At 63.8% G+C, this 56,600-nt stretch carries 51 protein-coding genes (2 of these 51 only partly in view); 28 read left to right on the top strand and 23 right to left on the bottom strand.

Going from position 1 to position 56,600, the window contains the following annotated elements; all coding sequences use genetic code 11:
- Together JMJ54_RS10045 and JMJ54_RS10040 are read left to right on the top strand one after the other, a co-directional pair.
- Positions 1-128, top strand: partial view of a glycoside hydrolase family 18 protein gene (locus tag JMJ54_RS10045; RefSeq protein ID WP_203538308.1) — the 3' portion only. The gene continues 1,054 nt to the left of window position 1, outside the view; 128 of the gene's 1,182 nt are visible here — the last part of the coding sequence; its start codon lies beyond the left edge, outside the window; it ends in the stop codon at positions 126-128.
- A gap of 259 nt (positions 129-387) precedes the next feature.
- Entirely contained in the window at positions 388-1,998 is a 1,611-nt protein-coding gene (locus JMJ54_RS10040; protein ID WP_203538307.1) for a methyl-accepting chemotaxis protein, read from the top strand.
- Here the strand turns inward: JMJ54_RS10040 and JMJ54_RS10035 are convergent.
- Together JMJ54_RS10035 and JMJ54_RS10030 are read right to left on the bottom strand one after the other, a co-directional pair.
- Positions 1,986-3,131 (bottom strand): YbdK family carboxylate-amine ligase, encoded by a 1,146-nt coding sequence (locus JMJ54_RS10035; RefSeq protein ID WP_203538306.1) that lies wholly within the window; start codon positions 3,129-3,131, stop codon positions 1,986-1,988. The genes JMJ54_RS10040 and JMJ54_RS10035 overlap by 13 nt on opposite strands.
- A gap of 208 nt (positions 3,132-3,339) precedes the next feature.
- Positions 3,340-5,475, bottom strand: a complete 2,136-nt coding sequence (locus JMJ54_RS10030; RefSeq protein WP_203538305.1) for a TonB-dependent receptor — start codon at positions 5,473-5,475, stop codon at positions 3,340-3,342.
- Positions 5,476-5,854: 379 nt separating this feature from the next.
- On the opposite strand from JMJ54_RS10030, the gene uvrB reads away from it, so the two are divergent.
- Together uvrB and JMJ54_RS10020 are read left to right on the top strand one after the other, a co-directional pair.
- A complete protein-coding gene (uvrB, locus tag JMJ54_RS10025; protein ID WP_203538304.1) occupies positions 5,855-7,873 on the top strand; it encodes an excinuclease ABC subunit UvrB in 2,019 nt (672 codons plus the stop codon).
- 116 nt (positions 7,874-7,989) lie between these two features.
- Positions 7,990-9,171, top strand: a complete 1,182-nt coding sequence (locus JMJ54_RS10020) for an alpha/beta hydrolase-fold protein (RefSeq protein WP_203538303.1) — start codon at positions 7,990-7,992, stop codon at positions 9,169-9,171.
- A 79-nt stretch (positions 9,172-9,250) separates the two neighbouring features.
- On the opposite strand, the gene JMJ54_RS10015 is transcribed toward JMJ54_RS10020, so the two are convergent.
- On the bottom strand, positions 9,251-9,658 hold the full coding sequence (locus tag JMJ54_RS10015) for a Spy/CpxP family protein refolding chaperone (RefSeq protein ID WP_203538302.1): 408 nt from the start codon (positions 9,656-9,658) through the stop codon (positions 9,251-9,253).
- 262 nt (positions 9,659-9,920) lie between these two features.
- On the opposite strand from JMJ54_RS10015, the gene JMJ54_RS10010 reads away from it, so the two are divergent.
- On the top strand, positions 9,921-11,039 hold the full coding sequence (locus JMJ54_RS10010) for a GGDEF domain-containing response regulator (RefSeq protein WP_203538301.1): 1,119 nt from the start codon (positions 9,921-9,923) through the stop codon (positions 11,037-11,039).
- Positions 11,040-11,214: 175 nt separating this feature from the next.
- Here the strand turns inward: JMJ54_RS10010 and JMJ54_RS10005 are convergent, their stop codons facing one another.
- The 3 genes from JMJ54_RS10005 to surE form a co-directional block, all read right to left on the bottom strand.
- A complete protein-coding gene (locus JMJ54_RS10005; RefSeq protein WP_203538299.1) occupies positions 11,215-12,990 on the bottom strand; it encodes a GGDEF domain-containing protein in 1,776 nt (591 codons plus the stop codon).
- Between the two features lie 144 nt (positions 12,991-13,134).
- Entirely contained in the window at positions 13,135-13,791 is a 657-nt protein-coding gene (locus JMJ54_RS10000) for a hypothetical protein (protein WP_203538297.1), read from the bottom strand.
- A gap of 8 nt (positions 13,792-13,799) precedes the next feature.
- On the bottom strand, positions 13,800-14,756 hold the full coding sequence (surE, locus tag JMJ54_RS09995) for a 5'/3'-nucleotidase SurE (protein WP_203538295.1): 957 nt from the start codon (positions 14,754-14,756) through the stop codon (positions 13,800-13,802).
- A gap of 185 nt (positions 14,757-14,941) precedes the next feature.
- Here surE and JMJ54_RS09990 point away from each other — a divergent pair, with 185 nt between their 5' ends.
- A complete protein-coding gene (locus tag JMJ54_RS09990; protein ID WP_203538293.1) occupies positions 14,942-15,553 on the top strand; it encodes a TetR/AcrR family transcriptional regulator in 612 nt (203 codons plus the stop codon).
- Between the two features lie 88 nt (positions 15,554-15,641).
- Here JMJ54_RS09990 and JMJ54_RS09985 read toward each other — a convergent pair whose 3' ends face one another.
- From JMJ54_RS09985 to JMJ54_RS09975, 3 genes are all read right to left on the bottom strand, one after another.
- Positions 15,642-17,267, bottom strand: a complete 1,626-nt coding sequence (locus tag JMJ54_RS09985) for an NAD+ synthase (protein WP_203538291.1) — start codon at positions 17,265-17,267, stop codon at positions 15,642-15,644.
- Between the two features lie 74 nt (positions 17,268-17,341).
- Complete coding sequence (locus JMJ54_RS09980; RefSeq protein WP_203538289.1) at positions 17,342-20,263, bottom strand: HD domain-containing phosphohydrolase; 2,922 nt, start codon at positions 20,261-20,263, stop codon at positions 17,342-17,344.
- Positions 20,264-20,387: 124 nt separating this feature from the next.
- A complete protein-coding gene (locus JMJ54_RS09975; protein ID WP_203538288.1) occupies positions 20,388-20,594 on the bottom strand; it encodes a DUF1289 domain-containing protein in 207 nt (68 codons plus the stop codon).
- A gap of 167 nt (positions 20,595-20,761) precedes the next feature.
- Here JMJ54_RS09975 and JMJ54_RS09970 point away from each other — a divergent pair, with 167 nt between their 5' ends.
- The 5 genes from JMJ54_RS09970 (at position 20,762) to JMJ54_RS09950 (ending at position 24,164) form a co-directional block, all read left to right on the top strand.
- On the top strand, positions 20,762-21,625 hold the full coding sequence (locus JMJ54_RS09970; RefSeq protein WP_203538286.1) for a UDP-2,3-diacylglucosamine diphosphatase: 864 nt from the start codon (positions 20,762-20,764) through the stop codon (positions 21,623-21,625).
- Complete coding sequence (locus JMJ54_RS09965; RefSeq protein ID WP_203538284.1) at positions 21,622-22,665, top strand: glycosyltransferase family 4 protein; 1,044 nt, start codon at positions 21,622-21,624, stop codon at positions 22,663-22,665. The genes JMJ54_RS09970 and JMJ54_RS09965 overlap by 4 nt, the downstream gene beginning before the upstream one ends.
- Positions 22,666-22,893: 228 nt before the next feature.
- The gene (locus tag JMJ54_RS09960) at positions 22,894-23,286 is read left to right on the top strand and encodes a hypothetical protein (RefSeq protein WP_203538282.1); all 393 of its coding nucleotides are present in this window, start codon (positions 22,894-22,896) and stop codon (positions 23,284-23,286) included.
- A gap of 83 nt (positions 23,287-23,369) precedes the next feature.
- The gene (locus tag JMJ54_RS09955) at positions 23,370-23,675 is read left to right on the top strand and encodes an NIPSNAP family protein (RefSeq protein ID WP_203538280.1); all 306 of its coding nucleotides are present in this window, start codon (positions 23,370-23,372) and stop codon (positions 23,673-23,675) included.
- A 144-nt stretch (positions 23,676-23,819) separates the two neighbouring features.
- Positions 23,820-24,164: a GFA family protein gene (locus JMJ54_RS09950; RefSeq protein ID WP_203538278.1), complete on the top strand. Its 345-nt coding sequence runs from the start codon at positions 23,820-23,822 to the stop codon at positions 24,162-24,164.
- Positions 24,165-24,341: 177 nt separating this feature from the next.
- On the opposite strand, the gene JMJ54_RS09945 is transcribed toward JMJ54_RS09950, so the two are convergent.
- The gene (locus JMJ54_RS09945; protein ID WP_203538276.1) at positions 24,342-24,944 is read right to left on the bottom strand and encodes a peptidylprolyl isomerase; all 603 of its coding nucleotides are present in this window, start codon (positions 24,942-24,944) and stop codon (positions 24,342-24,344) included.
- Positions 24,945-25,174: 230 nt separating this feature from the next.
- Between JMJ54_RS09945 and JMJ54_RS09940 the strand changes: the two genes are divergently transcribed.
- Together JMJ54_RS09940 and JMJ54_RS09935 are read left to right on the top strand one after the other, a co-directional pair.
- Positions 25,175-26,014, top strand: coding sequence for a M90 family metallopeptidase (locus tag JMJ54_RS09940; protein WP_203538274.1), 840 nt, complete (start codon positions 25,175-25,177; stop codon positions 26,012-26,014).
- A gap of 2 nt (positions 26,015-26,016) precedes the next feature.
- Positions 26,017-26,757 carry a class I SAM-dependent methyltransferase gene (locus JMJ54_RS09935; protein WP_308437994.1) on the top strand — a complete coding sequence of 247 codons (741 nt, stop codon included), beginning with the start codon at positions 26,017-26,019 and terminating at the stop codon, positions 26,755-26,757.
- Here the strand turns inward: JMJ54_RS09935 and JMJ54_RS09930 are convergent.
- Genes JMJ54_RS09930 through JMJ54_RS09920 form a run of 3 tightly spaced genes read right to left on the bottom strand, consistent with a single transcriptional unit; the run spans position 26,739 to position 28,048 of the window.
- Positions 26,739-27,149, bottom strand: a complete 411-nt coding sequence (locus tag JMJ54_RS09930; protein ID WP_203538272.1) for a hypothetical protein — start codon at positions 27,147-27,149, stop codon at positions 26,739-26,741. The two genes, JMJ54_RS09935 and JMJ54_RS09930, sit on opposite strands and share 19 nt — an antisense overlap.
- Positions 27,150-27,152: 3 nt before the next feature.
- Entirely contained in the window at positions 27,153-27,641 is a 489-nt protein-coding gene (locus JMJ54_RS09925; RefSeq protein ID WP_203538270.1) for an LEA/WHy family protein, read from the bottom strand.
- The gene (locus tag JMJ54_RS09920) at positions 27,638-28,048 is read right to left on the bottom strand and encodes an acyl-CoA thioesterase (RefSeq protein ID WP_203538269.1); all 411 of its coding nucleotides are present in this window, start codon (positions 28,046-28,048) and stop codon (positions 27,638-27,640) included. The genes JMJ54_RS09925 and JMJ54_RS09920 overlap by 4 nt, the downstream gene beginning before the upstream one ends.
- A gap of 152 nt (positions 28,049-28,200) precedes the next feature.
- Between JMJ54_RS09920 and JMJ54_RS09915 the strand changes: the two genes are divergently transcribed.
- Both JMJ54_RS09915 and mutY read left to right on the top strand, forming a co-directional pair.
- On the top strand, positions 28,201-30,585 hold the full coding sequence (locus JMJ54_RS09915) for an AsmA family protein (protein ID WP_308437993.1): 2,385 nt from the start codon (positions 28,201-28,203) through the stop codon (positions 30,583-30,585).
- The gene (gene mutY / locus JMJ54_RS09910; RefSeq protein ID WP_203538267.1) at positions 30,582-31,616 is read left to right on the top strand and encodes an A/G-specific adenine glycosylase; all 1,035 of its coding nucleotides are present in this window, start codon (positions 30,582-30,584) and stop codon (positions 31,614-31,616) included. Before JMJ54_RS09915 ends, mutY begins: the two co-directional genes overlap by 4 nt.
- Positions 31,617-31,769: 153 nt before the next feature.
- Here mutY and JMJ54_RS09905 read toward each other — a convergent pair whose 3' ends face one another.
- Positions 31,770-32,651, bottom strand: a complete 882-nt coding sequence (locus JMJ54_RS09905) for an MBL fold metallo-hydrolase (protein ID WP_203538266.1) — start codon at positions 32,649-32,651, stop codon at positions 31,770-31,772.
- 103 nt (positions 32,652-32,754) lie between these two features.
- Here JMJ54_RS09905 and JMJ54_RS09900 point away from each other — a divergent pair, with 103 nt between their 5' ends.
- The 7 genes from JMJ54_RS09900 (at position 32,755) to JMJ54_RS09870 (ending at position 37,960) form a co-directional block, all read left to right on the top strand.
- Positions 32,755-33,663 carry a LysR family transcriptional regulator gene (locus JMJ54_RS09900; protein ID WP_203538265.1) on the top strand — a complete coding sequence of 303 codons (909 nt, stop codon included), beginning with the start codon at positions 32,755-32,757 and terminating at the stop codon, positions 33,661-33,663.
- 384 nt (positions 33,664-34,047) lie between these two features.
- Positions 34,048-34,425 carry a hypothetical protein gene (locus JMJ54_RS09895; RefSeq protein ID WP_203538263.1) on the top strand — a complete coding sequence of 126 codons (378 nt, stop codon included), beginning with the start codon at positions 34,048-34,050 and terminating at the stop codon, positions 34,423-34,425.
- Between the two features lie 63 nt (positions 34,426-34,488).
- Positions 34,489-34,992, top strand: a complete 504-nt coding sequence (locus tag JMJ54_RS09890) for a hypothetical protein (RefSeq protein ID WP_203538261.1) — start codon at positions 34,489-34,491, stop codon at positions 34,990-34,992.
- A 22-nt stretch (positions 34,993-35,014) separates the two neighbouring features.
- Positions 35,015-35,434 (top strand): DUF695 domain-containing protein, encoded by a 420-nt coding sequence (locus JMJ54_RS09885; protein WP_203538259.1) that lies wholly within the window; start codon positions 35,015-35,017, stop codon positions 35,432-35,434.
- A 128-nt stretch (positions 35,435-35,562) separates the two neighbouring features.
- Complete coding sequence (locus JMJ54_RS09880; protein WP_203538258.1) at positions 35,563-35,934, top strand: SMI1/KNR4 family protein; 372 nt, start codon at positions 35,563-35,565, stop codon at positions 35,932-35,934.
- Between the two features lie 160 nt (positions 35,935-36,094).
- Complete coding sequence (locus JMJ54_RS09875; RefSeq protein ID WP_203538257.1) at positions 36,095-36,451, top strand: acyl carrier protein; 357 nt, start codon at positions 36,095-36,097, stop codon at positions 36,449-36,451.
- Between the two features lie 1,017 nt (positions 36,452-37,468).
- Positions 37,469-37,960 (top strand): GNAT family N-acetyltransferase, encoded by a 492-nt coding sequence (locus tag JMJ54_RS09870; protein ID WP_203538256.1) that lies wholly within the window; start codon positions 37,469-37,471, stop codon positions 37,958-37,960.
- 252 nt (positions 37,961-38,212) lie between these two features.
- Here JMJ54_RS09870 and JMJ54_RS09865 read toward each other — a convergent pair whose 3' ends face one another.
- The 8 genes from JMJ54_RS09865 to JMJ54_RS09830 form a co-directional block, all read right to left on the bottom strand.
- Complete coding sequence (locus JMJ54_RS09865) at positions 38,213-38,950, bottom strand: SDR family oxidoreductase (RefSeq protein ID WP_203538255.1); 738 nt, start codon at positions 38,948-38,950, stop codon at positions 38,213-38,215.
- Between the two features lie 70 nt (positions 38,951-39,020).
- On the bottom strand, positions 39,021-40,553 hold the full coding sequence (locus tag JMJ54_RS09860) for an FGGY-family carbohydrate kinase (RefSeq protein WP_203538253.1): 1,533 nt from the start codon (positions 40,551-40,553) through the stop codon (positions 39,021-39,023).
- Between the two features lie 52 nt (positions 40,554-40,605).
- Positions 40,606-41,706, bottom strand: a complete 1,101-nt coding sequence (locus tag JMJ54_RS09855) for an alcohol dehydrogenase catalytic domain-containing protein (RefSeq protein ID WP_203538251.1) — start codon at positions 41,704-41,706, stop codon at positions 40,606-40,608.
- A 217-nt stretch (positions 41,707-41,923) separates the two neighbouring features.
- The gene (locus JMJ54_RS09850) at positions 41,924-42,904 is read right to left on the bottom strand and encodes an ABC transporter permease (protein ID WP_203538249.1); all 981 of its coding nucleotides are present in this window, start codon (positions 42,902-42,904) and stop codon (positions 41,924-41,926) included.
- Positions 42,891-44,417 carry a sugar ABC transporter ATP-binding protein gene (locus JMJ54_RS09845; RefSeq protein ID WP_203538248.1) on the bottom strand — a complete coding sequence of 509 codons (1,527 nt, stop codon included), beginning with the start codon at positions 44,415-44,417 and terminating at the stop codon, positions 42,891-42,893. The genes JMJ54_RS09850 and JMJ54_RS09845 overlap by 14 nt, the downstream gene beginning before the upstream one ends.
- A gap of 100 nt (positions 44,418-44,517) precedes the next feature.
- On the bottom strand, positions 44,518-45,447 hold the full coding sequence (locus JMJ54_RS09840; protein WP_203538245.1) for an ABC transporter substrate-binding protein: 930 nt from the start codon (positions 45,445-45,447) through the stop codon (positions 44,518-44,520).
- Between the two features lie 122 nt (positions 45,448-45,569).
- Complete coding sequence (xylB, locus tag JMJ54_RS09835; RefSeq protein WP_203538243.1) at positions 45,570-47,033, bottom strand: xylulokinase; 1,464 nt, start codon at positions 47,031-47,033, stop codon at positions 45,570-45,572.
- A 71-nt stretch (positions 47,034-47,104) separates the two neighbouring features.
- Complete coding sequence (locus JMJ54_RS09830) at positions 47,105-47,986, bottom strand: AraC family transcriptional regulator (protein WP_203538241.1); 882 nt, start codon at positions 47,984-47,986, stop codon at positions 47,105-47,107.
- A gap of 664 nt (positions 47,987-48,650) precedes the next feature.
- On the opposite strand from JMJ54_RS09830, the gene JMJ54_RS09825 reads away from it, so the two are divergent.
- The 3 genes from JMJ54_RS09825 (at position 48,651) to JMJ54_RS09815 (ending at position 53,031) form a co-directional block, all read left to right on the top strand.
- Positions 48,651-50,354 (top strand): sensor histidine kinase, encoded by a 1,704-nt coding sequence (locus JMJ54_RS09825; protein WP_239000013.1) that lies wholly within the window; start codon positions 48,651-48,653, stop codon positions 50,352-50,354.
- Entirely contained in the window at positions 50,351-51,070 is a 720-nt protein-coding gene (gene btsR, locus JMJ54_RS09820; RefSeq protein WP_203538239.1) for a two-component system response regulator BtsR, read from the top strand. The genes JMJ54_RS09825 and btsR overlap by 4 nt, the downstream gene beginning before the upstream one ends.
- A gap of 161 nt (positions 51,071-51,231) precedes the next feature.
- On the top strand, positions 51,232-53,031 hold the full coding sequence (locus tag JMJ54_RS09815; RefSeq protein WP_203538237.1) for a carbon starvation CstA family protein: 1,800 nt from the start codon (positions 51,232-51,234) through the stop codon (positions 53,029-53,031).
- 69 nt (positions 53,032-53,100) lie between these two features.
- On the opposite strand, the gene JMJ54_RS09810 is transcribed toward JMJ54_RS09815, so the two are convergent.
- A complete protein-coding gene (locus JMJ54_RS09810; protein WP_203538235.1) occupies positions 53,101-53,499 on the bottom strand; it encodes a hypothetical protein in 399 nt (132 codons plus the stop codon).
- An 81-nt stretch (positions 53,500-53,580) separates the two neighbouring features.
- Here JMJ54_RS09810 and JMJ54_RS09805 point away from each other — a divergent pair, with 81 nt between their 5' ends.
- The 3 genes from JMJ54_RS09805 to JMJ54_RS09795 form a co-directional block, all read left to right on the top strand.
- Positions 53,581-54,945 (top strand): dienelactone hydrolase family protein, encoded by a 1,365-nt coding sequence (locus JMJ54_RS09805; RefSeq protein ID WP_203538233.1) that lies wholly within the window; start codon positions 53,581-53,583, stop codon positions 54,943-54,945.
- 52 nt (positions 54,946-54,997) lie between these two features.
- Positions 54,998-56,227, top strand: a complete 1,230-nt coding sequence (argJ, locus tag JMJ54_RS09800) for a bifunctional glutamate N-acetyltransferase/amino-acid acetyltransferase ArgJ (protein ID WP_203538231.1) — start codon at positions 54,998-55,000, stop codon at positions 56,225-56,227.
- A 278-nt stretch (positions 56,228-56,505) separates the two neighbouring features.
- On the top strand, positions 56,506-56,600 hold the 5' portion of the coding sequence (locus tag JMJ54_RS09795; protein ID WP_203538230.1) for a hypothetical protein. 496 nt of this gene lie beyond the right edge of the window; the window shows 95 of its 591 coding nt (coding positions 1-95); it begins with the start codon at positions 56,506-56,508; the stop codon falls past the right edge of the window.

The following is a 56,600-nucleotide window of genomic DNA, read 5'->3' as shown; positions in this document are numbered from 1 at the left end:
CGATCTCGCTCAAGACCAAGGCCGAATACGTGAAGGCCAACGCACTGCGCGGCGTGATGATCTGGGAGCTGACGCAGGACGACGCCGATCACACCTTGTGGCGTGCGCTCGAAGGCAACCTGCGCTGAGTGACGCGGTTCGCGCCTTCGGCGGCGCGAACTGCCCTCGGTCCTGCATGCGCAAGCCGGCCCCCAAACGGGCCGACTTTCTTTGGTTGCAACGCACAAAAAACCGGGCTGAAAGCCTTTCTGCAAGCCGGTTTCAGCCTGCCGCCACATTGAGTAGAAACCCTGAGATCGTTTTGCCACACCGATGCCACCGGCATCGGAATGGCGCGAATCCGGCTTTAAAGTAGGGCTCTCTAATATTCCTGATGGAATCGACAAGATGGCCCCGATGAAGATCTCGACACGCCTGTACCTGCTCTGCGGCCTCGGCGTGGTCGCCGTGGTGCTGATGGCGCTGGTCTCCGGCCTGCTGCTGGCCAAAATCCGCGACAACTCGACCGACATGCTCGACAACGCCGTGCCGGCGATGCAGAACCTCAACCACGCGCAGGAAGTCTTCCTGCGCCTGCGCATGAGCGTGTACCAGCATCTGGTGCAGCGCGAGCCGGCCGGCAAGGACAAGGTCGAAGCCAACTTCAACAGCCTGCGTTCCGAGCTGGCGCAGATCTTCGAATCGCACCTGAACCGCTATGGCAATCCGGCCGACGTGCGCCAAGCGCGCGACGAGATCGACCGCTACCTGACCCAGGTGCAGGAGATCTTCAAGTACTCGAAAAACGGCCAGTATGACGAAGTACCTGCCGCAACCAGCCGGGTCGCCATTCAGGGCGAAAAAGCCATCACGGCGATGAAACAGGCCGTCGACAACAACCAGAGGCAGCTCGAACAGGCGCGTCAGGGCGTCTCCGGCGCGATCGCCACCGGCCAGACCACCAGCCTGATCACCCCGCTGGTCGCCGCCGCCCTGCTGTTCGTGCTCGGCACGCTGATCGTGCGCAGCGTCACCGGCCCGCTGGAGCAGCTGCGCGACTCGGTCGTCCGGCTCGCCAGCGACTACGATTTCACCCGCCGGGTGCCGGCACGTGGTGGCGACGAAGTGAACCAGACGCTGCACGCCTTCAACCAGTTGCTCGATGCGATGCAGCAGAGCTTCCGCCAGCTGCAGCAGGTCGGCAGCGGCCTCGGCGCGTCGGCGACCGAGCTGGCCGATGCCTCGACCCAGATGTCCGCCGCGTCGAACGACGTCAGCGAATCGACGGCGAACATGGCCGCCGCCGTCGAGGAAATGACCGTCAGCGTGACGCACGTCGCCGACCGTGCCGGCGGTGCCGACGATCTGGCCCGCGAAGCCGGCCGGCTGGCCGGCAGCGGCGGCGTGGTCATCGAACAGACCATCGCCAAGATCAACGGCATTGCCGCAACGGTCAGCACCGCGGCCACGCAGATCGAAAGCCTGAAGGACCGTACCGCCGAGATCAGCGCAGTCGTCAACGTGATCAAGGACATCGCCGACCAGACCAACCTGCTGGCACTGAACGCCGCAATCGAAGCAGCCCGCGCCGGCGAAACCGGCCGCGGCTTTGCCGTCGTCGCCGACGAAGTGCGCAAGCTGGCCGAGCGCACCGCGGTATCGACACAGGAGATTGCCGGTACCGTTCAGGCCATCCAGTCCGAAGCCGGCCAGACGGTCACGTCGATGCAGGCCGTCGTCAATCTGGTCGGCGACGGCGTCGCCCAGGCCGAGCAGGCCGGCGCGGCGATCCGCCAGATCCGCACCGGCAGTGACGACGTCGTGCATCAGGTCAGCGAGATTTCCGGCGCGATGCGCGAACAGAGCCAGGCGAGCACCAGCATCGCCCAGCAGATCGAGCGCGTGGCGCAGATGAGCGAGGAAAGCAACGCCACCGCAATGCACACCGCTGCCGCCGCCGACCACCTGCAGCAGATGTCGCAACAGCTGCAGGCGGCGATCTCGCGTTACCGGGTCTGAGCCGCGCCATCCGACGCGACGGCGCCGGAAGCAAAGCAGTCGGCCTGCCAGCGCATCAACCGCGACAGGCCGCCATCAGCCGCAACGACGCGCTGGTGGTCGGCCTGGCTCAGCCCCGGTTCGAGCTTCTCGCGGTAAACGTGCAGCACCTTGCCGGCATCGAACTCGCGGGCCAGCGGCGTCAGCCGGTCGAGTAGTTGCTTCGCCATGTCGAGATAACCGGCGCGCACGCCGGTCCACGGGTCGACCATGTCGCCGGCCAGCCCATAGCGGCAAGCCTGGAAGCGGTTGTACGGGTAGACGTCGTAAACCGGTGACGGCGCCGGCCGGGCCAGATAGTAGGCACACAGCAGTTGCACCAGCCCGGCCAGCCCGGCAGCGATTTCGACTGTCAGCGGCGTGTCGAAGATCCTGAACTCGACCGTGCCGAACTCGGATTTGGGGCGGATGTCCCAGTAGAAGTCCTTGATGCTGCCGACGATGCCCAGCCCGGTCAGCCCGTCGACGTAGTCGCGGCACTCGGCCCAGTCGGCGAAAGGCGGCATCGCGCCGGCGTACGGAAACGATGTCAGGCTGTGCAGTCGCGAACAGGCGAAGCCGGTGTCGAAGCCGTCCTGAAACGGCGACGCGACCGACAGTGCGATCAGCAGCGGAATCCATGGCGACACCGAGCGGATCAGCTCGATCGCCCGGTCTCCGTCACCACCAACACCGATGTGAACATGCATGCCGAATACGGTGAACTGTTTGCTCAGGTAGCCGTATTTCTCCCCGAGGTCGAGGTAGCGCTCCTTCGGGAAAAACTCCTGGTCATTCCAGTAGCGGAAGGCATGCGTGCCGCCACCGCTGATGCGAAGGCCGCACTCGTCGGCCAGCGGCAGCAGGTAGCGGCGCATCGCCCGCAATTCGTCGAGCAGTTCGTGCCAGCGGCCGTGCACGCCGCTGTTGTACTCGATCATCGTCTGGGTGATTTCGGGACAGAAAAAGAAGCGCTTGTCGGCGTGCATGCGCATCAGGTCGAGCAGGTTCAGCGCACCGGCGCTCAGCTCGAGCGTCTGGGGGTCGAGCAGCATCAGCTCGAGTTCGATTCCCAGGGTCAGCAACCCGGCAGACTGGAACGGAGGCAGGCTCATCGCGACACACCCGGATCGAGTAGCATGGATCAAGTAGGAGGCGGGTCCGCGGGATAAATTCCTTTTCCCCGTCACCGTCTCTCGACCGGATCACCCTGTTCGTCGAATTTCCGAGCTCGCCGCGCGCGCTGTTCCAGCCCTTCGCGCCGGACCGCAATCCGCCAACGGAGGATTGCGGTCCGGCCGGAAAAATCCGGCTGGCAGGTACTCAGAATTGCACGGCCAGCCCTGCTCTGGCGCTGCGGCGGCCCTGCGGGGCGATATCGCGGGTCAGCGAACTGGCGTAGCGGATTTCCTCGTTGCCCAGATTGTCGCCGCGCAGATAGGCCGTCCAGTCCGTCGCGCCATGGCGGACACGGTAGCTGAGCGCTACGTTGGCCACGGTGTAGGCGTCGCTGGGCGTGTCGTTGCGAGGTACGCGGTCCTGCTCGGCCGCATGCTGCAACTCGGCCCGCAGCGAAAGCGCACCCCAGCCGTAGACGATCGCCCCGGCCACTCGCATCGGCGGAATGCGCGGCAGGGGCTCGCCGGTATTGCGCTGTTCGGCCCGCGTGACATCCCCCCATAGCTGCAGATCGAGCGATTGCGCTGCGTGCTGGTACACGCGCCAGTTGCTGTCGAGCTCGAAGCCGTACAGCTTGGCCGGCACGCCCTCGTAGGCGTATTCCGGCGATTCGCCCTCGCGCTGCACCTTGCCGCAGTGGTCGTGATCGCCGTGCGAATGGCACCAGCGGCCGGTACGTTCAAGGGCGATGAAATTGGCGAAGTGGCTGTAATAGCCACCAAGCGAGAGCCGGTCGGCGCCGGCCTGATAACGCAGGGCCGCGTCCAGCGAGCCGGCTTTTTCCTTGCCGGCATCCGGATCACCACGCTCGAACGTGCCGGTGGCGACGTGCTCGCCGTTGGCATACAGCTCGTACTGGCTCGGCGCGCGTTCGGTGTACGCCGCATTGCCGGCGAGCGACCAGCCGCCGGCCAGCGGTTGCACCACGCCGGCCGACAAGGAGCCGGCGGTAAACGAACGCGACTCGCTGTTCTTGAAACGCCGGTTGTCCGAGGCGTTCGGGCTGAGGCTGCTGTAATCGATACGGCCACCGACGCTGAACTGCGCTGTCGCCGCCTGCCACTGCTCGAGCACGAACAGCGCGATCTTTTGCGTTTCGGTATTGGGCACGAAGGCTTCCTCGCCCAGCGCCGAGAAGCGTGTCTGGCCGAACTGCACACCGACGACGCCGGTCAGCGCGCCGACGGCGGCATGGCGCCCTTCGATCCGCGCGTCGTAGCCGCGATTGCCGAAGGTCGTACCGACCTCGCTGCCGTGCAGTTCCTGATGGTCGTAATCGGTGTAGGCCAGATCGGCCTTGATGCCGGTGAACGGGCCGGCCAGTCCGTTTTTGGCGAACGCCAGCGAAAACCGGTCCTGCTTCAGGTCCAGACGGACGTCCTCTTCGGCCACCGAACCGTAGTTGCTGCGGTAGCCGCTGTAGGCGAAGCCCAGATGGCCGTCGTCCCACGTCCGCGACACGCCGAAGGCACCACCATGCGCACGACTGTCGCTATTGGGCAGCCGGCCATACGGCGACTCGGGTTCCGGCGCCTCGTGCCCGTGCTCGCCCTCTTCATGCCCGTGTTCATGCTGTGGCGGCTGGTAACTGCCCTGCCCGGCACGCTGGCGATCGGACCAGGCATAGCCGGGGATGCGCAGGTCATCGCTGCGGCGGCCGAACAGATCGACGTGCACGGCATAGTCGCCGTTGCCGGCATCGACGCGGGCACCGGCCACGCGCTCGTTGGCTGCGCCACCGTACTCGAGTCTCGCCGCGCCGGACACGCCATCGACCTGCGCCGACGGAATGCGGTTGTCGAGCGTATTGACCACGCCGCCGATGGCGTTGCCGCCGTACAGCAGCGCGGCCGGGCCACGGACGATTTCGATGCGCTCGGCAACGGCGACATCCTGCGCGACCGCGTGATCGTACGACAGCGCCGAGGCATCCAGCGCCCCCGTGCCGTTCTGCAGCAGCAGGATACGGTCGCCGTCGAGCCCGCGGATCACCGGCCGGCTGGCGCCGGGGCCGAACGAGGTCGACGCCACGCCGGGCAGGCCGGTCAGTACTTCGCCCAGCGTGCCGGCGTCACGCAGCAGCAACGCATCCCCGGCCAGCTGGGTGACCGGAACGGCCAGGTCGCCGCTGCCGAGTGGATTGGCGGTGACCACCAGCGGCGAAAGCGTGGACTCGGTTTTCCGGTCATCGGCCAGCGCGGCAGGCGAGAACGCAAGGGTAAAGGCCGCGAGCAGCGGCGTCAGCGGGCGCGCCCGCAACGGGCGGTGAGGGTCAAGCATGAAAACTCCATGACTTCGGGATGGCATCCGAAAGCGGCTCGGCCCGGGGCGGGGGCTGCTTTCGGAATCGGCGGGAGGGTCTGTACGCGTTGGCCGGCACCCCGGGCAGTAGACGCAACCGGTAAAACCGGGGAGCCGCCAAGACGCGCACAGCTGTGCAAACCGAGCCCTCAAATGCAACTCAGTTTCATCAAGCATCTCACAAATGCAACTGTGTTGCATATACCATAGACATTGAACATCAATAACCCGGCTTTCCTGCCCCTGGACGGATGCACCGCCTGCGTACGGAAGGAAGTTTGGCCCGAAGCCCGGCTTGCCCCTGCATGCCGGCGGGCCGGGCGCGTACAATCGATTGCATTCGCGCCCGAGACCGATCATGTTCGTTGAATTCCCGAACTCACCGTACAAGCTGTTCCAGCCCTTCCCGCCCGCCGGCGACCAGCCGACGGCGATTGCCGGCCTGATCGAAGGGATCGAGGACGGCCTGAAGTACCAGACCCTGCTTGGCGTTACCGGCTCGGGCAAGACCTACACGATGGCCAACGTCATCGCCCGCACCGGCCGGCCGGCGATCGTGATGGCGCCGAACAAGACGCTGGCGGCGCAGCTGTACGCCGAGTTCCGCGAGTTCTTCCCCGAGAACGCGGTCGAGTACTTCGTCAGCTACTACGACTACTATCAGCCCGAAGCCTACGTGCCGAGCCGCGACCTGTTCATCGAGAAGGATTCGGCGATCAACGAGCACATCGAGCAGATGCGCCTCTCCGCGACCAAGGCGATGCTCGAACGGCCGGACTGCATCATCGTCGCCACCGTGTCGGCGATCTACGGTATCGGTGACCCGTCCGATTACCACAAGATGATCCTGCACCTCAAAGAAGGCGAAAAGCACGAGCAGCGCGAGATCATCAAGCGGCTGACCGCGATGCAGTACGACCGCAACGAGACCGATTTCGCCCGCGGCACCTTCCGCGTGCGCGGCGACGTGATCGACATTTTTCCGGCGGAAAACGCCGAGCTGGCACTGCGGATCTCGCTGTTCGACGACGAGATCGAGACGCTGCAGCTGTTCGACCCGCTCACCGGCCATATCAGGCAGCGTCTCGGCCGCTACACGGTGTTCCCGTCCAGCCATTACGTGACGCCGCGCGACACGGTATTGCGCGCGGTCGAGACAATCAAGGAAGAGCTGCGCACCCGACTCGAGTTCTATTACAAGGAGCAGAAGCTGGTCGAGGCGCAGCGGCTCGAACAGCGCACACGCTTCGACCTCGAAATGCTCAACGAGATGGGCTTCTGCAAGGGCATCGAGAACTACTCGCGGCATTTTTCCGGCAAAAAGCCCGGCGAAGCGCCGCCGACGCTGATCAACTACCTGCCCGAAGGGTCGTTGATGTTCCTCGACGAGTCGCACGTGATGATCGGCCAGGTCGGCGCGATGTACAAAGGCGACCGCTCGCGCAAGGAAAACCTTGTCGACTACGGCTTCCGGCTGCCGTCGGCGCTGGACAACCGGCCGCTGAAGTTCGAGGAATTCGAGCAGATGATGCCGCAGACGGTGTTCGTCTCGGCCACCCCGGCCGCCTACGAGAAGGACCATCAGGGTCAGGTCGTCGAGCAGGTGGTGCGGCCGACCGGCTTGGTCGACCCGCGCATCGAGGTGCGGCCGGTCACGACCCAGGTCGACGACCTGCTGTCCGAGATCAGGAAGCGCACCGAGCTGAACGAGCGCGTACTGGTGACGACGCTGACCAAACGGATGTCCGAACAGCTGACCGAATACCTCGACGAGCACGGCGTGAAGGTGCGCTACCTGCACTCGGACATCGACACGGTCGAGCGCGTCGAGATCCTCCGCGACCTGCGCCTCGGCGTGTTCGACGTGCTGGTCGGCATCAACCTGCTGCGCGAAGGCCTCGACATTCCCGAGGTGTCGCTGGTGGCGATCCTCGACGCAGACAAGGAAGGTTTCCTGCGCAGCGAGCGCAGCCTGATCCAGACCATCGGCCGCGCCGCGCGCAACCTCAACGGTACGGCGATCCTCTACGCCGACCGGATCACCGAGTCGATGAGAAAGGCCATCGATGAAACCGAACGCCGCCGCGCCAAGCAGATGGCCTTCAACGAGGCCAACGGCATCGTGCCGAAGTCGGTGACCAAGCGGATCAAGGACATCATCGACGGCGTCTACAACGCCGAGGATGCCGCCGCCGCGCGGATCGAGGCCAAGCACCAGCGCCTTGTCGAGGACCTGGACCAGAAGGACCTGTCCAAGGAACTCAAGCGCATCGAGAAGGACATGATGACCGCGGCGAAGAATCTCGAATTCGAAAAAGCCGCGCAATTGCGCGATCAGCTCAAGGCGCTGCGCGAACGGGCTTTCGGCCACCAGTAGACCGGCGCGCCTTCCCGGGGCCGGTCGTCGCCGACCGGCGCCGGCGATCCGGCTTCATGCATTTGGCATGATGCGGCGTGCGCATGTGCGCAAGCCCGCAACCGGATGGAACCCCGATGCAAACCGCCTGGGCCGCCGCCACCCTCTCCCTGTTCACCAGCGCCTGGCTTTCGGCCGCGCCGGCATGGCAACCCGATCAGGTCTACAACGCCGGCGACACGGTTACCGTCGCCGGCACCGACTACCGTGCCCAGTGGTGGACGAAGGGACAGCCGCCACAGCAACACGCCGGTCCGCTCGGCGGCGGCCAGCCCTGGCTGGTGCTGGACCCTGCACAACCGCCGCTGGCGTGCGGCGACGTCTGGCGCGACCAGACCGCCTACAACGGCAACGCGGTGGTCAGCCGTCACGGCCGCAACTACCTGGCCAACTGGTGGACCCGGGGCCATGCCCCCGAAACGGCTGAAAACCGCGCGGTCTGGCGTGATCTCGGCAGCTGCAACTACATCGGGCAGTACACGTTCAGCCTGACGTCGCAACACGTGCAAGCGCTGACGTTCGGCCCTGATACCGCGGGCACCGACTACCCGATCGAAGTGATGCTGCCGGACGGTTTCCAGCCCGATCAGGCGTATCCGGTGCTGTACGTGCTGGACTGGTTCCTCGTCGCCGACACATTCAGGCAGCAGTTCAAGGATCTGCACGATGCCGGCAAGCTGAGGCCTTTCATCGTTGTCGGCATCGGCTGCGCCGACCCCGAACCGGCGTGCTGGCTGCGCCGCGAACGCGATTACACGCCGACCTACTGGCAACCCGAAGAGGACTACCTCGGCAACACCGATCCGGCGCTGCGCATTACCGGGGGTGGCCCGAACTTCCTCGCCTTCCTCAAGCACGAACTGGTGCCGCGAATCGAGACACGCTATCTGACGCTGCCGGCACAACGCGGCCTCCACGGCACCTCGCTGAGCGGGCTGCTCGCCAGCCATGCCCTGGTCCACGACGCGCCGCTGTTCGGCCACTACCTGATCAACAGCCCGGCGCTCTGGTACCACGACTACCTGCTCTCCGGCGAGGCCGAAGCAGCGCCAAGCGAGCAGTACCGTGGTGCACAGCGGGTGTTCCTGAGCATGGGTGAACTCGAAGACAGCCCCTATCTCGAGGACACGGCACGTTTTGCTGCAACGCTGAACAGCAAGCAGCTGACCGTGCAGCACACGGTGTTTCCGGGCCGTACGCATCAGACGGCCGCCGAGATCGCCACGACCGAAGGCCTCGGCTATGCCTACGGCCGCTGAGTCCGACTGATCACGGCACCCGTTTCAATCCAAGCCTCCGGGCGGCGGCTTCCGGCCGCCTCCCGGGGACAGGCCAAACTCAATCCGCCGCCAGTTCCTTGGCAAACAGCGACTGAAAATGCTGCCGCTGCTCGGCGGTCAGAATCCGGCTGATGTCGAACAGCGCCTTGGCCCGGATGTAGGTCACCTGATTGTCGACATCCCCCACGGCCTCGATGCGCTGCTTCGCCTGCGCCTCGTCCCACTGGCCCGACTTGATCATGGCCTGAAAGACACCCGGCTTGATCTTGCTGGTATCAATCGCAGCGATCTGCTTCTGCTCGGCGTCACGAATCGCCTGGATTTTTTCCTGCTGCGCCGACGTCAGTTTGAGCACTGAAGCCAGCGTCGCGCTGTCGGCCGGTGCCGACGCATCCGCGGCGAATGCGGCCGAGACCGGCAGCAGCATGGCAGTGGCAAGGAAAAGGGAGCGGATCGATTTGTTCATGGTGTTTACCTCGTCAGATATGACAGCATTGCTGCCTCGCCGCGATTCTTGGCGATTCGCCGGCGGCAGCCAAGTGGTTTATTTACACAACAATATGACCGAAACATGCTGCAGCCCCGCCCGGTCGCGTTATCAAAAGCACCCCGGCCTGTGGTCAGCATGCCGCAGTTGTCCGGTCGTGCATCCAATGTCGTGCGCGGCAGGGCAATCGGCAGCAGGGCTGTGCTAGGCTGACGGCCAGCCTGTAACAACGAGGTTCTTCATGTCGTCCGATTCCCCCCTGCCCCGCCTGTTGATCGTCGATGACTCGCGCATCGTCCGTGCCACAGTCAGGAAACACCTGGCCGACGTCTACGACGTCATCGAGGAAGGGGATGGCGAAGCCGGCTGGCGACGCCTGCAGCAGGATGAATCGATCCAGCTGCTGATCTCCGACCTGTCGATGCCCGAACTCGACGGCATCGGCCTGCTCGACCGGCTGCGCGCCTGCAACGACGTCCGGCTGAAGCAGCTGCCGGTCATCATCGTTTCGGGCGAGGAAGACGAGGCCACGCGCGAAAAGTGCGTCGCCCACGGTGCCAACGACTTCATCACCAAGTCGACCGACCGCAGCGAAATGCTCGCGCGCGTCCATGCCAACATCGAACTGGCCGAGCGCCAGCGCGCGCTCGACGCCGCGCGACTGCAGCAGGCACAGACCGCGACGCACGACAACACCGGCGCCGGCAGCCCGCATCTGCTGTCGCTGCAGACCGAGCAGGCGCTCGCCTACGCGCATCGCCACGGCACCGAAGTATCGATGCTGCTGCTGCAACTCGACCGTTTCGACACGCTTGCTGCCCACGTCGGCCCCCGGCTCGCCGAACAGTTGCTCGGCGTATTCACCAAGCACCTGACGGCCAAGCTGCGCCGCGAGGACACGCTGGCCCATATCGACGCCGGCCGCTTTGCCGTGCTGTCGCCGGGCACGACGCTGGATCAGGCCAAGGTACTTGCCGAGCGCCTGTGCCAGACGGTCGCGGCAGCGCGGGTCAATTTCCGGGGCGAACAGCTGAGCCTGACCGCCAGCCTGGCAATCGCCAACACCGTGCATGACGACTGCTCGGACGCGCACGCACTGTTCGAGGCCGCCATCGCCCGCCTCGACGCCGCTCCGGGCGAAAACCGGATCACGCTGCCACAACGACGCGCACCAAGCACGCTGGCGCTGGCCGACGCGATCGGCCTGCTGGCACATGGCGATCACGACGATGTCCGCCCGCACCTGCCGGCCCTGCTGGCGCAGCTTGCGCCGCTGCTGCGTTTTGCCAGTCAGGAACTGGGCACCGATGCACTGCTGGAAGCCATCTACGGCGCGCATACCGCCGGCGAAACGGCCTGACGCTGTAACCGGTCAGCCCCCGCGGCTGGCCGGCTCCTCTCCCCCGGCAGGTCCGGAGACGGGTGGCCAGTGCGCCGCCTCGTACACAAAAACCTGAAGCCCGTGCAGCACCCCGGCAACAAGAACAATCGGTCGAACCACGATGGGAGCCCGCCGCCGGATGGCGTCCTCCGCCTCAGGCTGCCACCGACCAGGACGGCGCGTGCGGGCCGCTGCGGCGTTCAACGAACAGGGTCGACCCCGGATCGCGCTTGGCCAGTGATTTGGCACTCGCCGCTGCCGCCGCCACTTCGTGGTGGCTGGCGAAATCGCGTGCGACCACGTCGACCAGCCCCGCCGACAGGCTGACCAGCGGAAAACGCTGCATCATCCCGCGCCGGTCGGCGGCACTGTAGCCGCCGGCCGCCATGTGCTCGGCCGAGAAGTGACGCGGCAAGGCCTGCTCGAACTGCATCAGTGCGCTCTGGCAACGCAACTGTGCGTCGTCGGAGCGGAACAGCACGACAAAATCGTCACCGCCGATATGGCCGACAAAGTCGCGAACCGGATCGGCGCAGGCCAGCAGCGTTTCACCGCAGAGCTGGATCAGCGCATCGCCGCGCGCGTAGCCGTAGACATCGTTGTACGGCTTGAAATGATCGAGGTCGAAATACGCGACCGTGAACGGCAGCCGCTCCGCCAGCCAGCGTTCGATCCGCTCCTGGATCGGCACGTTACCCGGCAGCAAGGTCAAGGGGTTGGCATGCCTTGCCGCCCTGACCTGCAGTTCGGTCATCGCCCGCATCAGGTCATGGCCGGTCCCCATGCCGAGATAGTGCGTCTGCGAGGTCACGATGAAACCGTCGGCCAGATAGCGGCGCTCGGCCGCCGTGACCAGCTGCGACAGCTCCTGCAGGCTGGTCGACGCCTCGACGATCAGCGGGCTGCGGTCCATCAGCACGCTGCACGGCCGGTTGCCGAACAGCTCCGGCGTAAACGGCCGGGCGAACAGCTCGAGCACCTCGTGACGCTTGAGCAGGCCGACCGGCCGCATGCCGTCGACCACCGGCAGCGCGTACAGCGTCGCATCATCGGCAAAACGCCGGTAAATGGCCTTGGCCGGCTCGTCCGGGGATACCTTGGGCACGTCGACCAGCAGATCGCCGGCACTGCCCTGACGACCGCTGCCGAGCTGCGGCCGCTCGACACCATCGAACTCCAGCGCCAGTCTTTGCGGCGGATTCGGCTGCGGCCGGCCGATCAGATACCCCTGCGCCAGCGAAATGCCGATGCGGCGCACGACATCCAGCTCTTCGGGGGTTTCGATGCCCTCGGCGACGACCCGGGTCCCGGTGTTCAGGGCAATGTGGTGGATCGAGCGGACGAACTGGCGCTTCTGCGCATCCTGCGTCAGCCCCTGGATGAAGTACTTGTCGATCTTGACGTATTCGGGCTTCAACTCGGACCACAGCCGCAAGCCCGAGAAACCCTCGCCCAGATCGTCGATGGCGATGCGAAAGCCCATTTCGCGGTAATGCAGCAGCGCTTCTTTCAGCAGGTCGTAGTCATGGGTCGGCTGGGTTTCGGTCAGCTCGATCACCACCCGCTGCGGCGACAGGCCGACGTCACGAAGGATTTCCAGCGTCGCACCGGGGCGGAAATCGGGGTGGATCAGCGTTGCCGGGCAGACGTTGAGGAACAGCTTGCCCGGCAGCCGTTCGCGCACGAAGGCCGCGACGATGGTGCGGCGGCAGGCAAAATCGAGCTGCGCCAGCAGGCCGCACTCCTCGGCGACGCGGAACAGATTGATCGGCGAATGCAGAAAGCTCGTCGACGGACCGCGCACCAGTCCTTCATACCCGAAAGCTTCGCCGTCACGCATCGATGCGATCGGCTGGAACAGCGCATTGAGTCGTCCCTGGGCGATGATCTGGTCGAGATCACCGCGCAGGATGTCGCGACCATCGGACATGGCGGGTTCTGCAAGGGAAAGATCGGCCCAGTCTAGAACCGGTGCATTGCGGAAAGATGACAAGTTCATGGCTGCCACGGTGTTACCAACAGATCGGTATGCCGGCGTGCGGGCAGCCCGACGGGCCGCCCGCCTCCAGCCGGCTCAGGCCGGGTAGGCCCACAGGTCGACGACCTTGCTGCCGTCGTCGACGACCAGCCGCAGTATGGCCGGGGCGTAATCCGGATCCGTCAGCAGGACGCCGGTGGCGCTGGCCGGCAGGCCGTCGCAGCCGGCAAACGCCAGCGTCAGCTCTTGCGCACCGGGCAGCGGGCTCGTGCCGGTCTGGCCGCTGATCCGGCAGCCGGACCCGTCGGCGGTGATGGCGCCTTGCGCCGACAGCGAGAACGTTGCCGCGCCCGTGGCCAGCACCACGGTGTAACGGCCGGCGCGCTGTGCAGCGTCGACTGCCGGACTCGTGCGCGCCTCCTGCCCGAGCAGCCGGATGTCGACGTCGGCCTTGGCCTCGGGCACGGCACGCCAGACACCGCCGGCGTTCTGCTTGTACACAGCCCGGGCAACGTCGTCTCCGTCGTTGACGATCAGCAGCCGGCTGCCGTCACTGCCGCTGTAGTACTGCCCGATCGTCGGTGCATCCGCATTGCCGATGGCCACGACATAGCCGCCGGCCGGCAGGGCATCGACACTGACCTTGGGCACGCTGGCGGCCGGTGCACTGGCCTCGCTGCTGGCGTCGCTGCCACCGCAGGCTGCCAGCGATGCCGACAGCAGCAGCGGCAGGACGAACCGGAACTCCTTCATCGCGCGCCTCATTGTGACAGCAGGTCTTTGAGACGCAGGCGCAGCCATTGCTGTGCCTGCGGGCGGGCTTCGAAGCCGACCTGCATCGTCGTCACCGTCGCATAACCCTTGGCGTTCAACGCCGACTCGCTGCCGGCGTCGGCCGCCGACGGCGTGTTGTTGAGTGCGAACGTCACACCCGGATACGGATACTTGATGCCGTAGCCCGACGCGACCGGATCCCTGGAAAGGTCGGCCACGAACTTCGGCGTCATCGCCGTATAGCTGCCGAAGCGGCTGAATACCCACTGCACCTTGGCGCTGCCGCCGGTATCGAACTTGGGCAGGTTGACGTTGATCGCGGTACCGGCGGGCAGGATCGCGCCGCTGCCGCGCTTGGCGAGCAGCGCATCGACAAACTTCACGGTCAGAGCAGCGGCTTCATCGGCGAGTGCGGCATTGTCCTTGGTATTCGCATCGGCGCTGACTGCGATGGCCGGAATGCCGCGGCTGGCGGCAAAGACCACGTTGCTGACGGTGCCCGACGAATTGACGATGGCGCCGAGGTTCTGCCCCTCGTTCGGACCCGAGATCACGAGATCGGGTGCCTTGCCCCAACGCGCCTGAGCCAGGATGTCGAGGCCATACATCGTTGCCATCACCGGTGTGCCGTCGACGTAACCGATGTCGGCGATGGCCGGGTCGGTACCGACTGCCGTCGCACCGGCCTTGACCGTACCGCCACGGCAATCCTTGGCCAACGGGGTCAGCGGGGTCAGGAAATTCATCGATGCACCCTTGCCGCTCTGGTCCTGGCAAGGCGCGGCAACGATCACGTCATGCCCCGCCGCCTTGAGCCTGGCATACAACGCGCGGACGTTGGCGGCGGCAAAGCCGTCGTCGTTCGAAACCAGGATGTTGAGCGCAAGTGCCGGCGCGGTCAGCCCCAAGGCAATCAACCCGGAGGCCATGTGTACGGTTTTCATCTCTTCCCTTTTTTGATCCGGCTTGTCCGGAATGCGAGATGAAAACATTTGTGTATGTATATTTGATGAACGCGTGAATCGAGGAAAACCGCGGCCTTCAGCCGGACATGGCCAGAAATGAAACCGTGACCATTGGTACTAACCCCAAGTCTGAAAACATACCATTCGGATAAAATCGCTGGACTATGGCGACACAAATCGAACGTTCCAGCGCGACGCAAACGCGGCTCATCGAAGCCACCATTACCCTGTTGGATGAACTGGGCTACGCACGACTGAGCGAAACGCGCATCTGCGAGCGCGCCGGCGTCAGTCGCGGCGCGCTGCGGCACCATTTCCCGAGCGGACGTTACGACCTGCTCCCGATGGTCGTCGAACGCCTGGTCGCCGCCGAGGAAACCCGTTTCCTCGCGCTCGGCCCGCTGACCCCGCTGGAGCGCGTGCACCTGATGCTGCACAGCACGCTGACCTACCCGGAGCACAGCACCAGCGTTGCGCTGCTGCAGATCTGGATGGCGGCACGCGGCGATGCCAAGCTTTACGACGGTGTCGGCGCGATCTTCGACAGCGTGCTGCCGCGTCTGTTCGGTCTGGACACCAGCGCACCGAGCGACCCGCAAACGCTGGCACTGCGCTTCCTGCTGCACGGCGCTGCGCTGCACCGCTTCAACGCCGATTACGACATCGACCAGCTGCGTGCCGCACTGCACTGGGCGCTGTCGCTGATCGAACAGCCCGCCGGCTTTGCCGAGCGCTTCGCCGCGTTCACGCATCAGCCGCAAGCGGAACCGGCCTGAGCGGACACACCGCCCGGCAATGAAAAACGGCGCCATGGGCGCCGTTTTCGTTTTCCAGCCGTCGTCGCCCCGCTATGCGGGGCCACACTCAGTCGCGATAGCCGTTGGTGATCGGCATGCGCCAGTCCTTGCCGAAGCTGCGGTGGGTGATCCGCGGGCCGACCGGCGCCTGGCGGCGCTTGTACTCGTTGATCCGCAGCAAGCGGACGACGCGGTCGACATCGGCGGCAAGGAAGCCCTGCGCGACGATTTCGGCACGGCTGAGGTTGCGTTCGACATAAGCCTCGAGGATCGCGTCGAGCACGTCGTACTCGGGCAGCGAATCCTGATCCTTCTGGTCCGGTCGCAGCTCGGCACTCGGCGGCCGGGTGATGATGCGCTCGGGAATCACGTCGGCCAGCGCGAAGGCACCGGTACGGTTGCGCCAGCTCGACAGCCGGTAGACCAGCGTCTTGGCCACGTCCTTGAGCACCGCGAAACCGCCGGCCATGTCGCCGTACAGCGTCGCATAGCCGGTGGTCATCTCGCTCTTGTTGCCGGTCGTCAGCACCAGCTTGCCGCCCTTGTTCGACAGCGCCATCAGCAAGGTGCCCCGGATGCGCGCCTGCAGGTTCTCTTCGGTGGTGTCGGCCGTGGTACCGGCAAACTCGCCGGCCAGCCCGGCCATGAAGGCCTCGTATACCGGCCAGATCTCGATTTCCGAATACTGGCAGCCGAGGCGCTTGATCATGTCGCGCGAATCGTCGACCGAAATGTCGGCGGTGTAGCGCGACGGCATCATCACCGCATGGACCCTGTCGGCACCGAGCGCATCGACGGCAATCGCCAGTGTCAGCGCCGAATCGATGCCGCCCGACAGGCCGAGCAGCACGCCGGGAAAGCCGTTCTTGGTGATGTAGTCGCGTACGCCGGTCACCAGCGCCTTGTAGACGCTTTCCTCTTCGCTGCATTCGGGCGCAACGTCACCCAGCTGCAGGTCGTCGTCCAGATAGTCCGCATAGGCGAGCGTCGTTGCGAACGGTTCCGCCTGGACGACCACGTCACCGGCGCGGTTCATCGCGAACGAATGGCCGTCGAACACCAGTTCGTCCTGGCCGCCGACCATGTTGACGTAGACGACCGGAATGCCGTTCTCGTCGACGCGCTGACGCACGACTTCGTGGCGCTTGTCCTGTTTGGCCTTGTGGTACGGCGATGCGTTCAGCACCAGCAGCAGCTCGGCGCCCTCGTCGCGCGCGGCTGCGGCCGGCTCGACGTCCCAGACGTCCTCGCAGATCACCACGCCGACGCGATGGTCGCCGTCGGTACCCGGCTGGTCGAAGACCAGCGGCACGGCACCCGGACTGAAATAGCGGACTTCGTCGAACACTTCGTCGTTCGGCAGCAGCATCTTTTCGTAACGGCCGAGCACATTGCCGTCGCGGATCACCGTCGCGGTGTTGTAGCGCTCGTCACCCGAAGCGCGCGGATGGCCGACGACCAGCGTGATGCCGTCGACCTCGTCGATCAGCCGGCCGATTGCCCTGGCGCAGTCGGCGAGAAAGCTCGGCCGCAGCAGCAGGTCTTCCGGCGGGTAGCCGGTCAGCGCCAGCTCCGGGGTCACCAGTACATCGGCACCGGCATCGCGGGCTTCATAAGCCGCGGCAAGGATCAGGTCGAGGTTGCCGGCCAGATCGCCGACCTTGGGATTGAGCTGGGCGAGAGCGATTTTCATGCGCTGCGCGTATCCGTGAACGAAGCCGCCATTTTACGGGATGCAGCCCCGTTCCGGGGGATGGTTGCATGCGGTCATGCCGTCGCGCCGAGCGCCCTGGCGATGTCGACGTCGTCGATCTGTTCGGGGCGCAGGAAACGCTTTGCATACGCGAGGTAAACGCCGCTCTGCAGGAACAGGGCGAACAGCTCCGGGTCGATGTGCGCGTCGTCGCGCATCTTGCTCATGATCGCGATCGATTGCGACAGCGTCTTGCCCTTCTTGTACGGCCGGTCGACCGCGGTCAGCGCCTCGAAGATGTCGGCAATCGCCATCATCCGCGCCGTGTCGCTCATCTCGTCGCGGGTCAGCCGCTTCGGATAGCCGTTGCCGTCCATTTTTTCGTGGTGGCCGCCGGCGATCTCGGGCACGCGCTTCAGATGGCGCGGGAAAGGCAGCTTTTCGAGCATCACGATGGTCTGGACGATGTGCTCGTTGATCTTGTAGCGGTCCTCGTCGGACAGCGTGCCACGGCCGATCGCCAGATTGTGCAGCTCGCCGCGGTTGTACAGCAGCTCGGGCACGGTCATCTTGAAGCCGTGCCCCTCGGGCAGCGTGTCGCGCGCGCTGCGCGGGAAGCGGTGCTCGGGCTTGTCGGCCAGCAGCGCCTCGGTCGCCGGCAGCACGTGCGGCGCGTCGCCCTTGCGGAGCAGTTCGTCGTGCGAGATGCCAAGCCGATCGTCGAGCGTGCGCTGCCAGGTTCGGGCAGCAACGGCCTTGAGCCGCTCGACGCGCTCCGGCGCCATGAACTCGCCGCCGAGATTGCATTCGGCGACGAAATAAAACTCGTCGTCGAGCACCGCAAGCTCTTCGCGCAGCTGCGCCGCCAGTGCATTGCGGTCTCCCCCGGCCACGATGGCCTTGAGCATCTCGATCTCGGCGTCGCGCTTGAGCACTTCGAAACGCATCCGCACCTCGTGGATCCGGTCGCAGATCGTTTCCAGCTTGGTCGCCTTGTCGACGACATACTCGGGCGTCGTCACCTTGCCGCAGTCGTGCAACCACGCGGCAATGTGCAGTTCCTCCCATTCGTCGTCGGACAGCGCGAATCCGGCATACGGGCCCGCCTTCGCCTCGCAGGCGGCGCGCGCCAGCATCTTGGTCAGCTCCGGCACGCGCTGGCAGTGGCCGCCGGTATACGGACTCTTGGCGTCGATGGCGCCGGCAACCAGCTGGATGAACGATTCGAGCAGCTTTTTCTGTTCGAGGATCAGCCGCTGGGTTTCGATCGTCACCGCCGCCGTGCCAGACAGCGCTTCGACCAGCGTGATCAGCTCGTGGCCGACGCCGTAGCGCAGCACCTTTTCGTCCTGCAGCAGGAACACCACGCCGACCAGTTCGTCCTGCCGGTTCTTGAGCGGGATCGAAATCGTCGTCAGCGGCTTGTCGAAGCTGCCGAACGCGCCATACCACTCGTTCAGCGCCGGGATCAGCAGCGATTCGAGCGTGGTCGCACCCGCCATTGCAATCACCGCAGGATGGATGCCGTCGCTGCACGAGTTCAGGACCGGCAGCGCGCGCGGGTCGGCCAGCGCCACGTCGTCGAGCCGCGCCTGCGCCGGCACCAGTCCGCCGGCCTCGTCGGCCAGATAGATCACCCCGCCCTTCGCCTGCGCGATCTTGGTGGTTTCCTCGAGGATGCGCGCCAGCAGGGGCTCGAAGCGGCGCTCGGCCGCCATCGCCTCGCCGATGTCGAGGAAGTTGCGGATCGTCGATTTCATCAGTGCCATCGCCTCGGCCAGCTCGTCGATCTCGGTGATGAACGAGCTGATCGGCGCCGATTTGCCGAAGCGCATCGCGCGGATCTGCTGCGCTTCTTCGGTCAGCGCCTTCAGCGGTCGCGATGCCAGTCTGGAAATCACGTAGGCCGCCAGTGCCGCGACGGCCAGAATCGCCGTGGCGATCAGCAGGGACCGCATGCGCAGCCGTTGGGCATCGACCAGCAGCTCGCTCTGCGGTGCCGCGACAGCCAGGAACAGCGCATTGCCGCTGCGCAGCGGAATCGGTGCGGTATAGCCAAGCCAGTCCTGCCCGCCGACGTCGAGCGTGCTTGCGGTGCCCCTCTCGAACGACGGGGCGAACAGCCGCTCGAGCACCGGCTGTTTCAGCTCGGGCAACCTCGCCTGACGGATCTCGTGGTCGCCGGCGCTGCGCATCAGCGTCTGCCCGCCCGAAGCGGCAATGACGTTGCCCTTGCCGTCGACCACGCTGAGCACGGCATTCGGCGTCATCTTTTCCTTGCCCAGCACGTCGTCGAGCACGGCCAGCGTGATGTCGGCGCCGACAACGCTGCGGCCGTTGGCGGTACGCCGCGACAGCGTGGTGCCGACTTCACGCGTGGTGAAGAACAGGTAGGGATCGCTGATCTGGTGCGCCGGCTTGCCAATGGCACTCTGGTACCACGGCCGGGTGCGCGGGTCGAAGTGGTAGCCCGGCGCAAAGCGTTTTTCGATCAGGGAGAGGTCCCGCCGGTAATAAAGGAACTCGCCGTCGCCTTCGCTGAGACTCTGCACCAGAAACGCCGTGCCGGGCGGCAACGGCTGGGCGGCGCCGAACAGCGGCGCGCCGGTCAGTTTGCGGACAAGGAAAAAATCGCCGTTCTGGTAGCCGATGTAGACCGCCGACAGGCTGGGCTGGCTTTGCAGCGCCTCGGCCAGGTAGGCTAGGCTCTCAAGGCGCTCGTCGAGGCCGAGCGCGTACATCAGGTGCTGCTGCGCCATCAGGTCGACCACCGTCAGCGCCGGCGAGTAGATCCCTTCGACCGTGCGCACCGTTTGCGAGCCGATCTGGCCGAACAGGCTCTCGGTCGCCGTCAGCAGCATCTGCCGGGTACTGCGGTACTGGTAAAAGGTGTTGACCAGCGCGTAACAGGTGATCAGCGCGACAAACAGGTAGGCAATATGGACGTGTAGCGGATAGCTGGACCGACGTTTTGTCGCAGCGGGCGAGGCAGGCATGGCGGCACTCCGTTCGGCACACCTCTGAGCTTAGCGCCTGTTCATTATCTTTTCAGGTCAGTGCCGGACCGGAGAAAGGCTGGAGACACGGTATCGGCATTTGCGCACTGCCGCGCCGTGACGGTCAGCGCGCCTGCCAGGGTGGCACCAGCCCCTGCCCGGCCCAGTGCGCTTCGAGCCGGCGCCACACGGCCTCCTTCTCGGCTTCGGTCATCGACACCCAGTTGGCGACTTCGATGAAGGTGCGGCCGCAACCGCGGCAGACGTCGTCGCCGAGGCCGGTCGAGCAGACGGCAATGCAGGGAGTATCGGGGCGTTGCTTGGCATTCATGGTCGGGATTTGACGCGAGTTTGCAACAGCCGGCAAGCGCGGGACGGATGCGCGGCATGGCCAGTGCCTGCCTTTCTGCCCGTGTCATCGACCTGACGCACCAGCGTCACGGCACAGTCACAATCGCCTCGCACGATGGCCTCACCCCATCGCAGAGACGCCTACGAATGAGTGACGCGCCGCTGGCTTTCCGCAGTATCTGGATCTCCGACGTCCACCTCGGCACCGCCGGTTGCCAGGCCGACTACCTGCTGGACTTCCTCAAGCACGCCGAGTGCGAGCACCTCTACCTCGTCGGCGACATCATCGACGGCTGGGCGCTCAAGCGCAGCTGGTACTGGAAACAGAGCCACAACGACGTGATCCAGAAGGTGCTGCGCAAGGCGCGCAAGGGTACGCAGGTCACCTACATTCCCGGCAACCACGACGAAGGCGCGCGGCAGTTTCTCGGCCTGATGTTCGGCGACATCCGCATCGAGGACGAGGTGATCCACACCACCGCCGACGGCCGCCGTTTCCTGATCCTGCACGGCGACCGCTTCGACGGCGTGGTCCAGTGCGCCAAGTGGCTGGCCATCGTCGGCGACCGCGCCTACGGCATCACGCTGCGGCTCAACTACTGGTTCAACCGGCTGCGTGCGCGGCTCGGCCTCGGCTACTGGTCGCTGTCGCAGTACCTCAAGCACAAGGTCAAGACGGCGGTGAACTTCGTCGGCAAGTTCGAGGAAGCCGTCGCCGCCGAAGCCAAGGCCCGCGGTGTCGACGGCGTCATCTGCGGCCACATCCACAAGGCCGAAATGCGCGAGATCGACGGCGTGCTGTACTGCAACGACGGCGACTGGGTCGAAAGCCTGACCGCGCTGGTCGAGACCCACGCCGGCGAGCTGAAGATCATCACCTGGCAGACGTTCTACGCCGAACAGCAGGCACCCCGGCTGATCGCCGCGCCCGACGCCCCCCGCCAGCCGCAAGCCTTGCCGGTCGGCAAGCAAAGCACCGATCTCTCAATGGAAAAAAGGGTTGCCGCATGAACATCCTCATCGTCACCGACGCATGGGAGCCGCAGGTCAACGGCGTGGTGCGCACGCTCAAGCAGACCCGGCACGAGCTGGAAAAACTCGGCCACACGGTCGAGCTGATCACGCCGCAGGATTTCACCACCTTCCCCTGCCCGACCTACCCGGAAATCCGCCTGTCGTGGCGCCCGGGCAAGAAGATCGCCGCGCGGATCGGAGCTTTCAAACCGGATGCAATCCACATCGCCACCGAAGGCCCGCTCGGCCTGTCCGCGCGCAAATACTGCATCCGGCACAAACTGCCGTTCACCACCGCCTACCACTCGCGCTTCCCCGAATACGTGCAGCTGCGCTTCGGCATTCCCGTGGCGTGGACCTACCGCTGGCTGGCGAACTTCCACAACGCCGCCGAAGCGACAATGGCGCCGACCCGTGTCGTCGTCGACGACCTGAAGGCGCGCGGCTTCACCAAGACGGTGATGTGGTCGCGCGGCGTCGACCTCGACATCTTCAAGCCGGTGGCGCGCGAGAAACTGCAGACGCGCCGGCCGATCTTCGTCTACGTCGGCCGCGTTGCGGTCGAGAAGAACGTCGAAGCCTTCCTCGAACTCGAACTGCCCGGTTCCAAGTGGGTCTGTGGCGATGGCCCCGCCGCCGCCACGCTCAAGTCCAAATACCCGGGCGTCAACTGGCTGGGCGTGCTGAACCAGACCGAGCTGGCCGAAGTCTACAGCGCCGCCGACGTCTTCGTGTTTCCGAGCCGGACCGACACCTTCGGCTTGGTGCTGCTCGAAGCCATGGCCTGCGGCTGCCCGGTCGCCGCCTACCCGGTTACCGGGCCGATCGACGTCATCGGCAACGACGGCCCCGGCGCACTGCAGGAAGACCTGCAGGCCGCCTGCCTTGCCGCACTGAAGATCGACCGCACCGAAGTGCGCCGCTTCGCCGAACGCTTCTCGTGGGCCGCCGCCAGCCGGCAGTTCCTCTCCCACCTGCACCCGTTCACCCCGGCCGCGCAGCAGGAACTGCAGCTGAGCATGCAGGCTGCCAAGTAAATCCATTCCCGGCTCTGCCCGCAGCATCAAGGCCGCGCACCGCGCGGCCTTGATGCATTTCGCACCACTCGCTCTCTGCGCCACACACCTGTAGACTCACACAAAGTCAGCAATAAGAAACAATACTGAAAGCAATCAACATATCGATATGTGTTTTCGAACATGTCGCCTATTCCTTTATTTGCCATGTTATGCACCGTGGTGCATACACCACGTTAGAGCTCACAAGTGGAAATTCAGACCCTCTGGATACTGATTCTTGGCATGGCCACCCCGATAGCCGGCGCAGTAGGTTTCGCCATACAGCTCCGCCAAGTAAAGAAGACACAGCTTGAAAACGAAAAGCTTTTACTAGAAATCGCAGCACTGAAATCCGCAAGCGAGCAAAGCTCGCAAAGAGTTCGAATCGCTTCGTTAGAAGAAATTGAGCGTTTTAGTAAAAACAATGTTGTGTATCGCAGAGCGAATCAATCCAATTTAGAATGGACTTCATTTGAAAAATCCAGAAAACAACGTGAGCAGCTCACCGTAGCAACAATCTTGATATTCGTATTTTTCGTTGGTGGCTACGCAATCTACGATCTTTATCGTTTTGTTCGGTGGATAGCTCATACTCTCTAACACTCCATTCAACCCCGAAGGGATATCGCCCGCCGGTTAATTCAAACGTTATAAACCCACCTCCACAACACTAATTCAAACTCATGATTACCTGTCACCTTCGCTACGTCATTGATGCCAGCAAGATTTCCGAGTTCGAGGAATACTGCCGCATGTGGTTGAAGCTGATTCCGAAGTTCGGCGGCGTCCACCATGGCTACCTGCTCCCGTCAGAGGGCGCAAGCAATATCGCCCTCGGTTCGTTCTCGTTCCCGTCTTTTGCCGCGTACGAGCAGTACCGTATCAGCTCGCTCCAGGATCCCGAGTGCCAAGTGGCGTTCAGGTTCGCCAAGGAGACAAAATGCTTCCTGAGCTACGAGCGCACTTTCTTCAGGCCTCTCTTCCAGTAAAGCCCTTCGCCAGCAATCCGATACCGCGATAAGCGATGACCTGCCCTTCTAATCGGGAAGACATGCTCAGGCCATTCCGGTCACGCCTCTGTTCTCGAACCCGGACGTCATCACCCGGATGCCATACACCCAAGGACCAGAAAAATGAAATACGAAGGAAGCTGTCACTGCGGACTGGTTGCTTTTGAGGTCGAGGGAGAACTTACCCAAGTGACCGCGTGCAACTGCTCGATCTGTTCGAGGAAGGGCGCATTGCTGTGGGGGGTCAAGCCCGATCAGTTTCGCTTGAAGACTTCTTCGGAAAAGCTGGCCACTTACACTTTCGGCAACCAACGCATTGAGCATCGATTCTGCCCAAAGTGCGGTGTTCATACATTTGCCGAAGGCATTCTCTCCGGAAACCGAATGGTGGTGGTCAATGCCAATTGCCTTGAAGCCGTCGAGTTGTCGTCGCTGCCACTAAGGCACTTTGACGGTCGCTCGCTGTAGCCCGTTCTGGCGCCGGACTTTCAGGCCAAACGGCCTCGCGCAAAAAACGCGCAGCCATCCACCTCCGGATTGCCTGCAGGCTGCGCCAGGCCGGCGAAGTTCACCCACCCCGCCCTTCGCCGTTTTGATCGCGCCATGCCGGCCTCATTTCATCCAACCCGGCCTGTGCATCGAACGTCAGCGCCGCTTGCAACTCTGGATGTAATCCAGCGCCGGGAAATTCTGGTTCAGATATTCGGCCGCGCCCGGCCCCTGCAGCTTCTGCACATCCGGCCCCTTGCCCCAGGGCGGAATGTCGCCGTAGCTCATGTTGAAGCGGCTGACGGTCTGCTGCATCGACGCGGGCGTCACGTAGCCGATCGGCGTTTCCCACGGCTGGGTACCGAGGTGTTCGACCTTTTCGCCCAGCGTGATGAACAGGTGTTCGGTGCGGGAGTTGGTGCCGGCACCGGCAAAGCTAATGTAGCCGCGTTTGAACTGGCGCAGTGCGGGCTGCTTCATATCGTCGACGATCGCGGACCATTTTTTCGCCGCGGCCTTCGATTGCGGAAAGCCGAACTGGCACAGCACGCCGTCAAGACAGCGGAAGAACGGCACGCGGTTGAAGTGGCCGGCGTCGACCAGTTGCAGGAAGCGCTCGGCCCCCTTGGGGCTCCACTCCGGCCGGATGACGATGTCGATCGCCCCCTTGGTCGTCTGGCACACCACGTTGACCGCGCCGGCGGCATTGCCGGTTGCGGCGGCCGTTGCCAGCGCCATGCTGATGAGTTGCAGCTTCATCTTGTCTCTCCCCTAGTGGCCGTCGGGCCTTGTTGTGTGCCACTGACCTTGCGCCAGCGTCAGTGCAGCTTGCCGTCGCGGTCGCCCGGCCACAAGCGGCAGGTTCGCCAGCGTTGCGGCCGGGCCGATGACCGTTGATACGCGCCTTCCGTCGGTTCGTCGGTATGCAACGCCCGGTCATTGAATCCCTGCCGGCTGTACCCATCTGCTTGAGCAAACAAGGAGTCCGCATGTTCGGTTTTCTCAAGACCCGCAAGCGCGCCAAACTGCTGGCCGCCAACCCGATTCCCGATGCGCTGTGGCAACAGGTAATGCGTGCGCCGCTGTTCATCGACCTTTCCGACAGCGAGCGGCTCACCCTGCGCGACCACGCCGCGTGGTTCCTTGCCGAGAAGACCATCACGCCAGTGGGCGGACTGGAACTCGGCGACGCGGCGCGGGTATTGCTGGCGGCACAGGCGGTGCTGCCCATCCTGCATCTCGGCTTCGACGCCTATGACGACTGGCACGAGGTCATCGTCTATCCGGGGCAGTTCCTCAGCCGCGACCGGTACACCGACCATGCGGGTCTGGTGCACGAGTTCGAGCAGGTGCTTGCCGGCCAGGCACGCAGCGACGGCCCGGTGCTGCTGTCGTGGCTGGACGTATCCGAATCGCCGTGGCTCGACGGCTGGAACGTCGTCATCCACGAGTTCGCCCACAAGCTCGACATGCGCTCCGGCGACGCCAACGGCTGTCCGCCGCTGCACAAGGGCATGGACTACGCCGGCTGGAAACGCAGTTTCTCGCGGGCCTTCGACGACCTGAGCCGCCGCGCCGACCACGACCTGTACAGCCCGATCGACCTGTACGCGGCCGAAAACCCGGCCGAGTGCTTCGCGGTGTTCTCCGAGTATTTCTTCGAAACGCCGCACGCGCTGACCGAGCATTACCCGGCCGTGTACGAGCAGCTGAAACAGTTCTACAAGCAGGACCCGGCGGCACGGCTGCCGCGCGTGCGTTACCGTCCGTGCTTCGAGCCGGTAAACTTCGGCCCGGTGATCATCCCGACCCCGGCGCCGGAGTACTAGAAATGCAGATGTTGTTGAACGCCGGTGGCGCAATCGCCGGCGACCTGGCCGAGCGCTACGGCTTTGCGCCGGTGCACGAGGCGCCGGCCGAAGGCTACTTTCTGGCGTTCGAGGACGGCCGGCTGGTGCTGCAGCAGACCGGTGACAAGGCCCGCGTCTGCGTCGATTTCGTCGAAGGCGCCAGCGCGCACCGGCGCAAGTTCGGCGGCGGTCGCGGCCAGCCGGTGGCCAAGGCGGTCGGTCTCAAGGGCGGGGCGAATCCGGACGTGCTCGACGCCACCGCCGGTCAGGGGCGTGATGCTTTCGTACTGGCCAGCCTTGGCTGTACGGTGACATTGATCGAGCGCAGCCCGGTGGCGGCTGCGCTGCTGGAAGACGGTCTGCGCCGCGCGGCGCTGGATGCCGACACTGCGGAAATCGCCAAGCGGATGACGCTGGTCCACGCCGACTCGCTGCAATGGCTGCTCGATGCCGACGCGAAGTCGTTCGACGTTGTCTTCCTCGACCCGATGTTTCCCGAACCGGACAAGCGCGCGAAGTCGAAGAAGGAAATGGCAATGTTCCAGGCGCTGATCGGCGGCGATCCGGATGCCGATGCGCTGCTGGCACCGGCCCGGCAAGTCGCGCGCCAGCGCGTCGTGGTCAAGCGGCCGCGACTGGCGCCGTGGCTGGCGCAACTGAAACCGAACTTCGACTATCCGGGCGAGAGCACCCGCTTCGACGCCTACCTGCCGCTGGCCTGAGGCACCGACGCCGAAATCCGCCGCAGCTCGGCACAACCGTCCTCGATGCTGTCACCACTGGTCGACAAGGTGCAGCTGGTATTGCCGAAACGGCGGTAAGCCGGCTCCCGCACCGGGATCGGCGTCACCACCGGCGGTGCGACCACGACTTCGACGCTGCTGGCCGTCGACGCGGTTGCGGCAGCAATCTGGCTGGCCTGGAGCAGCAGCTCGGCACGCAACTGATCCAGTTCGCGGCGGCTGTTCGCCAGCTCCTTCGCCAGCGCGCCGGCGCGGGCTTCCTGTCCGGCCGCATCGGCATCGCTCAGGCGCTGGCCGACGAAGATGCCCGCCAGCAAGGCCAGCGTCACGCCCAGCAGCAGCATCGCCGCCCACAGTAGGGTTTTGAGCATGGATCAGAACGTCCCGGATTTCGGGGGCGTCCCCTCGCCAGCCGGCAGGATGTCGCCCAGGGCCGGCAGTTCGCCCTTCTGGTCGAAATCGATGCCGCCCGGTTTCCACGGCGAGAACAGCTTGCCGTAGAGCCGGTACGACGGCGCTGCGCCGTCGCCGCGTTTCAGCAAGCGCGCCAGCCCGCCCAGATTGCTGACGATGTCGACCGGCACGGTCGCCTCGCCCAGCGCCGGGATCGTCACGCTGGCGTTCGATACGCCGTCGGCGATCGGCTTACCGTTGACTTCGAGCTTGGCGTTCAACCCGGACACCGGCACCGAGACATTGTTCGGATTCTGCACCCGCAGGGTCAGCGTGAAGCGCTGCTCGAACAGGCCGATGTCCTTGACCGCGATCCCGGCAACCGAGACCTTGGGCTTTTCGAACGACGTCGGCAGGCTGGAGCACGCCGCGAGCAACGCAATCAGTGAAATAGCCAGCAGCTTTTTCATGCGGCCGCCCCGCTCAGCACCGCCAGCCGGTCGGCCAGCTCGCCTTCCAGCGGCAAGGCGCCCGGTGTGTCGGGATGGATCACCGCAAACGTCACCTCGGCTTCGGCGACGAGTTTGCCGTTGTCCTGACGGACGATGCGCTGGGCGATGACGCCGGCCCGTTCCTCAAGCCGGTCCAGCCGGGTGTCGATCACCAGAACGTCGCCCATCGTCGCCGGCCGCTTGTAGCGGATGTCGATGCGGCTCACCACCAGCGCCAGCTGCTGCTGCATGAACCAGTCGAGATCGCCATGCGCTTCGAGCGCCCCCCAGCGGGCCTCTTCGAGGAACTCGAGATAGCGGGCGTTGTTAACGTGGCCGTACAGGTCGAGGTGATAACCGCGGACTTTGATTTCGGTCTGGTGCATGGCGGGCCAAACGGGCAGAAAGGAGAGCCAAATCTTAGCACTTTGATTTCAGGCGGGTCTTAGTGATAATCGGGCGTTTGCCGTTTCAAACCCTGCCGTATTTTTTATCGGCGCGGCAAACCGCCCGGTCACGCCGGGAGGCACCCAACACAATGCAGTCCGGCACGACGGCCCGGTACCGCGCGCAGCGCGACCGGCCGGCGGCACGGACGGCAGGAGACTTCAGACCGATGGACCTGCGCCACTCGCGGCCATTCCGGATCTTTCTGCTTCTGATATCCGGATTGACGCTGCTGATCGGCATCGTGCCGTACTTTGTCGAAGCCACGCTGGTGCGCGATGCGCTCACCAGCCAGATTGCCAGTGAAACCCGCCGCTCGCTCATCGTGGCCGGCAAGGCCCGCTTCGTCCTCCTTCCCCGCCCCGCAGTCACGCTGAGCGACGTCACGCTGACCCAGCCCGATTCGAAGCAGCGCTTCGTGCATGCCGAGCGTGTCCGCGTGCGGCTGGCGCTGTGGCCGCTGCTGCGCGGCAAGCCGGTCATCGACCAGGTCGACTTCGACGATCCCGAACTGCAGTTCGAGCGCTTCGCCGACGGCACCTACAACTTCGAAGACCTGCTGGCCAAGCCGGATCATCCGCGCCGGGTCGAATTCCGGATCGACGCCCTGCATTTCGAACGGGCAAAACTCGTTTACCGCGACGCGCTGATCGGCGTGGGCGGTACGGTGTCGGCGCTGGATTTCAGCCTCGACAATCTGGCCGACCCGAAGAACGGCCGCTTCACCGCCGAAGGCAAGCTCAGCATCGGCGACGGCAAGACGCCATGGTGGAGCGGCAGCGTCGAAGCCAGCGCCGCGATGCGCTACACCGAAACCGACCGGCGCCTGTCGGTCGCCGATCTCCGCTTCGAGCTCAAGCAACAGGGTGCGAGCAAGCCCGGCGTCGATATCGCGGCCAGCGGCCTGACCGCCGTCGGCAACCTCGTCTACGGCTGGCAACCGCTGCGGCTCACCGGCGGCGAGCTGAAGATCAACGGCTACGGCCGTCGTGCCGGTCAGGACTGGCAGGGCGAGCTGAACCTGCCGTCGCTCAAGGTCACCGAGAACACGATGTCGCTGGATCAGCCCCGCCTCGCCGTGCGGATGCAGAGTCCGCGCAGCCGCTTTGCCACCGGCATTTCGGTGCCGCAGCTCTCCGGCACGCTGCAGGGGCTGATGCGCGCCGACAAGGCCAAGATCAATATCGAGCTGGTCACACCGCAGCAGACGCTGGCGCTCAATTTCGTCAGCCCGCTCGAACTCTACAGCGGTACGCTGGCCCGGCTGCCCGGCTACAACCTGTCCGGCCAGTACGGCAACAAGGCGCTGCCACGCGGCGCGATTCCGTTCGAGCTGGCCGGCAATGCCGCGCTGAACCTGCGCAACGAAACCATCCGGCTCGACAGCCAGGGCGCGCTCGACCATGCGCCGTTCAAGGCCACCTTCAGCGTCGACGACTTCGTCTCGCCGCGCTACGGTTTCAACGTCGACCTCGCCCAGCTCGACCTGACGCCCTATCTGCCAGCCGTCGCCGCCGGCGCCAAGAACGTCTCCGCGACCACGCCGATGGACTTCCAGTGGCTCGACCGGCTCGATGCGCAAGGCCAGCTCAAGATCGGCGAGCTGACGATGAACAAGCTGCACTTCAACGACATCGCCCTGGGTTTTGCCGCCAAGAACCACAAGCTCGCGCTCGATCCGCTGGCGGCCAACGTTTACGGCGGCCAGCTCAGCGGCCGGCTCGAGATCGACAACGGCCGCGGCAAGCCGCGCTGGCACGCCAGCCAGCGGCTGACGAACATGAACATCAACATGCTGCTGACCGACCTGCTCGATACCTCGCGCTTCGAAGGCCGTGGCCACCTCAACCTCGACGTCAGCGCCGTCGGCGACACGCTGGCCGATCTGCGCAAGACCTCGGGCGGCAACGTCCGCGTCCAGCTGTCCAAGGGTTCGGTACGCGGCATCGACATCGAGGCATTGCTGCGCACCGCCAGCCGCCAGATCAAAGCCATGAACGGCGAAGTGACCCAGTTGCCGAACCTTGAGGCAAGGACACGCTTCTCCGAACTGAACGCGACGCTGCAACTGAAGCACGGCGTCGCCACCAACAACGATCTGCTGGTCCGCGCCGGGGTGCTGCGGCTGGCCGGCGGCGGCACCATCGATCTGGGTGCCGGCATGGTCGACTACCAGCTCAAGGCCAGCGCCAACCCGGATGTGCCCGAACTCAAGGGCATCGTCGGCCTGACGCTGCCGATCGAGTTTTCCGGCCCGCTCAATGCCCCGACCTACCACGTCGACTACACCAGCCTGAAAAACCAGCTGCTCGAACGGCAAAAAGCCGAAGAAGAAGCCAAGCTCAAGGCGCATGAAGCCGAAGTGGCACGCAAGGCCGCCGCAGCCAAAGCAGCAGAAAAAGCCGCGAAAAAGGCCAAGCCGTCGGGCAAGACGCCGGCCAAGGCAACGGCACCCGACACGAAGGCCAAGCGATGAGCCGGTTTGCCGAACGGCTGATCGGCTGGCAGCGCGAACACGGTCGGCACGACCTGCCCTGGCAGGTTGCCGATGCCTACCGCGTCTGGCTGTCGGAGATCATGCTGCAGCAGACGCAGGTGACCACGGTCATCGACTACTACCAGCGCTTTCTGCTGCGCTTTCCCGACATCGCCAGCCTGGCCTCCGCGCCGCTCGACGACGTGCTGGCGCTGTGGAGCGGGCTTGGTTATTACACCCGGGCGCGCAACCTGCACAAGGCGGCACAGATGGTCATGACCGATTTCGGTGGCACGTTTCCGCGTGCGCCTGCCGAGATCGAAACGCTGCCCGGCATCGGCCGCTCGACCGCGGCAGCGATCGCCGCATTCTCGTTCGACACGCGTTCGGCCATCCTCGACGGCAACGTCAAGCGCGTGCTGGCACGCTGGGCCGGCATCGACGGTTTCCCCGGCCAGAAGGCGATCGAGAACAAGCTGTGGACACTGGCCGACAGCCTGTTGCCGGCATCCGGCAGCGACATGCCGGCGTACACGCAGGCCCAGATGGACCTCGGCGCCACCGTCTGTACGCCGAAGAAGCCGGCCTGCCTCGCCTGTCCGGTCTCGGACGACTGCATCGCGCGGATGACCGGTCGGCAGACCGAGCTGCCGACGCCGAAACCGAAAAAGGCCGTGCCCGAACGCAGCACCGTCATGCTGCTGATCCGCGACGACACGGGCCGGCTGTTGCTGCAGAAGCGCCCGCCGACCGGCATCTGGGGCGGGCTGTGGAGCCTGCCGGAAACCGGCAGCACGCTGGGCGCCGAGCGCTACTGCACCGACACGCTGAAGCTCGAGGTCGAGCTCGATCCGGCGCTGCCGGACTTCGTCCATGTGTTCACGCACTTCCGCCTGACGATCACGCCGCTGCCGGCCAGTGTGACCGGAGCAGCCGCGCTGGCCGACGACGCCAGCCTTCGCTGGTTCGAACGCAGCGAAGCGCTCGCTGCCGGCATTCCGACGCCGCTGCGCCGGCTGTTGACCACCTGATTGCCCGAACGGCGGTGCGCTGACATATCCCGGTCATCCGGCGCAGGCATAGTGCGGTCAGGATCTCCTAGACGCAGTGCTGTCACACTGTCATGACAAGGGCAGGCCATCGGGCCTGCCCTTTTTTTATCGACCGTTACCGGTCGGCACCGCTCACTGCGGCCACTTCATTTCGCCCTTGATCACCTTGGCGCTGATCTCCAGCGTCGCATCTCGGCCGAACTGCAGGTAAAGCCGGTCCATCGCCCCGATCAGCGCCGCAGCATCCTTCGCCTTGGTCGCCTCGGTCTCGAATGCCTGCAGGTAGTCGCGAGTGAACGCGACCGACTTCAGATTCATCGGCGCGTCGCCGACGAAGTGCCCGGGGATCACGGTTTTCGGCTTCAGTGCTTCGATTTGCTTCAGCGTCGCATACCAGTTCTGCCGCGATACCGGCGTCTGGTTGTCGGCGACCCACACATGCATGTTGCCGAACACGACGACGCCACCGGTGACGGTCTTCGCCGACGGAATCCACACGAAGGTGTGATCCGGCGTTGCGCCATCAAGGCCGACGACCTTGAGCTGCCTGCCCTCGAGCGTGATCGAATCGCCCTTCAGCACTTCGGGCAGCACCAGCGACTTCGGCGCGTTGTCCTTGAGGATCGGCCCCCAGTACGCCAGCTTGCCGTCCATCGATGCCCTGATTTTCTCGACGGTCTGCGGCGTGGCAACGATCTTCGCGTTCGGGAACGCGGCCTTGAGCGTATCGAGGCCGAAGTAGAAATCCGGGTCGCTGTGGCTGATGTAGATCGTCGTCAGCGTCTTGCCGCTGGCGCGGATTTTCTTGACCAGCGCTTCGGCGTCGTTGCGCTGGAACTGCGCGTCGATCAGCACTGCTTCCTTCTTGCCGGTCACGAGTTCGGACGACACCGGGAAGATGCTCTTGCTGCCCGGGTTGTAGACGTCGACCTTGAGTGCCGGCGTCGCCGCGACGGCGAACGACACCGCGCCGGCGGCAACGAGGGCGGCGGTAGCGGGTGCGAACTTGAACATGATGGCCTGCCTTGTGCGAGTGGAATGACCCCATCATAGGTTGATCAAACCGCTTCAAATACCGGCTAGACTGCGCATGTTTGTTGCATAAATCGAGCCAATCATGGACCGGATCACCGCCGCCCACGTTTTCGTCACCATTGCCGACCGCGGCAGCATGATTGCCGCCGCCGACGCGCTGGAGATGTCGCGCGCCATGGTCAGCCGCTATCTGGCGCAGATGGAGGACTGGGCCGGCGTGCGGCTGATCCAGCGCACCACGCGCAAGCTCAGCCTGACCGACGCCGGCGAAGCCGCGCTGCAGCGCAGCCGGGCGCTGCTCGAACTCGCCGGCCAGATGCGCGAGACCGCGCAGGACGCCGGGCCGCGCGGGCTGCTGCGGGTATCGTGCGCGCAATCACTCGGCGAGGCGACGATCGCCGCGGCGGTCTGTGCGTTTCTGGCCCGCCATCCGCAGGTCCGCGTCGACCTGCAGGTCAGCAGCCATGCGGTGCATCTGGTCGAGGAGCGCATCGATCTGGCGATCCGCATCACCAACGAGCTCGACCCCAACCTCGTTACCCGGCCGCTGGCCGGTTGCGATTCGGTGCTGTGCGCGGCGCCGGCCTATCTGGCCGCGCACGGTACGCCGGCACATGTCGACGAACTCGCCCGCCACCATTGCCTCGGCTACGCCTACTTCGGCAAGAGCCTGTGGCAGTTCAGCCGCGGCGACGAGCGCTTTGCCGTGCCGGTCAGCAGCCGTTTCAGCGCCAACGAATCGAACGTGCTGCGCGCCGCCGCGATCGCCGGTGCCGGCATCAGCATGCAGCCGCGCTACGCGGTCGCGCCGCAGCTGGCGAGCGGCAAGCTCGTCGCCGTCCTGCAGGGCTTCGAACCGCGGCGGCTCGGCATCCACGCGGTGTTCGCCTCGCGCCGGCAGATGTCGCCGGCACTGCGGGCGCTGCTCGACTTCCTCATCGACTGGTTCGCGAACGACCCGCAGTGGCAGAGCGATTCCCGCGCAAGATAGAAGGCGTTACAACGTCCGGCACATCGTGCGCTAGGATCTGATGAGTCAGAAAAAACAGCCGCTCATGCCGCCCTGCTTCCTGGATGGCGCAAGCCGTCAAACCTGATAAAGTATTTCATTCAGCCTGCGATAATTTTTCTAAAAACCAAAAAAAAAATGACAGCATTGCAAGCGATCCCTCAACCGTGCAGGCGCTGCGGTCGCAGTGTTATCCGACATGTCCAGATACATGGCCAACTTCCCGACAACGCGTATCCCTGCTGGAAGATACGGAACATTTGCTCTGCAAGAGCATCCAAAAATCCGACTGTCGGGCGTGTTATCCGACAGCTGCCGCGATATTTCTTTATGCACCATGGTGCATACACCACGTTAGGACTAAATATGCGTTGGCTCATAGTTCTCACCACACTCGCCACTATACTTTTAGTTTTCTGGGCTAGTCCGCTCAATCCTTTGCAAAATGCTCCCGGCGAAGGTGAAGCTTCCACAAAAGCATATAAAAATCTGGCCATTGTAATACAAGCGCTTGAAAAATATAAAGGCGAGAAAGGCTCATACCCAAATGAATTAGGTCTGCTCACCCCACAATACCTTGCAAAGCTGCCAGACATTTCAAATGAACGGCACAACACCAAACTTGACTATTCTTCTAAAAATCAAGGGCGTGAATATGAGCTTGAATTTAGCTATCATGACCCCGGAACCAATTCATGCGTCTACTCATTTCCAGATGGATGGAGTTGCACTGGGGCGTACTAAGCCCTAACACTTCAGTCAACCGGGACCGGCTAAAACCGGCCCGTCACTTCAAACGTTAGGCCAATGAGAGCTATCTTCCTCGCCACAATTGCCGCAATCGTCGCCCAACCAGTCATATTTATCCTGCGGTTTCTTCTGCCTATGCTGGCCCTAGGTGCAGACATATCTGCAAAGGATTTCTTTGTCTTTTCACTGTTCTCGGCATTGTTCGCCTCTCCATTTGCCGTTGGGGTCGGCATCCCTTCGCTGCTGCTTCTACGACATTTCAACCGCGTATCTTGGCAGATGCTAGGCTTAATTGGCTTCATTGCCGCAGCCCTCCCTCTTGCTATCTACAGCTGGCCTGAATACCCAGGTTCCTCATCCGGGGGCAACTGGTATGGCACGCCGGTACACTTTGTTGTCGATGGGCAAAAGACTCTCTATGGCTGGCTAAGTTATGCGCAGAACGTCCTATTCTTTGGGGTCCACGGCTTGGCTGGTGGGCTCGCATTCTTCTTCGTTTGGCGTCGCTGGTCGGAGCCTAACACTTCATTCAACCGGGACGGGCTAACGCCCACCCATTAATTCAAACGTTAGGAGGTTCCGAGTGGTCACTTGGGTACTAGCGCAATCGTCTTCCCCCAACGGCATTCACCTTCTGAGGCTGGCTCAATTTGAGCACGAGTTCTCATTTCGGAAATTCCCCGAACGACTGCACATTACTTGGACTTATCGCAGCGGGGCCAATTTTGCTCCAAGCGATGCGGACCTCCAAGAGATGGAAGAATTCGAAAATCGCTTATGTGAACGCATTGAAAGTGCATCCACGGCTCAACTCATAGCGTCATTTACCGAACCTAGCTATCGTGAATACATATTTCACGCTCGTGATACCAAGCCCTTTCTCAAAATATTAAACAGCTTGCCAAATTTTGGATACAAACTCCCAATTGAGGTTAGCGGCGAGTTTGACGCGGAAGGTATGTTTTACCATAGCTATGCAGGCACACTGATAGCCACCTCCTAACACTTCATTCAACCAGGACTGGCTAAAGCCAGCCGGTTAATTCAAACGTCAGGGTTCAATATGCTCATAGACAGCCACTTGCATCAGCAAATCACAACGGCCAAAACAAAAAAAGAAAGCCAGTATTTGTGCTGCGTACCACGCCAACGAAGAATGATCTCCAAGAAGTAGAAACGTCCATTGGCATGAAGTTTCCTGAAAGCTATGCTAATTTTGCCCTAAACATTGGAATTGGTGATTTCTCAGATGAATTACGACTTTTTTCGCCAGCCGAAATTTACCGCTTCGATGTCCCTGATACACCTTTTGATGGGTGGGTGGCGTTCGCCACCGACAGCCTCGGCAATCATCTCTCGTTTAATCCAGACGAAGCTCCAATAAATAATGAACTTAGCATTTTTTTCAATGTCACGATCCATTCGGATTCGGTTTTATTGCGTCTTCCTTTGCGGAATTTCTCGAAATTCTCAATTCACACCATTACGCATATGAACAAATGATGAAAGAACTCACCTCGTTTCAGGAGGTCCCCTTTCCACAAAGCCTGATATCAAAGCGTCCATGGTGGAAAATTTGGCAGAGATAGAGAGCCCCTACACTTCACTCAACTCGGACGGGCTACTTCCCGTTGCTCAATTCAAACGTTAGGCGGCCAGCCGCATGTGCTCGCAGATTGAAACCGATGTCAAAGCATTTATTGCAACCTTCACAGGCTGCACCAGAGAAAGTGTTCAGCCAGAATCAACGTTATTTGGTGATCTTGGAATCGACGGTGACGATGCCGTCGAATTTTTCGAATCCTTTTCAAAGAAATTCGAAATTGACATAACTGGCTTTAACTTCCAACATCACTTTGGCACAGAGGGATCCGGGGCTTTGGCTGCCTTTAATTGGATTAAAATGCTTTTTCGAACTGGATCACCAGAAGACAAGGCATGTATTGAAGCGATAACTATAGAAAATTTGGTTCTAGCCGCCGAGAGAAAAACCTGGAGGAACCTTGACTCCTCCGCCTAGCACTTCATTCAACCCGGCCCAGCTAAATCCAGACGGTCAACTCAAATGCCATGATTCAATGAACGCATTTCGGCAAAGGGTAGTCGTAAGCGTAATTGCATTTACTGCTTTGTTGCTGATCGCAAGCATCCTGGCGGTAACTGCAGCAATAGATGCTGCAACTCACAGTAATTACCCCTTCAGTCCAAGCTCTACCTCCGTAACTAATTTTCGCTCCACGCTCCTTCTCGGCATTCTACCAGCCCTGCTAATCGGAGCACCTTCTTATGTGCTACTTCTTCGCAAGGGCTGTGCTCGTTGGCATTACGCCTTAGCACTTGGCATCTTGCCCGGTTTGGTGGCTTTACCACTTGAGCCCGATCTAAGCATATTGGCAATCGTTTGTGGCGGAGCCGTGGCATTGCTGACCCATATTGCGTGCAGTCGGTGGTGCCCTAACACTTTATCCAACCCTGCCGGACTGCCGCCCGCAGCTTAATTCAAACGTTAGCCGTCACAACCGATGCGAACTTACCCGTTATTTGATCGGCAAGGCCGCCTCTGTTCCTTTGAGGTGAGTTCACTACTGGGGCGTCGTGTTGTGCTCCGTATAGCCGCATCAATTCCCGGGGCTGCCATCACCCGCACCAACTTGCGGAAAGACACATTTTGCGAATTCTCGGTCGCAGGGGCACTCTTCACCATTGAAGAGCCCTACGGTGACAACAGTCGATTTTTGATAGATCCGGTAGACGAATCTGGCATGCAGTTCATCGAAGCTGTTCGCGCGCACTTTGCAGCAAACCGAGTAAGCTCTTGGGTAGTTTGCTTTTGTGCATTGCTGTGCTGCGGAGTTCTATTACTGGCTGCCTACGGTGCTGCACACCGTTTCATTGTGCGGGATCGTTGTTTAGATTCGGGGGGCCGTTGGAACCAGCAACTCATTGAGTGTGAAGGTGTGCGTAATGACGGCCAACATGTCAGCCAATCGGGACAGGCTAAATCCGGCTAACCACCTCCAATACAGGGCATCCGCACATGAGCATTTCAGTTGAGCCATTGGCTCCCGCGCATTTCGAGCAACTCCATTGTCTCTTTGATGCGGTAAGCCGCGAGGAACGCTTTCTGGCTTTCTGCTCAAGCGGATCACGAGAAACCACGTACGCCTATTACCAACGAGTTGTTGACTCAAACCACTCACACTTCGTTGCAGTTGAAAACGGTACGGTTATCGGGTGGTGTGACGTCTTTCCGCTGCCTGGCGAAATGCGCGCTCACTGCGGTGTTTTGGGGATTGGCGTGGCAAAAGCTTTTCGCGGAAAAGGCGTCGGCCGGACACTGATTGAAGCTGCCATTGAAAAGGCAAGAAATCGCGGCATCACGCGTATCGAACTTACGGTGCGGGCAGACAACTTAACGGCCCGGAATTTGTATGAAAAACTGGGCTTTCTAGTCGAAGGGTTGCAACGCAATGGCTGGCGGTTGCACGGCCAATATTTTGACGTGCATCACATGGCGTTGATCTGGTAACGCCCTGCGCCCCGATCAACCGGGGCCGGCGACAGCCGGCCCGTTACTTCAAACGTTAACCGTCTCATGCCAGCCATTGCGCAAACTGCACGGCAGCGCTTGTTGCGAACAATGGGGACCGGTAGTCATCAGGTATCGATCGACCGGACCTGGGTGCGATTGCGCCCTGCCCGCGAGGGAGACGGCCGTTACATCGGGACGCTAACGACAGCCAGAACGCGATCCGCGATCGTGTGGCAGGACACAGGCACTTCAGCGGCAGGTATAGCCGCCATCAACGGGCAGGCTGACGCCGGTGATCATCGCCGCCGCGTCGCTGAGCAGGAACAGCACCGGATCGGCAACCTCGACCGGCTCGGCGAAGCGGCCGAGCGGAATCGCCGCCAGCGCCGGATCGCGCTTGGCCGGATCGCTCCATGCGGCCACCGCCATCGGCGTCAGCGTCACCGTCGGGTTGACGCTGTTGACACGGATGCCAAGCGGGCCGAGTTCAAGTGCCATCACCCGCGTGATCGCGTCGAGCGCCGCTTTCGATGCGCAGTAGCTCAAGTGCGAATCCAGCGCGATCAGCGCGGCCTGGCTCGACACATTGACGATGGCACCGCGTCGTCCGACGGCGACCATGGCCTTGGCCACGTGTTTGGCGACCAGCGCCGCACCGCGTGCATTGACCGCCATCACCCGGTCGAACTCGGCCGGATCGAGTTCGAGGCAGCCTTCGAGCGAGGCGATGCCGGCGCAGTTGACCAAGCCGTCCAGCGGCCGCAGATCATTCAGCGCGCTGCCGACCGACGCCAGATCGCCGACGTCGAGCAGCAGCGGCTCGAAGCCTTCGTCGCGGCGCAGCCGCTCGGCATCCTGCGACTTGCGCACGCCGGCGATCACGTGGGCGCCGGCCTGCACCAGCCGCTGTGCAATGGCCAGACCGATGCCGCTGGCAGCGCCGGTAACGAGGATGTGTTTGCCGTTCAGGTCGGGAAACAGGTTCATTGCGAAATTCCATGAAAAAGGCGGCCGGACCGGGCTCCCGGCCGGCACGCAAGGAGGAAGGGAAAGCCCGTCAGACGGCAGCCAGCCCGTGCATCACCGGTTTGAGACTGGGATAGAGGTCGCAATACAGGCCGTACAGCTTCTGGAAGCACGCCCACGCCTGCGGTTCGGGCCGGGCGCGTTCGGCCAGCGTCACCCAGCCACGCTCGGCATCCGCCGCGCCGACCATGCCGGTGCCGACCGCCGCGAGCAGCGCCGCACCAAGTGCCGCCTCGACTTCCTCGACGATGGTGTAGACCGGGTAGCCGGTGATGTCGGCGATGATCTGCATCCACAGGTCCGAATGCGCGGCGCCACCGACGACGATCAGGCGCTCGTCCAGCCGCTCGGCGCCGCGGGCGCCGGCTTCCATATTGTGTTTGAGCGCAAAGGTCACGCCTTCGAGCACGGCGCGGTACAGGTGGGCACGGCTGTGGAACAGCGACAGCCCGACGAAGGCGCCGCTAGCTTTTGCATCCCAGACCGGGCTGCGCTCACCCATCAGATAGGGCAGGAACAGCACGCCGTCGGCGCCGGGCGGCACCGCCTGCGCACGCCGTTCGAGCAGCACGTGCGGATCGATGCCCTGCGCCCTGCCCTCGGCGATCTCGGTCTGGCAGAACTCGTCGCGGAACCAGCTGACCGAGGCGCCGGCGGTGATTGCGCCGCCGAAGATGTAATTGTCGCGCTCGCCGTTGTAGACGTGCGGCATGCTGATCAGCCCGTGGCGGGCGTCGACGTCCTTGTTCAGATAGCCCCAGCACATGCTGGTACCGATCATCGCCACGTGGTCGCCGGCCTTGACGACGCCGGCGGCAAATGTCGCCACCGCCGCATCGACGCCGCCGGCGATCACCGGCGTACCGGCCGACAGCCCGAGCGCGTCGGCCCATTGCGGCAGCAGTCCGCCGACCACGTCGCTGCTGTGTACCAGCCGCTCCGGCATCATGGCCGCCGGAATGCCGAGCATCGCCATCGCCTCGGCCGACCACGTCCGTGCCTTGATGTCGTAGACGCCGCCGATATTGCCGGCCGAGCTGTGGTCGACGGCGACTTCGCCGGTCAGCAGGTAGTTCACGTAGCTGTTCGGCGGCAGCAGGTAGCGCGTTCTCGCCCAGACTTCGGGCCGCTGATGCTGCAGCCACAGCATCTTGGTGTAGCCGTAATAGCTGTCGACACCGTTGCCGGTGAGGTCGTACAGCCGCTCGAGGTCGACGCCGGCCTTTACCCGCTCGACCTCGTCACCGGCGCGCCGGTCCATCCAGATCAGGCACGGGTGCAGCGGAGTCATGTCCGCGTCGACCGGAATGCCCGAACCGCCGTACAGGCTGCTGACGCAGACCGCGCACACGCTCGCCGGCGGTACGGCGCTTTTGGCCATCACCTGCCGTACGCATTCGCACACCGCATCGAACCAGACCTGCGGCCACTGCTCGGCCCACAGCGGCCGGGGCGTGTCGACCTGATAACCCTGCGCATGCTGGGCAATGATGGCGCCGCCGGCATCGACCAGCAGCGCCTTGGTACTCTGGGTGCCGATGTCGACACCGATCACGTAAGCCATGGAATCCTCGCTCCATGCCCGCCCGAAGACGGGCATGGCGTTCAATGCGGCATCAGGCCGCGTTGGGGGTCAGCAGTACCTTGATCGAATCGAGCGAATCGGCCACCTTGATCGCGGTATCCCACTCTTCCAGCGTGTACTTGTGGGTAACGATGCCCTTCGACGTCACGAGGCCGCGGTCGAGCAGGTCGATCGCGATCGGGTAGCAGTACGGGCCCAGATGCGCGCCGCGGATGTCCAGTTCCTTGCGGTCGCCGATGATCGACCAGTCGGCGGTGGTTTCCTTGCCGAACACCGAGAACTCGACGAAACGGCCGAGCTTGCGGATCAGGTTCAGCCCCTGGTTGACGCCGATCGGCGCACCGGTCGCCTCGATGTACACATCGCAGCCGTAGCCGTCGGTCAGCGCATCGACGATGGCCTTGGCGTCTTCCTTCGACGGATCGATCACCACGTCGGCACCGAACTGCAGCGCCAGATCGAGCCGCTCGCGCACCAGATCGATGACGACCAGCTTCTTCGGCGTCTTGAGTCTGGCGACCTGTACCATCATCAGCCCGATCGGGCCGGCGCCGGCGATCACCACCACGTCGTCGAGCTGGATGTCGCCACGGTTGACGGTATGCACCGCGCACGCCAGCGGCTCGATGATTGCCGCATCCTCGAGCGAGACCGAGTCCGGAATCCGGTGGACGACGGCGTTCGACGGCAGGCGCATGTAGTCGGACATGCCGCCTTCGGCGACTTCGCGCTGGAAGCCGAAGATGTTGTGGACCTCGCACATCCAGTACTTGCCGCTCTTGCAGAAGCGGCACTTCTCGCACGGGACGATCTGCTCGGCGATCACGCGCTCGCCGGTCTTGAAGCCGAAGTGCTCGTCGGCGCCCTCGCCGACCTCGACCACCGTGCCGAAGAACTCGTGCCCCGGCACCACCGGCGGCTTGACCCAGCGTTCGGTGCTGTTGCTGCCCCAGAACATCGCCGCGCCCGAATGGCACTTGCAGTCGCTGGCGCAGATGCCGCAGGCGTCGATCTTGATGACCAGCTCGCGTGCACCGGCCTTGGGCCGGCGGACCTTCTGGTAGCGGTAGTCCTTCGGGCCGTGGCAGACGACGGCGTTCATGTCGACTTCGTGATACTGGTACTTGCTCATGGTGCGCTCCGGTAAAGGTGAAGCAGGTGGAATTCGCGGCGTGCAGCGCCCCCTGCCGGGCGGTTTTCGCCGCCGGCATCGGTGTGCACGGTTGGGTTAAAGGGTCGGGGACTCAGCGGCCGTCAGCACGCTGCGAAGACAAGGCGTACGCGCGAAGACAGTACATTCGGGTACGGCAAGCGCGTGCAACGCAGGATTCGCGGCGTGCTGGCGGTCGCTAGCGGCGTTTGGTGCGCTCGCGGCTGATATAGATCGCCAGCAGGATGATCACGCCCTTGATGATGTTCTGGACGTAGGGCGACACGCCCATCATGTTCAGCCCGTTGTTGAGCACGCCCAGCATCACCGCACCGATCAGCGTGCCGACGATGGAGCCGCGGCCGCCCGAGATCGCCGTGCCGCCCATCACCACCGCGGCAATCGCGTCGAGTTCGAACGACACGCCGGCATTGGGCTGGCCGGACATCAGCCTCGAGGTCAGCACCAGGCCGGCAATCGACGCGGTCAGGCCCGACAGGCCGTAGACCAGCAGCTTGTAGCGCGGCACGCGCACGCCGGAGAGCCGGGTCGCCTCCTCGTTGCCGCCGATCGCGTAGATGTAGCGGCCGACCGGAGTGTGGTCGAGCAGCACGTAGGCGGCGACGAACACCAGCAGCATGATCAGCACCGGCGCCTGCAGTCCCAGTACCCTGCCGCTGCCGAAGAAGGCGAACCAGTCCGGCAGGCCGTCGATCGGGTAGCCGCCGGTGTAGATCAGCGCGATGCCGCGGGCGATGCCCATCGTCGCCAGCGTGACGATGATCGGCGGCATGCCGGCGTAGGCGACGAAGAAGCCGTTGGCGACGCCGAACAGCAGGCCGACGCCGAGGCCGATGGCGATGGCCGCTTCGGGCGGCATGCCGCCGACCATCAGCCCGGCCATCAGCGTGCCGGCGAGCGCCATCACCGCGCCGACCGACAGGTCGATGCCGCCGGAGAGGATGGCGCAGGTCATGCCGACGGCGATGATCGCGTTCACCGACACCTGACGGGCGATGTTGACGAGGTTGTCCGGGTCGAAGAAATGCTCGGTCGTCAGCGCCATGGCGATGCAGACGAGCACGAGGCCGATCAGCGGGAAGAACACCGGCGACTGGCTGAAGCGCTTGTAGCGGGTGGCGAAGCCCGGCGCCGCCTTGGCGGTGTCAGGCGAATTCATGGTGAGAACCTGCGGTTGCATGGCGCATTACCTCGTTCGATTCGATGGCGTCGTCTTCCAGTACGGTGACGATGGCGCCCTGTTTGAACACCGCGACCCGGTCGCACATGCCGACGATTTCCGGCAGTTCCGACGAGATCATGATGATCGCGTAGCCCTGCGCCGTGAGCCGGCGCATCAGGTTGTAGATTTCGGCCTTGGCGCCGACGTCGATGCCGCGGGTCGGCTCGTCGAAGATCAGGATTTTGCAGTGGTGGTTGAGCCACCGCGCAATCACCACCTTCTGCTGGTTGCCGCCCGACAGCGTGCCGACGCGCGTGCCCGGACCCGGTGCCTTGACGCCGACCTGGCGCATCACGTCGACCGTGGTGCGGCCTTCCAGCCCCTGGTCGATCAGCGGCCCGACGCGCTGGTACTTGCCGAGGTTGTTGATCGAAATGTTGTCGCGGATCGAGAAGTCGAGAATCAGCCCCTCGGTCTTGCGGCTCTCGGGCAGCAGGCCGATGCCCTGCGCCAGCGCGTCGCCGGCGTTGTTCAGCTTCACCGGTTTGCCGTTCAGCCACACCTCCTTGCGGTGCGCCGGATCGGCGCCGATCACCGCGCGTGCCAGCTCGGTCCGGCCCGAACCGACGAGGCCGGCAAAACCGAGAATCTCGCCCTCGTGCAGGTCGAAACGGTTGACCGGATCGTGCTTGTAGCGCTGCAGCGCGCGTACTTCGAGCACCTTGCGGGCGCCCGGATTGCGCGCCGGCTTGGGCGGAAAGCTCTGCTCGAGCCGGCGGCCGACCATCATCTCGACCAGCGCGTCGACATCGGTCGTCGCGACGTCGGTCGTGCCGACGTACTGGCCGTCGCGCAGCACGGTGATCCGGTCGCAGACGGCGAAGATCTCTTCCATGTGGTGCGAGATGAAGATCATCGCCACGTCGTGCGCCTTGAGTTCGCGCATGATCGAGAACAGGTGCTCGGCCTCGCTCGGCGTCAGCGTCGCGGTCGGCTCGTCGAGCACCAGCACCTTGGCATTCAGCGACAGCGCCTTGGCGATCTCGACGAACTGCTGCTCGGCGACCGACAGGTGCCGCACCGGCACGGTCAGGTCGATGTCGATGCCGAGGCGGTCGAAAATCATCGCCGCGCGATGGCGCATTTCGGCCTTGCTCAACAGCCCGGCCCGGTTGGTCCGCTCGCGGCCGAGGAAGATGTTCTCGACGGCGTTCAGGTCCGGAATCAGGCTGAACTCCTGGAAAATGATGCCGATGCCGGCGGCGATCGCGTCGTTGTAGCGCTCGAACTGCCGCTCGGCGCCGTCGAAGACGATCCGGCCTGCGTCGGGCTGGTGGATGCCGCAGAGGATCTTCATCAGCGTCGACTTGCCGGCACCGTTCTCGCCGAGCAGCGCATGCACCTCGCCGCGGTTCACCGACAGGTGGATGTCCTGCAGCGCCTTCACGCCCGGAAACGACTTCGAGATGTGTTCCAGCGTCAGGATGGTTTGATTGTGGCTTTGACTCATCGTCACCCCTTGGGAGGGTTGGGGTACGCCGCCTCGCGGTAACGTACCGGTACATCCGGAACCTGTCCCGGCAGGCGCAGTCACCTTCCGGGACGGGTTCTTACCAGTTGAAGGACTTGGCACCCGCCTTGTCGATCAGCTTCACGTCGACCGGCACCGTGGCCGGGACGTTGGCGCCCCACTTCTTCGCCATCGCGATCGCCAGTGCCAGGCGGACCTGGTCACGCGGGTACTGCGCGCTGGTGGCGATGAACTTCGAGTTCGGCTTCTGCAGCGCCTTGATCGCGTCCGGCGCGCCATCGACGCTGGTCAGCTTCACGTCCTTGCCCGAGGCTTCGATCGCCGACAGCGCACCGAGCGAACCGGTGTCGTTGACGCTGAAGATGCCCTTGAGCTTCGGATTGGCCTGCAGGATGTTCTCGGTCACCGTCAGCGCGGTGGCACGTTCCTGCTTGCCGTTCTGCACCGAGACGATCTTGATGCCCGGGTACTTGGCGAGTGCCGCCTTGCAGCCGCGAACGCGTTCGAGAATCGGCACGACCGGGATGCCGTCGAGGATGGCCACGTCGCCGTTGCTGCCGATGTTCTTGGCGAGGTAGTCGCAGGCCATCACGCCGGCGTCGTAGTTCTTCGAGCCGACGAAGGAATCGATCGGGCCCTGTGCCTGCGCGTCGACGGCGACGGTGACGACGCCGGCCTTCTTGGCCGACTTCACCGCGTTCTGGATGCCGACCGAGTCGGTCGGGTTCAGCAGCAGGATGTCGATCTTCTTCTGCACCATATCTTCGACGTCGCTGATCTGCTTCGAGACGTCGTGGCGGGCGTCGGTGATCACGACCTGCGCGCCCATCGAGCCGGCGGCCTGCTCCAGCGCTTCCTTCATGGTCACGAAGTACGGGTTGTTCAGCTCCTGGAACGACATGCCGATCTTCAGCGGCGCGGCCTGCGCCGGTGCGGCAATGGCAGCGGCACAGAGGCCGGCGGCGAGGGTCTTGACGGTCAGGTTCAGAAAACGGTTCGAGTGGTACATGGCGATCTCCAGATCTCTCATCACAAAGGGACTACGGGAATGCACCGACGCTCATGGCGCGGCCGGTTCGGTTCAACAGGGCCGTGTCTGGCGCTCTCCTTCTCTCGGTTGGTCGGCGGGCCTCAGGCCCGGGCGAATTCGGGTTCCAGCGCCGCGTAGGCACGGCGGAACCGGTCGTGCCGCGCGTGCAGCAGCGCGGCCATTTCGGGATTCGGGGCGATCGTTTCGGCCACCGGCGGCACGGTGCAGACGGCCTCGACCGCTTCGCCGCCCACCGCCAGCCGGGCGAGCCGGGCCGCGCCGAACGCGCCGCCGAAATCGCCATTGGCATGGCGCAGCAGCGTGATGCCGGTGGCGCTGGCGATCAGCTCGCCCCAGAAGCGGCTCCTCGAGCCGCCACCGACGAAGGACGCGGTCCCGACGCGGCTGCCGGTCGCCGCCAGCGCGGCATAGCCGTCGGCCAGGCCGAAGGCGACGCCTTCCATTACCGCGTAGCCGACGGCGGCGCGGTCACTGGTGCCGTTCAGGCCGAGCAGCGTGCCGCTGGCGCGGGCATTGTTGTGCGGCGTGCGTTCGCCGTTCAGGTAAGGCAGGAACAGCGGCGCGCGGGCGGCATCGGCACGCTGCGCCAGCCCGGCCAGATCGCCGACCGGCGTCTGCGTCAGTTGCGACGCCCACGTCAGGCTGGCGGCGGCCGAGAGCATCACGCTCATCTGGTGCCAGCGCTGTGGCAGCGCGTGGCAGAAGGCATGCACGGCCTGCGCCGGATTGGGCAGGAAGCGTTCGTTCGCGACGAACATCACGCCCGACGTGCCGAGCGAGATGAAGGCGTCGCCCGGTGACACCGCGCCGATGCCGACCGCCGCTGCGGCGTTGTCGCCGGCGCCGCCGGCCACGACGACTTCGTGGGCGATGCCCCATTCGGCCGCCAGTGCCGGCCGCAGCGCGGCACCGGCCTGCGAACCTTCGACCAGCCGCGGCATGCTGGCGCGGTCCAGCCCGGTGGCGTTCAGCATCCGGTCGGACCAGTCACGGCCGGCCACGTCGAGCCACAGCGTGCCGGCGGCGTCGGACATCTCCGAGACGAATTCGCCGGTCAGCCGGAAGGCGATGTAGTCCTTGGGCAGCAGCACCTTGTCGACGCGGGCGCGGATCGCCGGCTCGTACTTCTGCAGCCACAGCAGCTTGGGCGCGGTGAAACCGGGCATCGCCAGGTTGCCGGTGATCTGCCGCGACTGTGGCACCAACGCTTCGAGTTCGATGCACTCGGCGTGGGCGCGGGTGTCGTTCCACAGGATGGCCGGGCGCAGCACGCGCTGGTGCTTGTCGAGCAGCACCGCGCCGTGCATCTGCCCCGAAAGGCCGATGCCGCGCAAGGCGGCGAACGCCTCGGGCGCGGCGCTGCGCACCCGGTCGATCGCTTTGAGCGTGGCGTGCCACCACTCGTCCGGGCTCTGCTCGGACCACAGCGGTTGCGGGCTGGCAATGGCGAGCCGGACGGCATCGCTCGCCAGCAGCTTCTGTTCGTCGTCGACCAGCATGGCCTTCACTTCGGAAGTGCCGAGGTCTAGCCCAAGGAATGTCACGATGTAGCGCTCCCCTCCCGGCGCGTTTTTTCGCGCAGGATCGGTTGTTCGGTTCGGATTTCAGCGGCCGGTCAGGCGGCGCTGAGGCAGGCGGCGTTCAGTTGCTGGCAACTTCGGAACTTCGACGGCGACATGCTCTTCTGCGCCAGGAAGTGCCGGTTGAAGTTGGACACGTTGTTGAAGCCGACGAGGAAGCAGATCTCGGTGACGGTGAACTCGCTGCTCGCCAGCAGTTCGCACGCCCGGTTGATCCGCATCCGGTTGATGCACTGCACGACCGACATGCCGGTGTGCTTGCGGAAGTAGCGCGAGAACGCGCTGACGCTCTGCCCGGCCAGTTCGGCCAGATCGGCTTCGGGCAGATCGCTGGCGAGGTTCTCGCCGATGTAGGACAGCACCTGGTTGATCGTCGACGACATGTAGTGCTCGGGGTCTGCCCGGTAGCCGGCACTGGCCAGCGGCTGGCGGTGTTCGCACCGCGCCAGCAGGTCGAGCAGCGACAGGAACAGCACGATGCGGCGGCAGCCCTGCGCGTCGAGCAGCTCCTCGAAAATCGGTTTGGCCGCGGCGGCGGTGTGTTCGCAGAACACCAGCCCGCGCTGCGATTCGGCCAGCAGCTTCTGCGTGTGGGCCAGCTCCGGAAACGCGGCGATGCCGTTGCTGATGTACTCGGCCGGAAACTGCACGATCAGGCCGCGGCGCTCGACGGTCTGACCCTCGGGCAGTTCGCTGACCCAGTTGTGCGGCAGGTTCGGCCCGGTCATCACCAGATTGCCCGGGGCGAAATCGCCGATGAAATCGCCGACGAAGTACTTGCCGCTGGTTTCGGCGATCAGCTGGATCTCGTACTCCGGGTGGTAGTGCCAGCGCACGGTACGGAACGGGTAGCCGTGGTACCAGACACGGAACGATTCATTGCCCTGCAGTTCGACAACTTCAAGGTCTGGGGTCATGGTGCTGCTCCTTTCCCCGCAGCCGGCGGCACCTGCGGCACGACCCACTGCAAACTGACGGAAAACGGATGACGGTGCATGGGGGCGCATCGGCATCACCCCCGTTCGGCCATGGTGGACATGACAAACGGGCGCAACCTTCCATAAACCACGGGCCCGCCGCAGCGCCAATCCGGTTTTCCCCCTAGCCGGTGCGCGGCGGCGGCATCCAGCCCGTCCGCGCAGCACCCGGCCGGGCGCAGAACCAATGTCGTCATCGCTTGCTCCGTGTGTCGTATCCAGTCCGGCCCGTTCTGCCCGCGCCCGGGGTCTTCGCCCCGAAACGGTGCCCTGCTTGCCGCGTCCCCTAGCCTTCCGGGCAGCGCGCAGCTGAAACATAATTTTTTCGACTACATGCGGACAACCACAAAAACCGGTCGATACCGATACTTTTTTGCACGAAACCCTTGTCCGGCATCAGGGAAACATGAAGTTTCCCGCAACGCACTACACGGCAAAGGTGCGCCAGCGCTAGAATCCGCCGCCGCACGCATTGCGGTGCACCGCTTGCCCGCGCGCCCCGAAAAGGGGCTGCCGCACGACCGGAAAAGCTGCAAAACCCCACCATGCCGACGACAATCGGTAAGAAATGCATCGTTCGGCGATGCCGTCAGGAAGTCCCGGCATGATCTTCGACCAGTTCAATCTCGTGCTGCTGCTGTTGCAGCAGATGTGCGTTTACCTCGTGATCGCGTATCTGCTGTCGAAAACGCCGCTGTTCATTCCGCTGATGCAGGTGACGATCCGCCTGCCGCACAAGCTGGCGTGCTATCTGGTCTTTTCGACCTTCTGCATCCTCGGCACCTATTTCGGCCTGCACATCGACGATTCGATCGCCAACACCCGGGCGATCGGCGCGGTGCTGGGCGGCCTGCTCGGCGGGCCATCGGTAGGGCTGGCAGTCGGTTTCACCGGCGGGCTGCACCGCTATTCGCTCGGCGGGCCGACGGCGACCGCCTGCATGATCTCGACCGTCACCGAAGGGCTGATCGGCGGTCTGGTCCACCGCTGGCTGATCCGTCGCGGCCGCGTCGACATCCTGTTCACGCCGTGGCTGGTCGGCGGCGTCGCGCTGTTCGCCGAGGTGATGCAGATGCTGATCATCCTCGCCGTCGCCCGGCCGTTCGCGATGGCGGCGCAGCTGGTCGAACACATCGCGCTGCCGATGCTGGTCAGCAACACCATTGGCAGCGCGATGTTCATGCGCATCCTGCTCGACCGGCGGGCAATGTTCGAAAAGTATTCGACCGCGTTCTCGTCGCGCGCGCTGAAAATCGCCGCCCGTGCCGAAGGCGCGCTGCGCGACGGTTTCAACCAGGAAAACAGCACCAAGGTCGCGCGCATCATCTACGAGGAAACCGGCGTCGGTGCGGTGGCGATCACCGATCGCGACAAGCTGCTGGCCTTCATCGGCATCGGCGACGATCACCATCTGCCCGGCACGCCGATCACCTCGGCCTATACCTTCGAGGCCATCGCCCGCAACGAGGTCGTGTTCGCCGACGGTAACGCCATGCCCTACCGCTGCTCGATCCGGCCCGGCTGCCCGCTCGGTTCGACGCTGGTGATTCCGCTGCAGGGCGAAGGCGACCGCGTCGTCGGCACGATCAAGCTGTACGAGCCCAAGCGCAAGCTGTTCTCGCGACTCAACCGCACGCTCGGCGAAGGCATCGCCAAGCTGCTCTCGCGGCAGATCCTCGCCGGCCGCGTCGATGCGCAGCAGCAGCTGCTGGCGCAGTCCGAGATCAAGCTGCTGCACGCGCAGGTGAACCCGCACTTCCTCTTCAACGCGCTGAACACGATCAGCGCGGTGATCCGCCGCGACCCCGACCACGCGCGCCGGCTGATCCAGTACCTGTCGACCTTCTTCCGCAAGAACCTCAAGCGCCCGAGCGACGTGGTGACGCTGGCCGACGAACTCGAACACGTGAACGCCTATCTGCAGATCGAACTGGCGCGCTTTGCCGGCCGGCTCGACGTCGCAATCGACCTGCCCGAGCGCTTTCTCGGTGTGCAGCTGCCGGCGTTCTCGCTGCAACCGATCGTCGAGAACGCGATCAAGCACGGCACGTCGCAACTGCTCGGTGCCGGGCGGATCCGCATCCATGCGCATGCCGACGGCGACGTGCTGAGCCTGGTGGTCGAAGACAATGCCGGGCTGTACCACCCCAAGCCGGGGGGCGACGGCCTCGGCATGAATCTGGTCGACCGGCGCATCAAGGTCCGCGACGGCACGCGCTTCGGCGTGCGCGTCGAGTGCGAACCCGACGTCGCCACCCGCGTCATCCTGCAACTGCCGCTGGCGACACAGCCGGAGCACACAACATGATCAGGATCCTCATCGTCGACGACGAACCGCTGGCCCGCGACGAACTCGCCGAACTGCTGGCGCCCGAGGCCGACCTGCAGATCATCGGCCAGGCCGGTAACGCCATCGAAGCCATTGCCGCGATCAACCGGCTGCATCCGGACGTGGTGTTCCTCGACATCCAGATGCCGCAGATTTCCGGCCTGCAACTGCTGGCGATGCTTGATCCGGAACGGATGCCGCACATCGTTTTCGTCACCGCCTTCGACGAATTTGCCGTGCAGGCCTTCGAGGAACACGCGTTTGATTACCTGCTCAAACCGGTCGAACCGGCGCGGCTGGCCAAGACGCTCGCGCGACTCAGGAAGGAACGTGCACCGCAGCAGATCGATGCGATCGGCGGCAACGCGCCGCTGACGCAGCTGCCGTGCTACGGCCACAACCGTGTCTATTTGCTAAAGGTCGATGCGGTCGAATACGCGCTGTCCCGCCTCAGCGGCGTCTATCTGGTCGACGCCGACGGCAACGAGCACTTCACCGAGCTGACGCTGAAAACGCTGGAGGACAAGACGCCGCTGCTGCGCTGCCACCGCCAGCACCTCGTCAACCCGGCGCGCATCGCCGAGATCCGCTTCGGCGACAACGGCGCCGCCGACATCCACACCGTAGGCGGGCTGACGGTACCGGTGAGCCGGCGCTTCCTGCGTACGGTGAAGGATGCGCTCGGCATCATCTGACGCCCGCCAGCGCACCTAGACGGGGAACAAAGCGCCAACCGCTCCCCCCGGGTTTGGCACCGCTCGCATCCGCCGGCAACCGCTGACCCGATCCGGCCACCTTTCGATCAAGCCACGCGCACAAGATGGCGGCATTCCATTTCACCCACCGGAGTGCCGCCATGGATCACGCCCTGACGTTCGTGATCGCCACCATTTGCATCCTGATGATCTGCTACCGCCTGTACGGGGTGTTTTTCGTCCGCAAGGTGTTGCGAGCCGATGATACAAAAATCACCCCCGCCCACGAGCTCAAGGACGGCAAGGATTACCTGCCGACCAACAAGTGGGTGGCCTTCGGCGGCCACTTCGCCGCCATCGCCGCCGCAGGCCCGCTGGTCGGCCCGGTGCTGGCCGCGCAGTACGGCTATCTGCCGAGCTTTTTGTGGCTGCTGATCGGCTGTGTGATCGGCGGCGCGGTGCATGACACCGTGGTGCTGTTCGCGTCGATGAAGCACCGCGGCAAGTCGCTGTCCGAAGTCGCCAAGACCGAGCTCGGTCCGGTGGCGGGCTGGTGCACCGGTCTGGCGATGCTGTTCATCATCACCATCACCATGGCCGGGCTGTCGATGGTCGTGGTGCATGCGCTCGAACGCAACCCGTGGGGCGCGTTCGCCGTGTTCATGACGATCCCGATCGCGATCTGTGTCGGCCTGTGGGAAAAGATGACCGGCAGCATGAAGAACGCCAGCTATGTCGGCATCGTCGCGATCATGGCCTGCGTGTTCGCCGGCCCCTACATCCAGCACACGATGGTCGGTGAATGGCTGTCGCTGAACGCCAAGACCGTGTCGCTGATCCTGCCGATCTACGCCTTCTTCGCCACCGCACTGCCGGTGTGGATGCTGCTGACGCCGCGTGCCGCGCTGTCGAGCTTCATGAAGATCGGCGTGTTCGGCCTGCTGATCGTCGGCGTGGTGTTCATCAACCCGCAGATCCAGTTCCCGGCGGTCACCGACTTCATCCACGGCGGCGGCCCGGTGCTGGCCGGCCCGGTCTGGCCGTTCATCTCGATCACCATCGCCTGCGGCGCGATCTCGGGCTTCCACGCCTTCATCGGCTCGGGTACCACGCCCAAGCAGATCGACAAGTGGAGCGACATCCTGCCGGTCGGTTTCGGCGCGATGCTGGCCGAATGCCTGGTCGGCGTGATGGCCCTCGTTGCCGCCACCGCGCTGCACCCGGCCGACTACTTCGCGATCAACTCGACCCCGGAAGTCTTCAAGACCCTCGGCATGGACGTGATCCACCTGCCGGCGCTGAGCCAGTCCATCGGCCTCGACCTGCAGGGCCGCACCGGCGGCGCGGTAACGCTGGCCGTCGGCATGGCGGACATCTTCACCAAGATCCCGTGGTTCTCGTCGCTGGCGTCGTACTTCTTCCAGTTCATGGTGATGTTCGAAGCCGTCTTCATCCTCACCGCCATCGACTCGGGCACCCGCGTGTCGCGCTACCTGCTGCAGGATTTCCTCGGCGATCTGTGGGCGCCGCTGAAGCGCACCGACTGGATGCCCGGCGCGATCGGCACCAGCATCCTCGCCTGCATTGCCTGGGGCTATCTGCTGAACTCGGGCGACATCAACTCGGTGTGGGCGCTGTTCGGCGTGTCGAACCAGCTGATGGCGTCGGTCGGCCTGATCATCGGCGCCACCGTGATCCTGCGCATCGCCGAAAAGCGCGTCTACATGCTGACCTGCCTGATCCCGCTGGCCTATCTGTTCGTCACGGTGAACTACGCCGGCTACTGGATGATCGACAACGTCTACTTCAACGCCGCCGCCAAGGGCTACAACATCTTCAACGGCATCATCTCGATCGTGATGATGGCGCTGGGCGCGGTGATCCTGGTCTCGGCACTGATCAAGTGGAAGGAAATGCTGGGGCTCTCCCCGGCAGCGCGGCTGAAGCTGGCGCAAGCCTGATTCCCTCTTCCCCGCAAAAAAACCGCCGGTACGCCCGGCGGTTTTTTCATGTCCGGCCAGCCCCCGGCCTCAGCGCGACGACGTCCGCACGCAGCGGTAGGTCAGTTCAGCACCATCGAAACGGCCGGACAGGCTGGCGTCGGCCGGGCACACCGCATAGGTCCAGCCGCGATACAGCTGCACCGACTGGTGCGGCGGCACCGTCCGCTCCTGCGCCTCGGTACCCGGGCCGAGATCCTCGACCCGACTGCACGGCCAGTTGACGTTGCTCGCCCCCGGCAAGGCACAGCCCAGCATGCGGACCGGCTTCGAGCAGACGTTGCGGTACAGCGGATCATCAAGTGGGGAGGCTTCGGCACGCGCCGGCTGCAGGCAATCGACGGCCTCCGGAACGCGGGTTTCAAGCGTCGCCGACCATGCAGCGGGGGCGGCGAACAGAACCAGCAGGATCAAGCGTTGCGGGGCCATGGTGGACTCCTTGGTCGGGCAGCGCCGGACAATGCGAGTGAAAGGCGGCACCTGATTCCGCTATAGCGGATTTGCGCGGGCGTGGCGGCCGCCCAAGACAAATGGTTGGTTATAGCAATAATTATTACCGATCATTTCCAGCCGCTTTCTACTGGAGAAAAATTCGATGCCGCACGATCGCGTTGCCCCTACAATCGACCTCCGACGCGTCCACCGGAATGTTGCATGCTCCCCACCCGCTTCTTTGCCCTCCTGCTGCTGTTCGGCTGTATCACCGCCTATGCCGCCGACGACGACGGCCCGCCCCTGCGCAAGGACCTGAACGAGCAGGTACTGATGCTGCCGGTCAAGCCGGGCATTTTCGGCTTCGACCTTGAAACCACCCTGTTCAAACCCGACGGCGCGGGACCGTTTCCGTTGGCTGTCATCAACCATGGCAAGAATTCCGGCCAGACCTTCTATCAGGATCGCCAGCGCTACACGGTAATGACGCAGGAATTGCTCAAGCGCGGTTATATCGTCGCGCTACCGATGCGCCGCAGTTTCGGCAAATCTGGCGGGGAATACCGCTTCGAAGGCTGCAATCTGGCGCAGGACGCCCGCAATCAGGCCGACGATGTTGCAAAGGTCATCGAGCTGCTCCGCGAACGACCCGATGTCGACGGTAGCCACATCCTTGTCATGGGACAGTCGCACGGCGGATTTACCAGCCTGGCATTGGCCGAGCGGGATATTCCCGGCATGAAGGCCGTACTGAACTTTGCCGGCGGGTTGTACTACAGCAAGGATTGGCCTGGCTGCACTTGGGAGCCTTCGATCAACAAGGCATTCGAGGCACTGGGCAAGGACGCCAAGGTCGACTCGCTCTGGTTCTATGGCGAGAACGATTCACTGTTTCCCCCCCGGATCGCGCAGTCGTTTTTTACCCGCTATACCGAAGCCGGCGGCAAAGCTGAGCTGGTGAGCTTTCCGGCCTTCCGCCAGAATGCTCACCTGATGTTTGGCACGCACGAAGGCTTCGAGAAAATCTGGTGGCCCAAGGCCGAGCCCTTCCTCAAAGCGCACGGCTTGCCGACCATGGTGATCAATCCGCAATACGTAGATCCGCCCACACCCAAGCCCAGCGGCTACGCCGAAATGGCCAATGTCGATGCGCTGCCCAAGCACATCAGTGATGAAGCCCGGGCCGAATACCGCAAGGTGATTACCGAGCAATCGTCCCCTCGTGTCTTCGCCTTCAATCCCGATGGCCCCGGCTTTGCCTACCTGACGGGATACAACGATGCTGGCGCAGCGCAGTACTACGCGCTGAAGATGTGCCAATCGGCCGCTAGAAAGCCGTGCCAGATCTACCTGCTGGACGATGTAGTCGTCTGGCCCACACCAGCCGCAACTACTGTCGATACAACCACGGCTGGCCGTTCCAAAACCACGCCTGAAAGCTGAACCCGACTGCGGTAAACTCGCCGTTTTCCCCGCGCCGCCAGAGAGCCCCGCCATGCCCGTGAATCTGCCCGAACTCGATCCCGCCCAATTGCACGCCGTCGCCGGCGTGGAAATCGGTATTGCCTCCGCCGGCGTCAAGACCGTCGGCCGCAAGGACGTGACCCTGTTCCGATTCGCGCCGGGCACACGCGTGGCGGGTGTGTTCACACTCAACCGCTTCTGTGCCGCGCCGGTGCGCATCTGCCAGACCCATCTGGCCGAAAGCGGCGAAGTCCGCGCGCTGGTGATCAACACCGGCAACGCCAATGCCGGCACCGGTGTCGACGGCTTCGAGCGCGCCAAACAGATCTGCTTCGCGACTGCCGAAGCGCTGGGCGTCACCCCGGCCGAAGTGCTGCCGTTCTCGACCGGCGTGATCCTCGAACCGCTGCCGTTCGAGAAAATCATCGCGGCGCTGCCGGCCGCCAAGGCCGATCTGCTGCCTTCCAACTGGGCCGCCGCCGCGTACTCGATCATGACCACCGACACCGCGCCCAAGGCCAAGTCGGTGCAGCTCGAAATCGGCGGCAAGCTGGTCACCGTCACCGGCATCGCCAAGGGCGCCGGCATGATCCACCCGAACATGGCCACCATGCTCGGCTACGTCGCCACCGACGCCAGCGTCAGCCAGTCTCTGCTGCAGGACCTGGTGAAGTGGGCAGCCGACCGCTCGTTCAACTCGATCACCGTCGACGGCGACACCAGCACCAACGACAGCTTCATCCTCGCAGCCACCGGCCAGGCCGGCAACGCCGAAATCGATGACGCGGCCAGCGCCGAATTCTCGCTGCTGCGCGACGCCGTGCTAGAAGTCAGCCAGTACCTCGCCAAGGCCATCATCCGCGACGGCGAAGGCGCGACCAAGTTCATGACGATCAAGGTCGAAGGCGGCAAGACCTGGGACGAGTGCAAGACGGTCGGCTACGCGATCGGCAAGTCGCCGCTGGTGAAAACCGCCTTCTTCGCCTCCGACCCCAACCTCGGCCGCATCCTCTGCGCGATCGGCTACTCGGGCGTCGACGCACTCGACGTCGACCAGCTCGAAGTCTGGCTCGACGACGTCCTCGTCGCCAAAGACGGCGGCCGCCACCCGGACTACAAGGAAGAAGACGGCCAGCGCGTGCTCAAGCAGTCGGAAATCACCATCACCGTGAAGCTGGGCCGCGGCAATGTCGAAGCGACGGTTTGGACGTGCGATTTCAGCTATGACTATGTGAAGATCAATGCGGATTACCGGTCTTGATTGGTGAGTTGTATTTGAGAAAAAACGCCGGCAATGAGCCGGCGTTTTTTTTGTACCCTAATCACGACACCGGAAATGCTGGCGCACCCCATTTTCATAACTGCTGTGTACACTTACGGACACAAAATCAACACGTAGATTGAGTGGAGCCCAACACTGCACCGACAAGATGTTGGGCTACATTGTATTCAGCTCAAACTACGCGCCGCAAAACAATTCCCACCTTTATCCAGTATGCAATACAGCAAGCAATCCACACTTAATTTTAGGAACCGAATTTGGATACTGCATACATCACAATGTTGATTGCATTTTTTATCAGCACTACAGCCGCATTCATTACTGGTAGGCTCCTTGCATGTGCGCTCGTCCC

It is taken from the genome of Jeongeupia naejangsanensis (assembly GCF_016865585.1).
GTDB classification, from domain to species: domain Bacteria; phylum Pseudomonadota; class Gammaproteobacteria; order Burkholderiales; family Chitinibacteraceae; genus Jeongeupia; species Jeongeupia naejangsanensis.
This window is presented reverse-complemented; position numbering and strand designations above follow the sequence as displayed.

Excerpts from the sequence above, each read along its gene's own strand:
- JMJ54_RS10020 (WP_203538303.1), top strand. The coding sequence starts at position 7,990 with ATGCAAACCGCCTGGGCCGCCGCCACCCTCTCCCTGTTCACCAGCGCC.
- JMJ54_RS09905 (WP_203538266.1), bottom strand. The coding sequence starts at position 32,651 with ATGTTCAAGTTCGCACCCGCTACCGCCGCCCTCGTTGCCGCCGGCGCG.
- JMJ54_RS09810 (WP_203538235.1), bottom strand. The coding sequence starts at position 53,499 with ATGGCCCCGCAACGCTTGATCCTGCTGGTTCTGTTCGCCGCCCCCGCT.
- JMJ54_RS10040 (WP_203538307.1), top strand. The coding sequence starts at position 388 with ATGGCCCCGATGAAGATCTCGACACGCCTGTACCTGCTCTGCGGCCTC.
- JMJ54_RS09920 (WP_203538269.1), bottom strand. The coding sequence starts at position 28,048 with ATGCACCAGACCGAAATCAAAGTCCGCGGTTATCACCTCGACCTGTAC.
- JMJ54_RS09890 (WP_203538261.1), top strand. The coding sequence starts at position 34,489 with ATGAGAGCTATCTTCCTCGCCACAATTGCCGCAATCGTCGCCCAACCA.
- surE (WP_203538295.1), bottom strand. The coding sequence starts at position 14,756 with ATGAAAACCGTACACATGGCCTCCGGGTTGATTGCCTTGGGGCTGACC.
- JMJ54_RS09955 (WP_203538280.1), top strand. The coding sequence starts at position 23,370 with ATGATTACCTGTCACCTTCGCTACGTCATTGATGCCAGCAAGATTTCC.
- JMJ54_RS10030 (WP_203538305.1), bottom strand. The coding sequence starts at position 5,475 with ATGCTTGACCCTCACCGCCCGTTGCGGGCGCGCCCGCTGACGCCGCTG.
- btsR (WP_203538239.1), top strand. The coding sequence starts at position 50,351 with ATGATCAGGATCCTCATCGTCGACGACGAACCGCTGGCCCGCGACGAA.
- JMJ54_RS10035 (WP_203538306.1), bottom strand. The coding sequence starts at position 3,131 with ATGAGCCTGCCTCCGTTCCAGTCTGCCGGGTTGCTGACCCTGGGAATC.
- JMJ54_RS09845 (WP_203538248.1), bottom strand. The coding sequence starts at position 44,417 with ATGAGTCAAAGCCACAATCAAACCATCCTGACGCTGGAACACATCTCG.
- JMJ54_RS09990 (WP_203538293.1), top strand. The coding sequence starts at position 14,942 with ATGGCGACACAAATCGAACGTTCCAGCGCGACGCAAACGCGGCTCATC.
- JMJ54_RS09975 (WP_203538288.1), bottom strand. The coding sequence starts at position 20,594 with ATGAATGCCAAGCAACGCCCCGATACTCCCTGCATTGCCGTCTGCTCG.
- JMJ54_RS09915 (WP_308437993.1), top strand. The coding sequence starts at position 28,201 with ATGCAGTCCGGCACGACGGCCCGGTACCGCGCGCAGCGCGACCGGCCG.
- JMJ54_RS09850 (WP_203538249.1), bottom strand. The coding sequence starts at position 42,904 with ATGAATTCGCCTGACACCGCCAAGGCGGCGCCGGGCTTCGCCACCCGC.
- JMJ54_RS09825 (WP_239000013.1), top strand. The coding sequence starts at position 48,651 with ATGATCTTCGACCAGTTCAATCTCGTGCTGCTGCTGTTGCAGCAGATG.
- JMJ54_RS09900 (WP_203538265.1), top strand. The coding sequence starts at position 32,755 with ATGGACCGGATCACCGCCGCCCACGTTTTCGTCACCATTGCCGACCGC.
- JMJ54_RS09930 (WP_203538272.1), bottom strand. The coding sequence starts at position 27,149 with ATGCTCAAAACCCTACTGTGGGCGGCGATGCTGCTGCTGGGCGTGACG.
- JMJ54_RS09830 (WP_203538241.1), bottom strand. The coding sequence starts at position 47,986 with ATGACCCCAGACCTTGAAGTTGTCGAACTGCAGGGCAATGAATCGTTC.
- argJ (WP_203538231.1), top strand. The coding sequence starts at position 54,998 with ATGCCCGTGAATCTGCCCGAACTCGATCCCGCCCAATTGCACGCCGTC.
- JMJ54_RS09875 (WP_203538257.1), top strand. The coding sequence starts at position 36,095 with ATGTGCTCGCAGATTGAAACCGATGTCAAAGCATTTATTGCAACCTTC.
- JMJ54_RS10015 (WP_203538302.1), bottom strand. The coding sequence starts at position 9,658 with ATGAACAAATCGATCCGCTCCCTTTTCCTTGCCACTGCCATGCTGCTG.
- mutY (WP_203538267.1), top strand. The coding sequence starts at position 30,582 with ATGAGCCGGTTTGCCGAACGGCTGATCGGCTGGCAGCGCGAACACGGT.
- uvrB (WP_203538304.1), top strand. The coding sequence starts at position 5,855 with ATGTTCGTTGAATTCCCGAACTCACCGTACAAGCTGTTCCAGCCCTTC.
- JMJ54_RS09945 (WP_203538276.1), bottom strand. The coding sequence starts at position 24,944 with ATGAAGCTGCAACTCATCAGCATGGCGCTGGCAACGGCCGCCGCAACC.
- JMJ54_RS09860 (WP_203538253.1), bottom strand. The coding sequence starts at position 40,553 with ATGGCTTACGTGATCGGTGTCGACATCGGCACCCAGAGTACCAAGGCG.
- JMJ54_RS09940 (WP_203538274.1), top strand. The coding sequence starts at position 25,175 with ATGTTCGGTTTTCTCAAGACCCGCAAGCGCGCCAAACTGCTGGCCGCC.
- JMJ54_RS10005 (WP_203538299.1), bottom strand. The coding sequence starts at position 12,990 with ATGTCCGATGGTCGCGACATCCTGCGCGGTGATCTCGACCAGATCATC.
- JMJ54_RS09970 (WP_203538286.1), top strand. The coding sequence starts at position 20,762 with ATGAGTGACGCGCCGCTGGCTTTCCGCAGTATCTGGATCTCCGACGTC.
- JMJ54_RS09965 (WP_203538284.1), top strand. The coding sequence starts at position 21,622 with ATGAACATCCTCATCGTCACCGACGCATGGGAGCCGCAGGTCAACGGC.
- JMJ54_RS09855 (WP_203538251.1), bottom strand. The coding sequence starts at position 41,706 with ATGAGCAAGTACCAGTATCACGAAGTCGACATGAACGCCGTCGTCTGC.
- JMJ54_RS09870 (WP_203538256.1), top strand. The coding sequence starts at position 37,469 with ATGAGCATTTCAGTTGAGCCATTGGCTCCCGCGCATTTCGAGCAACTC.
- JMJ54_RS09925 (WP_203538270.1), bottom strand. The coding sequence starts at position 27,641 with ATGAAAAAGCTGCTGGCTATTTCACTGATTGCGTTGCTCGCGGCGTGC.
- JMJ54_RS09895 (WP_203538263.1), top strand. The coding sequence starts at position 34,048 with ATGCGTTGGCTCATAGTTCTCACCACACTCGCCACTATACTTTTAGTT.
- JMJ54_RS09865 (WP_203538255.1), bottom strand. The coding sequence starts at position 38,950 with ATGAACCTGTTTCCCGACCTGAACGGCAAACACATCCTCGTTACCGGC.
- JMJ54_RS10010 (WP_203538301.1), top strand. The coding sequence starts at position 9,921 with ATGTCGTCCGATTCCCCCCTGCCCCGCCTGTTGATCGTCGATGACTCG.
- JMJ54_RS09815 (WP_203538237.1), top strand. The coding sequence starts at position 51,232 with ATGGATCACGCCCTGACGTTCGTGATCGCCACCATTTGCATCCTGATG.
- JMJ54_RS10000 (WP_203538297.1), bottom strand. The coding sequence starts at position 13,791 with ATGAAGGAGTTCCGGTTCGTCCTGCCGCTGCTGCTGTCGGCATCGCTG.
- JMJ54_RS09985 (WP_203538291.1), bottom strand. The coding sequence starts at position 17,267 with ATGAAAATCGCTCTCGCCCAGCTCAATCCCAAGGTCGGCGATCTGGCC.
- JMJ54_RS09935 (WP_308437994.1), top strand. The coding sequence starts at position 26,017 with ATGCAGATGTTGTTGAACGCCGGTGGCGCAATCGCCGGCGACCTGGCC.
- JMJ54_RS09950 (WP_203538278.1), top strand. The coding sequence starts at position 23,820 with ATGAAATACGAAGGAAGCTGTCACTGCGGACTGGTTGCTTTTGAGGTC.
- JMJ54_RS09980 (WP_203538289.1), bottom strand. The coding sequence starts at position 20,263 with ATGCCTGCCTCGCCCGCTGCGACAAAACGTCGGTCCAGCTATCCGCTA.
- JMJ54_RS09840 (WP_203538245.1), bottom strand. The coding sequence starts at position 45,447 with ATGTACCACTCGAACCGTTTTCTGAACCTGACCGTCAAGACCCTCGCC.